36 protein-coding genes and 1 tRNA gene are annotated in these 47,729 nt (G+C 43.4%); 30 read left to right on the top strand and 7 right to left on the bottom strand.

Going from position 1 to position 47,729, the window contains the following annotated elements:
* The first annotated feature begins 383 nt into the window (after positions 1-383).
* The 12 genes from FDF36_RS21385 to FDF36_RS20385 all read left to right on the top strand — a co-directional run bounded on the left by FDF36_RS21385 (position 384) and on the right by FDF36_RS20385 (position 11,379).
* Positions 384-830 (top strand): hypothetical protein, encoded by a 447-nt coding sequence (locus tag FDF36_RS21385; protein ID WP_259281488.1) that lies wholly within the window; start codon positions 384-386, stop codon positions 828-830.
* A gap of 139 nt (positions 831-969) precedes the next feature.
* Positions 970-1,782, top strand: coding sequence for a MotA/TolQ/ExbB proton channel family protein (locus FDF36_RS20335; RefSeq protein WP_220392595.1), 813 nt, complete (start codon positions 970-972; stop codon positions 1,780-1,782).
* A gap of 27 nt (positions 1,783-1,809) precedes the next feature.
* The gene (locus FDF36_RS20340; RefSeq protein WP_101603946.1) at positions 1,810-2,415 is read left to right on the top strand and encodes an ExbD/TolR family protein; all 606 of its coding nucleotides are present in this window, start codon (positions 1,810-1,812) and stop codon (positions 2,413-2,415) included.
* A gap of 12 nt (positions 2,416-2,427) precedes the next feature.
* Positions 2,428-3,078, top strand: coding sequence for an ExbD/TolR family protein (locus FDF36_RS20345; RefSeq protein ID WP_005783009.1), 651 nt, complete (start codon positions 2,428-2,430; stop codon positions 3,076-3,078).
* Between the two features lie 29 nt (positions 3,079-3,107).
* Positions 3,108-3,923, top strand: coding sequence for an energy transducer TonB (locus FDF36_RS20350; RefSeq protein ID WP_220392596.1), 816 nt, complete (start codon positions 3,108-3,110; stop codon positions 3,921-3,923).
* A gap of 2 nt (positions 3,924-3,925) precedes the next feature.
* Positions 3,926-4,873 (top strand): PstS family phosphate ABC transporter substrate-binding protein, encoded by a 948-nt coding sequence (locus tag FDF36_RS20355; RefSeq protein ID WP_220392597.1) that lies wholly within the window; start codon positions 3,926-3,928, stop codon positions 4,871-4,873.
* Between the two features lie 19 nt (positions 4,874-4,892).
* A complete protein-coding gene (locus tag FDF36_RS20360) occupies positions 4,893-6,326 on the top strand; it encodes a tetratricopeptide repeat protein (protein ID WP_220392598.1) in 1,434 nt (477 codons plus the stop codon).
* 328 nt (positions 6,327-6,654) lie between these two features.
* Positions 6,655-7,509: an ABC transporter ATP-binding protein gene (locus tag FDF36_RS20365; RefSeq protein WP_220392619.1), complete on the top strand. Its 855-nt coding sequence runs from the start codon at positions 6,655-6,657 to the stop codon at positions 7,507-7,509.
* Positions 7,506-8,318, top strand: a complete 813-nt coding sequence (locus FDF36_RS20370) for a hypothetical protein (RefSeq protein WP_220392599.1) — start codon at positions 7,506-7,508, stop codon at positions 8,316-8,318. The genes FDF36_RS20365 and FDF36_RS20370 overlap by 4 nt, the downstream gene beginning before the upstream one ends.
* 15 nt (positions 8,319-8,333) lie before the next feature.
* On the top strand, positions 8,334-8,702 hold the full coding sequence (locus tag FDF36_RS20375; RefSeq protein ID WP_005811098.1) for a GntR family transcriptional regulator: 369 nt from the start codon (positions 8,334-8,336) through the stop codon (positions 8,700-8,702).
* A 14-nt stretch (positions 8,703-8,716) separates the two neighbouring features.
* Positions 8,717-9,517, top strand: coding sequence for a hypothetical protein (locus tag FDF36_RS20380; protein ID WP_220392600.1), 801 nt, complete (start codon positions 8,717-8,719; stop codon positions 9,515-9,517).
* A 338-nt stretch (positions 9,518-9,855) separates the two neighbouring features.
* Positions 9,856-11,379 carry a hypothetical protein gene (locus FDF36_RS20385; RefSeq protein WP_220392601.1) on the top strand — a complete coding sequence of 508 codons (1,524 nt, stop codon included), beginning with the start codon at positions 9,856-9,858 and terminating at the stop codon, positions 11,377-11,379.
* Positions 11,380-11,536: 157 nt separating this feature from the next.
* Here FDF36_RS20385 and FDF36_RS20390 read toward each other — a convergent pair.
* Positions 11,537-11,609: transfer RNA gene (locus FDF36_RS20390), tRNA-Met, on the bottom strand.
* Positions 11,610-11,848: 239 nt separating this feature from the next.
* Between FDF36_RS20390 and FDF36_RS20395 the strand changes: the two genes are divergently transcribed.
* The 3 genes from FDF36_RS20395 to FDF36_RS20405 are packed head-to-tail and all read left to right on the top strand — an operon-like array spanning position 11,849 to position 13,878.
* On the top strand, positions 11,849-12,445 hold the full coding sequence (locus FDF36_RS20395; protein ID WP_005783024.1) for a TetR/AcrR family transcriptional regulator: 597 nt from the start codon (positions 11,849-11,851) through the stop codon (positions 12,443-12,445).
* 12 nt (positions 12,446-12,457) lie between these two features.
* On the top strand, positions 12,458-13,204 hold the full coding sequence (gene fabG, locus FDF36_RS20400; RefSeq protein ID WP_005783025.1) for a 3-oxoacyl-[acyl-carrier-protein] reductase: 747 nt from the start codon (positions 12,458-12,460) through the stop codon (positions 13,202-13,204).
* Positions 13,205-13,212: 8 nt separating this feature from the next.
* Positions 13,213-13,878: an RluA family pseudouridine synthase gene (locus FDF36_RS20405; RefSeq protein WP_220392602.1), complete on the top strand. Its 666-nt coding sequence runs from the start codon at positions 13,213-13,215 to the stop codon at positions 13,876-13,878.
* Between the two features lie 131 nt (positions 13,879-14,009).
* Here FDF36_RS20405 and FDF36_RS20410 read toward each other — a convergent pair whose 3' ends face one another.
* Together FDF36_RS20410 and FDF36_RS20415 are read right to left on the bottom strand one after the other, a co-directional pair.
* Complete coding sequence (locus FDF36_RS20410) at positions 14,010-14,252, bottom strand: hypothetical protein (protein ID WP_220392603.1); 243 nt, start codon at positions 14,250-14,252, stop codon at positions 14,010-14,012.
* 255 nt (positions 14,253-14,507) lie between these two features.
* A complete protein-coding gene (locus FDF36_RS20415) occupies positions 14,508-15,851 on the bottom strand; it encodes a sigma-54-dependent transcriptional regulator (protein WP_220392604.1) in 1,344 nt (447 codons plus the stop codon).
* Between the two features lie 93 nt (positions 15,852-15,944).
* Between FDF36_RS20415 and FDF36_RS20420 the strand changes: the two genes are divergently transcribed.
* The 15 genes from FDF36_RS20420 to rodA all read left to right on the top strand — a co-directional run bounded on the left by FDF36_RS20420 (position 15,945) and on the right by rodA (position 42,153).
* Complete coding sequence (locus FDF36_RS20420) at positions 15,945-16,784, top strand: peptidylprolyl isomerase (protein WP_220392605.1); 840 nt, start codon at positions 15,945-15,947, stop codon at positions 16,782-16,784.
* Between the two features lie 2 nt (positions 16,785-16,786).
* Positions 16,787-18,049 (top strand): M16 family metallopeptidase, encoded by a 1,263-nt coding sequence (locus FDF36_RS20425; RefSeq protein ID WP_220392606.1) that lies wholly within the window; start codon positions 16,787-16,789, stop codon positions 18,047-18,049.
* Positions 18,033-19,358: an MATE family efflux transporter gene (locus FDF36_RS20430; RefSeq protein WP_220392607.1), complete on the top strand. Its 1,326-nt coding sequence runs from the start codon at positions 18,033-18,035 to the stop codon at positions 19,356-19,358. Before FDF36_RS20425 ends, FDF36_RS20430 begins: the two co-directional genes overlap by 17 nt.
* A gap of 3 nt (positions 19,359-19,361) precedes the next feature.
* Positions 19,362-21,662: an ATP-binding protein gene (locus tag FDF36_RS20435; RefSeq protein ID WP_220392608.1), complete on the top strand. Its 2,301-nt coding sequence runs from the start codon at positions 19,362-19,364 to the stop codon at positions 21,660-21,662.
* 111 nt (positions 21,663-21,773) lie between these two features.
* Positions 21,774-26,318 (top strand): translocation/assembly module TamB domain-containing protein, encoded by a 4,545-nt coding sequence (locus FDF36_RS20440; RefSeq protein ID WP_220392609.1) that lies wholly within the window; start codon positions 21,774-21,776, stop codon positions 26,316-26,318.
* A 27-nt stretch (positions 26,319-26,345) separates the two neighbouring features.
* Positions 26,346-28,697 carry a translocation and assembly module lipoprotein TamL gene (gene tamL, locus FDF36_RS20445; RefSeq protein ID WP_220392610.1) on the top strand — a complete coding sequence of 784 codons (2,352 nt, stop codon included), beginning with the start codon at positions 26,346-26,348 and terminating at the stop codon, positions 28,695-28,697.
* A gap of 126 nt (positions 28,698-28,823) precedes the next feature.
* Entirely contained in the window at positions 28,824-29,726 is a 903-nt protein-coding gene (locus FDF36_RS20450) for a glycosyltransferase family protein (protein WP_005792036.1), read from the top strand.
* A 912-nt stretch (positions 29,727-30,638) separates the two neighbouring features.
* On the top strand, positions 30,639-32,594 hold the full coding sequence (locus tag FDF36_RS20455) for an ABC-F family ATP-binding cassette domain-containing protein (protein ID WP_220392611.1): 1,956 nt from the start codon (positions 30,639-30,641) through the stop codon (positions 32,592-32,594).
* A 15-nt stretch (positions 32,595-32,609) separates the two neighbouring features.
* On the top strand, positions 32,610-34,643 hold the full coding sequence (locus tag FDF36_RS20460; RefSeq protein ID WP_220392612.1) for a M13 family metallopeptidase: 2,034 nt from the start codon (positions 32,610-32,612) through the stop codon (positions 34,641-34,643).
* A gap of 151 nt (positions 34,644-34,794) precedes the next feature.
* Complete coding sequence (gene purH / locus FDF36_RS20465; protein WP_005792044.1) at positions 34,795-36,318, top strand: bifunctional phosphoribosylaminoimidazolecarboxamide formyltransferase/IMP cyclohydrolase; 1,524 nt, start codon at positions 34,795-34,797, stop codon at positions 36,316-36,318.
* A 74-nt stretch (positions 36,319-36,392) separates the two neighbouring features.
* A complete protein-coding gene (locus FDF36_RS20470) occupies positions 36,393-37,415 on the top strand; it encodes a rod shape-determining protein (protein WP_005792050.1) in 1,023 nt (340 codons plus the stop codon).
* Between the two features lie 101 nt (positions 37,416-37,516).
* Positions 37,517-38,362, top strand: coding sequence for a rod shape-determining protein MreC (gene mreC, locus FDF36_RS20475; protein WP_220392613.1), 846 nt, complete (start codon positions 37,517-37,519; stop codon positions 38,360-38,362).
* Positions 38,359-38,856 carry a rod shape-determining protein MreD gene (gene mreD, locus FDF36_RS20480; RefSeq protein WP_005804255.1) on the top strand — a complete coding sequence of 166 codons (498 nt, stop codon included), beginning with the start codon at positions 38,359-38,361 and terminating at the stop codon, positions 38,854-38,856. The genes mreC and mreD overlap by 4 nt, the downstream gene beginning before the upstream one ends.
* A 2-nt stretch (positions 38,857-38,858) precedes the next feature.
* A complete protein-coding gene (mrdA, locus tag FDF36_RS20485) occupies positions 38,859-40,715 on the top strand; it encodes a penicillin-binding protein 2 (protein WP_005792058.1) in 1,857 nt (618 codons plus the stop codon).
* Entirely contained in the window at positions 40,696-42,153 is a 1,458-nt protein-coding gene (gene rodA, locus FDF36_RS20490) for a rod shape-determining protein RodA (RefSeq protein WP_220392614.1), read from the top strand. The genes mrdA and rodA overlap by 20 nt, the downstream gene beginning before the upstream one ends.
* Here rodA and FDF36_RS20495 read toward each other — a convergent pair.
* From FDF36_RS20495 to metF, 4 genes are read right to left on the bottom strand one after another with little or no spacing between them, the layout of a single operon-like run.
* On the bottom strand, positions 42,148-42,618 hold the full coding sequence (locus FDF36_RS20495; RefSeq protein ID WP_220392615.1) for a gliding motility lipoprotein GldH: 471 nt from the start codon (positions 42,616-42,618) through the stop codon (positions 42,148-42,150). The two genes, rodA and FDF36_RS20495, sit on opposite strands and share 6 nt — an antisense overlap.
* Complete coding sequence (locus tag FDF36_RS20500; RefSeq protein ID WP_220392616.1) at positions 42,596-44,050, bottom strand: PSP1 domain-containing protein; 1,455 nt, start codon at positions 44,048-44,050, stop codon at positions 42,596-42,598. Before FDF36_RS20500 ends, FDF36_RS20495 begins: the two co-directional genes overlap by 23 nt.
* 16 nt (positions 44,051-44,066) lie before the next feature.
* On the bottom strand, positions 44,067-45,176 hold the full coding sequence (locus tag FDF36_RS20505; protein ID WP_220392617.1) for a DNA polymerase III subunit: 1,110 nt from the start codon (positions 45,174-45,176) through the stop codon (positions 44,067-44,069).
* A gap of 3 nt (positions 45,177-45,179) precedes the next feature.
* Complete coding sequence (gene metF, locus FDF36_RS20510; protein WP_220392618.1) at positions 45,180-46,133, bottom strand: methylenetetrahydrofolate reductase [NAD(P)H]; 954 nt, start codon at positions 46,131-46,133, stop codon at positions 45,180-45,182.
* Between the last annotated feature and the right edge of the window lie 1,596 nt (positions 46,134-47,729).

The raw sequence follows: 47,729 nt of genomic DNA on the forward strand, positions 1-47,729 counted from the left end.
TTCCGAACAGAGAAGTTAAGCCTGATCACGCCGATGGTACTGCGTAACAGTGGGAGAGTAGGTAGTCGCCGTTTTTTTCAGAGAGTTCATCCCCTTGGGTCAGAAGACACGAGGGGATGACTTGTTTTTGGGTATAAGCTAAGAGGGACATGCGCTTGGAGAAGCGGGGATCACTTATTTGCATTATACCTTTTTTACTTTGATTAATCTTTTATATAAAAGAAAGAATCTTTTAGTTAAAACAAAAATCGGTCGTGAGTGTTTTAATTATAGAGTTCGATTTTTTGCAATTAAAAGATGTGAAATATGGTAACACTATATAATAAGTTACTATTTTTGCCACGAAAATCGAAAAGAGAGTTTATATCCATAAAAGTACAGCGATGAAAACTTCTGTAAAGTTCATATTAATGTTTGCTCTGCTGATGCTATCTTTTAGCATAAGTGGAAATGCATTGAATATTATGGAATGCTCACATAACCCGGTTACTTCTTGCCAGGTTTCATCCTCTTCTTTGGATGCTAACTATTCTTATCGATGTAGTAGCGATTTTGCCGGTTTTGATAAATCGCAATCTCTGTCTGTCTCCGATGTTGAATTAGGTTTCAAACCTGTTTCTGAAACATATTCTTATACTAATAATCTCCGTCTTCGTCGAATTCTTGAAGATTCCAACCTATTTAATGATACGATGCGTAAATTGTGTCTGTTGAGAGAGAATTTGTTGGTATTAGACCAAAGTAAATCTTATTATTCGGATAAGGATCCACATTATGTGTCCATAAGCTGTCAATACTACATCTTTGCTTTAAGACGTATCCTTATTTAATTCCCAATCTTATATACTCGCTGTGTTTGACAATGCAGCCTCATTTTTAGCATGAGGCTGTAGGGGGCGGACTGCGGTGTGTCTAATCGTATTTACTTTAATTCTTAATAACAAATTCTTTAACAAAAAAAACTTTATTATGGAAACTACTCAAAAAAAGTCGACTAAGATTGTAGGTATCAAGAATGCCGGATTGGTTATTATCTGCTGTTTCATTATAGCAGTGTGTATCTATCATTTCATTTTGGGAAATCCCACGAACTTTATGAACAACGATCCTAACAATCACCCACTTCCGGGAAACTTTATGGGGACTATTTACAAAGGTGGAGTGATTGTGCCTGTTATTCAAACTTTATTGCTGACTGTATTGGCATTGAGCATTGAACGTTATTTTGCTCTTCGCTCTGCTTTCGGTAGAGGTTCTTTGGTTAAATTCGTTTCTAACATCAAGGATGCCCTATCGGCAGGAGATCTTCGTAAGGCGCAGGCAGTTTGTGATAAACAGCGTGGTTCCGTAGCAAACGTTGTTACTTCTACATTGCGGAAGTACGAAGAAATGGAAAATGATTCTTCTCTTTCGAAAGATCAGAAACTGCTTGCTATCCAAAAAGAACTGGAGGAAGCTACTGCGCTTGAACTTCCGATGATGGAACAGAATCTTCCGATTATCGGTACGATCACCACATTGGGTACTTTGATGGGATTGCTTGGTACGGTTATTGGTATGATCCGTTCGTTTGCCGCTCTGGCTGCCGGTGGTTCTGCCGACTCAATGGCTCTTTCACAAGGTATCTCTGAAGCTTTGATTAATACAGCTTTCGGTATCCTTACCGGTGCGTTGGCAGTTATCTCTTATAACTACTATACAAACAAAATTGATAAGTTGACTTACAGCCTTGACGAGGTAGGCTTCTCTATTGTGCAGACTTTTGCAACTACTCATAAATAATCTGGAATCCACTAAATTCTGACAATAATGGGCAGAGCGAAAATTAAAAAGAAAAGTACGTTCATCGACATGACGGCGATGAGTGACGTTACGGTACTGTTGCTTACCTTCTTTATGTTAACTTCTACATTTGTGAAGAAAGAGCCGGTACAAGTGACTACACCCGCCTCAGTTTCGGAAATTAAGATTCCGGAAAAGAATATCCTCCAGATATTGGTCGATCCGAACGGAAAGATATTTATGAGTATGGACAAGCAGTCCGACTTGAAAGCGGTATTGGAGAGCATGGGACAGGAATATGGCGTCACATTCACTCCGGAACAGGAAAAGAAATTCATGTTGGCCTCTACTTTCGGAGTGCCGATGAAAAACATGAAAACCTATCTCGACCTGCCGACCGACAAACAGGACGCAGTACTGAAGAACGAAGGTATTCCTTGTGATAGTCTTGATAACCAATTCAAATCATGGGTGCGTAATGCACGCGCTGCGAATTCTGATTTGCGTATTGCAATCAAGGCTGATGCGGATACTCCTTATTCTGTGATTAAAAATGTTATGAATTCACTTCAGGACCTCAGGGAGAATCGGTATAACCTGATTACTTCTCTGAAAACGACTTCTGAAAACTAAAAACGAACAACTATGAGTGCTGAAGTACAAGAAAGCGGTAAAAAGAAGGGGAATAGCAAACAGAAGAAGATGACGGTTCGCGTAGATTTTACGCCTATGGTGGACATGAATATGTTGTTGATCACTTTCTTTATGCTTTGTACCTCGTTGAGCAAACCTCAGACGATGGAGATAAGCATGCCGAGCAATGATAAAAACATCACCGAAGAACAGCAAAGCAAGGTGAAAGCTTCACAGGCAATCACGCTCTTGTTGGGACCCGATGACAAACTATATTATTATGAAGGAGAACCTAACTACAAGGATTATACTTCTTTGAAAGAGACGTCGTATAAACCGGATGGATTACGGGCAATACTTCTGAAGAAGAATGCTGCTGCTGTCAGACAGGTAAATGATCTGAAACAGAAGAAGCTGGAACTTAAGATATCAGACGATGAATTTACGAAGCAACTTTCCGAAATAAAGAGTGGAAAGGATACGCCTACAGTCATCATCAAGGCGATGGATAATGCATCGTATGCAAATCTGATTGACGCTCTCGATGAAATGCAGATATGTAATATTGGTAAGTATGTGATAACGGACATTGCCGAGGCTGACGAATTTCTGGTGAAGAATTTTGAAAGCAAGGGTGAGCTTTCACAGAATATTGCCGAATAAAATGTAACACCAAAAAATAGAAAATTAAAATGGCAAAAATAGATTTAACTTCTTTTGAATGGTGTGAGCTGATTTTTAAAGGCAAAAATAAAGCTTATGGTGCGTATAAAATGCGTGCTGATTCACCCAAACGTCACAATGTGGCAATGGTTATTGTGTTGATAATCGCCTTAGTGGGCTTTAGTCTTCCGACCTTAATCAAGATGGCTACTCCGAAGCAAAAAGAGGTAATGACGGAAGTTACCACCTTGTCGCAATTGGAGGAGCCTGAAATAAAGCAGGAAGAGATGAAAAGAGTGGAGCCGGTGGCACCACCACCGCCTGCTTTGAAAAGCTCTATCAAGTTTACCGCTCCGGTTATCAAAAAAGACGAAGAGGTGCATGAGGATGACGAGATCAAAAGTCAGGAAGAACTCACACAAACCAAAGTCGCTATATCCATTGCCGACGTGAAGGGTAATGATGAAGCAAACGGTAAGGATATTGCCGATTTGAAACAAGTGGTTACTCAGGCAGAGCCGGCCGAAGAAAAAGTTTTCGATATGGTAGAACAGATGCCTACATTCCCCGGTGGGACTACAGAATTGATGAAGTACATCGGAGAGCATCTGAAATACCCTCCCATTGCGGCTGAAAACGGTACACAAGGAAAGGTGATCTGCCGTTTTGTGGTTGGCAAGGATGGACAAGTGCGGGATGTAACAATCGCGCGTTCACTGGACCCATATTGTGACAAGGAAGCCATCCGTGTTATCAAATCAATGCCTAAATGGATTCCGGGAAAACAGAACGGTAAGGCCGTGGCAGTAAATTTCACAGTTCCTATTGTCTTTAAACTACAGTAATTATGACTAAGAAACAATTCTGGCTAATCAGTGCCTGGTCTTTGATTGTATTATCTGCTTGTAATTCAAAACCCAAGGACGGACTGACGGATACTTATACGTCGGGAGTAATAGCTATTACCGCTGACGAAAGTTTTCAACCCATTGTTCAAGAGGAAATCGACGTATTCGAGGGATTGTTTCCTTTGGCTGGAATTGTTCCCCGTTATACTACTGAGGTAGACGCTATCAATCAGCTTCTGAAGGACAGTGTACGTTTGGCTATCACCACGCGTACACTGACTTTGGAGGAGATGAACTCTTTTCATAGCCGGAAATTCTTCCCTCGGGAAATAAAGCTGGCTACTGACGGATTAGCCCTGATTGTCAACAGGCAAAATACAGATACCCTGATTTCAGTGCGTGATATCCGGCGTATTCTGACAGGAAGGGTACATGCATGGAAAGAGCTTTATCCTACCTCAAAGCTGGGTGATATCCAACTCGTATTTGATAATAAGAACTCAAGCACGGTACGTTTTGCAGTTGACTCCATCTGCAAAGGAGCTCCTTTATCCGATAAAGATGTAAAGGCTCTGAGGACAAATCAGCAAGTGATTGATTACGTAGCACGTACACCCGATGCTATTGGAGTGATTGGCGTCAATTGGCTTGGAAACCGGAGTGATACCACAAACTTGTCTTTCCGTGATGAGATTAGAGTGATGTCAGTAAGTGCAGACGATATAGCTACTCCGCAGAACAGTTACAAGCCCTATCAAGCTTATCTGTATTACGGAAACTATCCGTTAGCACGCCCTATTTATGTATTACTGAACGATCCCCGTAATGCACTGCCCTGGGGATTCGCTTCTTTTCTCACTTCTGATAGAGGGCAGCGGATTATATTAAAGTCCGGACTCGTTCCGGCTACCCAGCCGGTTCGTATTGTGGACGTGAAAGACGAATAATAACTAAAATTGAATTACAATGAAACGATTTCAACTGTTTTTAGTAGGAGCATTTGTAGCAGCCGGTCCGCTTTTTGCGCAATCGGCGGATGCTGATTGGCACAGCGAGGTTGCCAAAGTAAAAGAATTGATTCAGACCAACCCGGCGCAGGCTTCCGAAGAAGCCACGCAGTTGCTGAAAGGGAAAAATAAAAAAAATACCGATCTCCTGACTGCTATTGGCCAGGCATATCTGGAAGCTGGTAAAATTAGTGAAGCGGAAACTTATGCCGCTCTTGGACAAAAGGCTGACAGCAAATCGGCTGCGGTATCGGTGCTGCAAGGCGATATAGCCGTAGCTAAGAAAGATGCCGGAAAAGCTTGTCAGCTTTACGAACAGGCTATCTATTTCGATCCTAATTATAAAGAGGCCTATTTGAAATTCGCTGATGTGTATAAGGCTGCCAGTCCACAACTTGCCATAGAGAAACTGGAACAGCTGAAGGGCATTGATCCTTCGAGTGTTGCTGCCGACAAGAAACTGGCTGAAATTTATTATTTGAATAATAAGTTTGATAAAGCGGCTGAAGCTTATGCCCGATTCATTAATACTCCGGAAGCAACGGAAGATGATTTGACGAAGTACTCTTTTGCACTCTTTTTGAACCATGATTTTGAGAAGTCGCTACAGATAGCTCTGATGGGATTGCAGAAGAATCCGCGTGATGCCGCGTTCAACCGTTTGGCTATGTATAACTATACCGACTTGAAACGCTATGATGAAGCTATGAAAGCAGCAGATGCTTTCTTTAAAGAGTCTGATAAGGCCGATTTTTCTTATCTTGACTATATGTATTTCGGTCATTTGCTTAATGCTGTGAAAAAGTATGATCAAGCGGTGGATGCTTATATGCAGGCAATCACACTCGATCCGAGTAAAACAGATTTGTGGCGTGAAGTCTCTTCTTCTTATGAATTGAACAATGAATTTACAAAGGCGATAGAAGCCTATAAAAAATATAGCGAATCGTTGAGTGCCAATAAACGTACCCCTGACGTACAGTTCCAGATTGGAAAGCTTTATTACGAAAAGGGTACGCAATCGGATACATTGACGGTTCCTTTAGATGAGCGGAGGGCTGCTCTTCTCTCTGCCGATTCTATTTTTACTGAAATTGCTACAGTGGCTCCGGATAGTTATTTGGGTAACTTCTGGAGGGCACGCACCAATTCTGCGTTAGACCCGGAAACCACTCAGGGATTGGCTAAACCTTATTATGAAGAGGTAGCCACATTCCTGGTTGACAAAAACGATCCGAGATATAACTCTGCACTGATTGAGTGTTACAGTTATCTGGGATATTATTATCTGGTGGCTAACAAACTTCCTGAATCTAAGGAGTATTGGAATAAAATTCTGGCTATAGACCCCGCTAATGCTACTGCTAAACGTGCATTGGATGGCATCAAATAGTAATAATTTTAGTTGTTTGTCGTGTGGGAGGAGTGGAGAGTGATTCTTAGCTCCTCCTTTTTTATAGTGCTTTCCGCTACCTTTGCTTAATTATAAGTCTGCTTGTTTTTCACCTTATTATATTTAGTGAGACATATGCTTCTCAGTTTTTGCGTTGATCTTATTCTCTTCTTTGTATATATAAAATGTGTTTCTTTATAGTGTTGATTATAAGAATTGTATAAGAAAGTTTGAAAAATATTGCTGAATTTGTTGTAGTATCCATATATTTGTCTACTTTTGCAGTGTACTATTATACTAATACACATAAACTCATAAATAAATGAAGATGATTACAGCAGAAAATCTTTCTTTTTTCTATCGTAAATCGAAGCGTGCCGTATTGCATGACTTCTCTCTATCACTTGAGAAGGGTAGAGTTTACGGATTGCTCGGCAAAAATGGTGCAGGTAAATCTACACTACTCTATCTCATGAGTGGCCTACTCACACCCAAAAGTGGCCGTGTGCTTTATCACGGTACTGATGTGCGCCGTCGCCTGCCGGTTACATTGCAGGATATGTTCCTGGTTCCTGAAGAGTTTGACCTTCCCCCTGTTTCGCTAATTAGCTATGTAGAGTTAAACAGTCCGTTTTACCCTCGTTTCAGTAAAGAGGATATGGTGAAATATCTACACTATTTTGAGATGGATATCAATATTGATCTGGGGGCGCTTTCTATGGGGCAGAAGAAGAAAGTGTTCATGAGCTTTGCGCTTGCTACAAATACGTCTTTACTATTGATGGATGAGCCGACCAATGGACTGGACATTCCGGGTAAGAGCCAGTTCCGGAAGTTTATAGCTTCGGGTATGACAGATGATAAAACGATCTTGATTTCTACACATCAGGTGCGTGACATTGATAAGGTGTTGGACCATGTGCTGATTATGGACAATAGCCGGGTGCTATTGAACGAATCTGTAATGGGCATTTGTGATAAACTGCTTTTTACTGAGAGTGACGACCGGACATTGCTTCAATCTTCTTTATATTCCGCTCCGTCTATTCAAGGTAATTTCTTGCTTCTGCCTAATGAATCGGGCGAGGATTCGGAGATCAATCTTGAATTACTTTTTAACGCTACCTTGGCAGTTCCCGAAAGGATATCTGCATTGTTTCACACTAAACAACCAGAATTATGATAAGAGATACTTTTTTCAGTCAAACACGTTTTATGAATCTCTGCCGTAAAGAGATGATCGAGAACTGGAAGTCAAACCTGCTCCGTGTCGCGTTGATGTATGGTGCCATGGCGGTGATAATGATATGGAATGGATATTTGAGTTATCGGGCCAGTCAGGATAGCGATATAACCTGGAGTTTTAATCTGATGATTTTTATATGGGGGCTTTGGGTGTTTGGTTGCCTGAGTGCTTCGTTCACGATGGAAAGGATGAAATCGAAAACAGGGCGGCTCTCTGTACTTATGACTCCTGCCACTTCGTTTGAAAAATTCTTTTCCCGCTGGCTGGTATTTACGGTTGTTTTCTTAATCGTTTTTCTGATTACCTATAAACTGGCGGATTATACAAAGGTGTTGGTGTATTTGTTAGCTTATCCGGAGAATGATGCGATTGCGGTTACTCCGCTGTCTCATTTGTTTGGTGATAATACAGGTTATTATACGGTGTTCAGGCATACCTATACGTTTGTATTGATGATAGCAGGCTATTTTTTCTTTCAGTCTTGTTTTGTATTAGGAAGTACTGTCTGGCCTAAGAATTCTTTTGTTAAAACATTTTCTGCAGGAATGATTATTTTTATTGCCTATGTGTTAATTGTTGGCGGATTTGCTAAATTGATATGGTCGGATCACATAAACTTCAATCCGGACATTAGTGAGGAAGCAGCTTTTGGTTGTCTTTCAGCAATAGCAACACTCTTTACACTGGTCAATTGGACACTTTCGTATTTCCGTTTCAAGGAATCTGAGATTATTAATCGAATGTAACAAACTCTTACGTTTATGAATTTTAAAGAGAGTAAAGCCATTTATCTGCAAATAGCAGATCGAATCTGTGATGAGATACTTCTCGGGCAGTATCAGGAGGAGGAACGTATTCCTTCCGTAAGGGAGTATGCAGCTATAGTAGAGGTAAATGCCAATACGGCCATGCGCTCGTTCGACTATCTTCAGTCGCAGAATATCATTTACAATAAACGAGGTATCGGTTATTTTGTTTCTGCCGGTGCCAAAGATCTGATTCTTTCACTTCGCCGGGAGACCTTCTTGAAGGATGAACTTGAGCACGTATTTCGCCAACTCTACACACTGGGAGTTTCGGATGAAGAGCTGCTGGTTATGTATCGTAACTTTATGATGAAACAAAAATAAAAAAATAGAATCTTATGAAACGTACTACATATATATTTATTGGCATACTTGCTTCGGTACTCGTGATACTAATGGCAGGTGTCGTTTATATTTCTTTCCAAAAGTCTGATAGAGACTCATACATACTTACTTTTTCGGATAAGTTGCTTCAAACAGAGTTTTCCGGTGTTCGTGCCGTAAAAGTTTATGCAAGTGATACACGTCATGCGTGGCTGGAACAGGCTTGCGTGAATGTAGTGCCATCTACTGATGGGAAAACAAGATTATTTAGTCCGGAATCTGAATATCTGAAAATCAGTCAGGATGCGGATACTTTGGTGATTTGCCTGGATTTGACTAATTATGATCTTCCTGAACAGAAAAAGAAATATCTTATTCCGGGGTTACAGGCTAAAGGATTACAGCTTACTATAGAAGCGGATGCTAATCTGGCTTTTCTGACCAATACCATTCGTGGCTTGCGTACGAATATGAACGGGATAAAAACAGACTCTTTGGCTACGTATATCCAAAGTGGGGAAGTACGTTTAGATTCTTGTGAGATTCGCGCTCTCTATGTTGATGGTGATGGCGTGACATTTAATGCTCATCAATCGATAATTCCCTATCTTTATTTGGATCTGGATGGCGTCAGAAACTGGGGTGTCCATGAATGTACAATTGGTACTGAACACTTGACAGGTAGTGAGACTTATCATCGTAATGAGCTCCAGAAAGGGGAATGCAAGAAGATGATTTGGACTCCTAAGAAGGAGGATGCCGTGCTGCATGTGACGATGAAGGAAAAAGGGTGTTTAGTACTTCAAGACGAATAAAAAAGGCATTGCTTCTCGGGCTTTGAGCGGTTTGAGTGGATAGATTGTATATCAGGAAGAAAAGGATGTAGCAAAAGAACTGTTTAGTTTATTGTTGCATCTTTTCTTGTTATCAGAAGTGGAAAGCTATACTTTCTGTTACATACTTACCATTTATGCAGTAAACTATTATGGGGCTAAGTGCGATAGTAATGGCGTGTTTTTGGGGTGGTAAGGCATTGGAGTATTTTGTAGTTTTGGAGAGATTTAATGAAACGAATGAAATGATCTTGTCCGATAGATAGGAAGAATGCTTATATTTGCAATATTTGTTTTTGTTAATCTAAAAAAGATCCTATATGACACGATATAGAAACTTATTGTCATTATTCTTTTGTAGTATGTGTGTTTCTGTCGCAGGTCAGCCATGTGCAGTAAAAAGCCTTGTGCCCGATACTCCATCTAAAGCCCCGGATTACTTTTGTACGTGGAATTTGCAAGGCTATGTGGTCAGCTATAAAAGTACTGAACTAACCAGAGTCGCCATGACTGAAGACTATTTATTTGGAGATGGACCCTATCAGAATTGGGTAGATTGTTATCCTGTTATCCGGAAAGATCTTTATTTTGTAATGGACGATTCATGGGATATACCGAAAGGCGTTAATGATTCACCAAATCCTTATTTAGGAACTGTAGAACTTAGTCCGGATCGCTTCCCGTCTTTTTGTGGGGATGACGTGGAACGTTTAAGGCAGCTATCCTTGAAAATCAAAGGCAAAGGCTGGAAAGGTGTTGGTGGATGGATTTGTGCCCAGAAGGCAGAAAAGTCTGCCGATATTCCTGAGGAAGAATATTGGAAACGGCGGATAAAGGTAGCTAATGAAGCAGGTTTTGATTATTGGAAAGTGGATTGGGGGAAAGAGGATAGGAATGGAGAATGGAGAAAAAGATTAACTTCTATGGGCAAACGGTATGCTCCTCGTTTATATATAGAACATGCTTTGCGAAATGAGTTTATTGAATTCAGTGATGTCTTTCGGACGTATGATGTAGAAAACATTACGGCGCAGCCGATTACTATTCAGCGTATTTGTGATCTATTACCTTATAAGACCGTTAATGGGGCAAAAGGAATTATCAACTGTGAAGATGAACCTTATATTGCAGTGGGGCTGGGTTGTGCTATTGGTGTGATGCGTCATTCGTTTGCAGGAACTTTGCCGGATGGGACACAGGATTTTGTATTTCCACCGACCGGGCGTGATATAAAGCGACGTTTGGATGAAGTAGTACGTGGAGTCAGATGGCATCGGATAGCAGTACCTTTCTCAGTAGGAAATACAGCTTATGCTATTGATAGCGTCAAGCTTACTGATCATTGGACGCTATGGGAGAACGAAACCTGGAATAAAGGACGTAAGGTTGGTACGGACGTGATAGCTGAAGCACCGGCACGGGTCGCCCGGGGAATGGGGTTGCCGGAAGTTTCCGGGGCTCCTCTGGAAGTTCGTCCATTTGTGCTGGTGTCCCGTTATCCCAATGGTGCTGTAGCTGTTGTTACAATAGGGCGTAATTTGGGGCATGAATATGTAACAGAAGAAGTTGCAGTGACCGTATCTGTTGATCGTTGGGATGTGCCTGTCGGTTTACTGGGGTATTTCAAAGAGGTGACGATGGTATTTCCTTCCTCAATAGAAAAGGAGAATCGTACGGTATATGCACAGGATTTGGCAGGAGAAACTCCGGTGGATATTACTTCCAAAATTGTAATTAAGGGGAATCGTTTGACAATACCGGGGGATGTAATCCGACAAATAGGACTCATGAATGCTTCTGAGGGAGATTGTTCTGATCCGGGGATGGTACTAAGAATAATGTAGCTATTGGTAACTGTCTTAAAGTTGGTACTTAATGATAAAACGGCAACCCCTAAAAATTTAGGTATGAATCCATGATCCTCCATGATCTCTTCGGTTCTGATATAAAATCAAGAAAGGCTGATAATTTATTAATTATCAGCCTTTCTCTTCTATTTAGTTGCGGAGGCCTGACTCGAACAGACGACCTTTGGGTTATGAGCCCAACGAGCTACCAACTGCTCCACTCCGCGATGTTTCTGTTTTGTGAGTGCAAAGGTACGGCTTTTATTTGAACTACCAAATATTTCGGCATTTATTTTTTTATAAAAGAGCTTCTTTTACACTATATGCTTGAGGATCAGTGCTGAGATATATTGATTTTTTTTCATCTGCTTTCAGGTACAATTGTTAATAATTTATTTATTTTCTTGTGTGGACGAAAGAAAAGAATTACTTTTGCACAAATAATTCAGCAATGTGCAATTAACCTATGACCGTATCAAAAACAAAAGCCAAGTTAGTAGACGTTGCCCGTCAGCTTTTCGCCAAGATGGGAGTGGAGAATACTACAATGAATGATATCGCTCTTGCTTCTAAAAAGGGTAGGCGTACGCTCTATACCTATTTTAAAAGTAAGGATGAAATTTATTTGGCTGTTGTAGAGTCTGAACTGGATATTCTGTCGGATATGATGAAGCGTGTGGCAGATAAAGATATCTCTCCTGATAAAAAAATTATAGAGATGATCTATACGCGACTGGATGCAGTGAAAGAGGTGGTTTATCGCAACGGAACACTCCGTGCCAATTTCTTCAGAGATATCTGGCGGGTAGAGAAGGTTCGCAAAAGGTTTGATGCAAAAGAAATGCAACTTTTCAAAAGTGTGCTGAAGGAAGGACAAGACAAAGGGGTGTTCCATATAGACGATGTGGAAATGACCGCTGCGTTGGTACATTACTGCGTAAAAGGCATCGAGGTGCCATATATTCGAGGACATATCGGGGCGAACCTGGATATGGAAACCCGAAAAAGATATGTTGCCAACATCGTGTTTGGTGCACTACATAGAACAAAAATTAATCAATAATTTAAATTTAGTATGGGATTATTAGATGGAAAAACAGCCATTGTGACCGGTGCGGCTCGTGGTATTGGTAAAGCTATTGCTTTGAAGTTCGCTTCTGAAGGAGCAAATATCGCATTTACAGATCTTGTTATCGACGAAAATGCACAGAACACAGCGAGAGAAATCGAAGCAATGGGTGTAAAAGCTAAAGGATATGCTTCGAATGCTGCCAATTTTGAAGATACTGCGAAGGTGGTAGAAGAGATTCATAAAGATTTTGGACGTATTGATATTCTGGTTAACAATGCAGGCATTACTCGTGACGGATTGATGATGCGTATGAGTGAACAGCAGTGGGATATGGTTATCAATGTAAATCTGAAATCCGCTTTCAACTTTGTTCATGCTTGTACACCGATTATGATGCGCCAGAAAGCAGGAAGTATTATTAATATGGCTTCGGTAGTAGGAGTTCATGGCAATGCGGGACAGTCTAACTATTCAGCTTCAAAAGCCGGTATGATTGGTTTGGCTAAATCTATCGCACAGGAGCTTGGCTCTCGTGGTATTCGTGCCAATGCCATTGCTCCCGGATTTATAATCACTGATATGACAGCCGGTCTTTCGGAAGAAGTGAAAACTGAATGGGCTAAAAAAATTCCATTGCGCCGTGGCGGTACTCCTGAAGATGTGGCCAATGTGGCTACTTTCCTTGCTTCTGATATGTCTTCTTATGTATCAGGACAGGTGATTCAGGTTGATGGTGGTATGAATATGTAATATTCGGTATGACCGTCATATACGAAGACAATCATATTATAGTAGTTAACAAGACCGCTTCCGAAATCGTTCAGGGAGACAAAACGGGTGATACTCCTCTTTCAGAAACAGTTAAGAAATATCTGAAAGATAAATATCAGAAGCCTGGAAATGTCTTTATCGGTGTAACCCATCGTCTGGACCGCCCCGTGAGCGGTCTTGTTATTTTTGCGAAAACCAGTAAGGCTCTTTCCCGCTTGAATGCGATGTTTAAGAACAGTGAAGTGAAAAAGACCTATTGGGCCATCGTAAAGAATTGTCCGAAGCAACCCGAAGGAGAATTGGTTCACTATCTGGTGCGTAACGAGAAGCAGAATAAAAGCTACGCTTATGATAAGGAGGTTCCCAACAGTAAAAAGGCGATCCTGAACTATAAACTTATCGGACATTCGGATCATTACTTTCTACTTGAAGTTGATCTGAAGACCGGACGTCATCATCAGATTCGTTGCCAGTTGGCAAAGATGGGATGTCCCATCAAAGGTGATTTGAAATATGGTTCTGCACGCTCCAATCCAGATGGAAGTATTTGTTTGCATGCCCGGCATGTGCGTTTTGTTCATCCGGTGTCTAAAGAATTGATTGAACTCGATGCGCCTGTACCGGATAGTAACTTGTGGCATGGATTTCAATAAAAAAGAGTGATAGTTTCACTTAAATGAATCGGGGTACGCCTTTAATTACTTGTTCTCCCGTATAAACGCAAAAAAGCCATTCCTTGAATAGACGAAGTAGGAATGGCTTTTTTGTTGTAGTGTGCTTACTATTATTCGGCAAACTGTGCAAATGCTTCTGGAACTGCGACCGTTGTAGTCGTTGTATCGGCTACTTCTTTCTTAGGCTCAGTTTTTGCAGTGTCTTTGACCTCCTTTTTAGGGTCTTTTTTCACCGGGTCCTGTGCCATTGTAAAGAACGATCCACAAGCAAACATAAACATAGCTACTACTAAAACTAACTTTTTCATAATTATTTTCTTATTAAAGTTCTGATTGTCTGTTTTTAATTTCATGTTAAGGTCTAGGTTAAAAACCATCACAAACAAACATAAACATTGCTACTACTATAAAACTAACTCTTTAGTTTTATCTTTCATTTGGTTAAACACTTGTATTAAGTATTTTCCAAATCTTGTGCCAGAAAGAATATTTGTGGGCTAATCTGTTGATTTGTAGGTGGCTAAAAAATGAATGGAAATGAAATATAGTGTGGAATGTTGTGGAAAGTGTGGAAAAGGGTGTGGAGATATTCCACACCTTGGTGTTCTTTAGAGGTCGATTCCGTATAGTTTCAGTTTATTGTATAATGTTTTGCGGTCAATATCGAGCAGTTGTGCAGCGCGGCTCTTGTTGTTCCCTGTTTGTCGGAGTGCTTCCAATATATGTTCCTTTTCAGCATCTTCATCCCGTAATGTCATTTTGGGAGTTGGTAGTTGCGCCTCCAGAATTTCACTACCCAGTTCTGCAAGACCTATGAAGCTGCCTTGAGCAAGCAATGTGGCGCGTTTGATAATGTTTTTCATCTGCCTTAGGTTACCGGGCCAGTGGTATTCGAGTAATGCTTTTGAAGCATTGGCATCGAAACCAATCAACTGTTTGTCGAGCTCTTTATTAGCTTGATCAAGAAAGAAGTTGGCAAAAAGAAGGATGTCTCCGCCACGTTCTTTCAGAGTAGGCATGCGCAAAGTAAACTCGTTGATCCGATGATACAAATCTTCGCGGAATGTACCTTTTTCAATGGCTTGTTCCAGGTTCTCGTTGGTCGCGGACACCAAACGGATATCGACCGTTATTTCTGAGTTTGAACCAACAGGGCGTATTTTACGTTCCTGTAGGGCACGAAGAAGTTGAATTTGTATTTCGTAACTTAGGTTACCGATTTCATCAAGAAAGATGGTACCTCCGTTCGCTGCTACAAAAGCACCGGTTTTATCAGAGAGAGCACCGGTGAACGAGCCTTTGATGTGACCAAAGAACTCAGAAGCGGCCAACTCTTTGGGGATGGAGCCGCAATCGATTGCAATAAATGGTTTGTCGCAACGTTTGCTTAATTGGTGAATGCGATGGGCTACATACTCTTTTCCGGTTCCACTGGCACCGTTGATAAGAACTGACATGTTGGTAGGAGCTACCAGGCTGACATAGTTATAGAGTTGTTTGGCGGCATCACTTTCTCCCTCTAGATAGGAATGAGATTCTTGTTTGGCTTTAGGGCTTTTCTCCGTGAGAGGGATTGGAGGAAGAGAAACTTCTTTCTTTTGAAGTGCTTCGTTTATCTTCTTAAGCAGTTCTTCAGGATTAACGGGTTTGGCAATATAGTCTTGCGCACCCAGTTTCATTGCTTGCACCGCTGATTGGATATCTGCATATCCCGTCATGATGATCAATGGGATATGGAGTCCTTTCCCACCCATCCATTTCAATAGGTGAATACCATCGTGGTCGGGAAGTCGCAAGTCGGAAAGAATCAGGTCTACCGGTTGTGCATCGATGTGTTTTTGCGCACGTGCAATGTTACTCACTGATGATACGTTAAACCCTTTTTTTCCTAACCAGGTTTTTAGCATCATTCCGAACGTTATATCATCTTCAACTATCAGTATGGATCTCATGATGTTAGCTTTTGCCTCTTTTTGTGAGCTACAAAGGTAAGAGGTTTTAAGGTAAAGTCGTATATTTGCAGACTTAAATTAAATAAAAGCGTTATGAAACAGAATTTTTGGATATTATTAATTATACTGGCTTGCAGCGCAGTAGCTTGTAAGTCGGGACAAAAGAAAGATGGAAACATGGAAAAAGAAACTGTATTGAAGATTGAGACCTCTATGGGAGATATCAAAGTAAAGTTGTATAATGAGACTCCGAAGCATAGAGATAATTTCATTAAACTGGCTAAAGACGGAACGTATAACGGAACGTTGTTTCATCGTGTCATAAAAGACTTTATGGTGCAAGCGGGTGATCCGGAATCGAAAAATGCTCCGAAAGGTAAGATGTTGGGTTCCGGTGATGTAGGTTATATAGTTCCGGCTGAGTTTGTATATCCGAAGTATTTTCATAAAAAAGGTGCTTTGTCTGCTGCCCGGCAGGGAGATGAAGTGAATCCGAAGAAAGAATCATCCGGTTGTCAATTCTATATTGTTACCGGAAAAGTGTTCAATGATTCGACACTTCTGAATATGGAGCAGCAGAAGAATCAGAATAAGGTGACTGAAGCTTTTAATGCTTTGGCGCAAAAACACATGAAAGAAATCTATAAAATGCGCAAGGCTAATGATCAGGACGGATTGTATGCTTTACAAGATACTCTGTTTATACAGGCTGAAGCAGAAGCTGCCAAACAACCCGATTTCCACTTTACTCCTGAGCAAATAAAAGCTTATACAACTGTCGGAGGTACTCCGCATCTGGATGGCGAATATACCGTTTTTGGCGAAGTTGTCGAGGGCATGGACATTGTTGACAAAATCCAGCAGGTAAAAACAGACCGCAGCGATCGCCCGGAAGAGGATGTGAAGATTATTAATGTTTCTGTTATTGAGTAAATATGCTGCAAATCAACAGGCATATTCTGGATAATGGTCTGAGATTGGTTCATGCGCAGGACACCAGTACGCAGATGGTTGCGCTCAATGTTCTCTATAATGTGGGAGCCAGAGATGAAAACCCGGAGCATACCGGGTTTGCTCATCTTTTTGAGCATCTGATGTTTGGCGGTTCTGTGAATATACCCGATTATGATGCTCCGCTACAATTGGCAGGAGGGGAAAACAATGCTTGGACCAATAATGACATTACCAACTATTATCTCACTGTACCCAGACAGAATGTGGAAACCGGATTTTGGCTTGAATCTGATAGAATGTTGAGCCTCGATTTCAGTGAACGCAGTCTGGAGGTTCAGCGGGGAGTGGTAATGGAAGAGTTTAAGCAGCGTTGCCTTAATCAGCCCTATGGTGATGTTGGGCATTTGTTGCGTCCGCTGGCTTATCGGGTTCATCCTTATCAATGGCCTACCATCGGTAAGGAGCTGTCTCACATAGCCAATGCTACATTGGAAGAGGTCAAAGATTTCTTTTTTCGTTTTTATGCACCTAATAATGCTGTTCTGGCTGTTACCGGCAATATTTCGTTTGAAGAGGCTTTACATCTCACGGAAAAGTGGTTTGCTTCCATCCCCCGCCGGGAAGTTCCTTTGAGGCAATTGCCTCCGGAGCCGGTACAAACGGAAGAACGCCGTTTGGTAGTGGAGAGGAATGTACCGCTTGATTCGCTTTTTATGGCATACCATATGTGTGACCGTGCAGATAGCGATTATTATGCTTTTGATATCTTGTCGGATATCTTAAGTAACGGGCGTTCCAGCCGTTTGAATCAGCATCTTGTGCAAGAAAAGCAATTGTTTTCGAGTATCGATGCTTATATATCGGGAACACTTGATGCTGGCTTGTTCCATATCAGTGGGAAACCGGCAGCCGGTGTGTCATTGGAAGAGGCCGAGGCTGCGGTGCGCGAAGAGTTGAATGAACTGCAATCTGCTTTAATCCAAGAACAAGAACTTGAGAAAGTAAAGAATAAGTTTGAATCTACCCAGATATTCGGAAATATCAATTATCTGAATGTTGCCACCAATCTTGCCTGGTTCGAATTGAACGGGCGGGCTGAAGATATGGAAAACGAGGTTGAACGCTATCGCACTGTGACTGCCGACCGTTTGAATGCGGTGGCACAAACTGCATTCCGAAAAGAAAATGGAGTAGTACTTTATTATAAGAGTAGTAGAGGAGAGAAGAATGAGACTTATATATAAGAATCATTATAAAGCATTATTTCTTCTCGGCCTTCCTATTGTCATCGGGCAAGTAGGGGTTATTGTGCTTGGCTTTGCCGATACCTTAATGATTGGTCATCACAGCACCAACGAACTGGGAGCAGCCTCCTTTGTCAATAACATGTTTACGCTTGCTATTATTTTCAGTACCGGATTTTCATATGGATTAACTCCTGTTGTAGGGGGCTTTTATGGGACTCGCAGATTTGCGTCTGCCGGGCAGGCATTACGTTGCAGCTTGCTTGCCAATCTTTTGGTCGGTATTTTATTAACCGTAATTATGGGCATTCTCTATCTGAATGTTGAAAGATTGGGGCAACCGGAAGAGTTATTACCTTTGATCAAGCCCTATTATCTGATATTGCTTGCCTCGCTGATCTTTGTGTTGCTATTTAACGGATTCAAACAGTTTACTGATGGAATAACCGATACTAAGACAGCTATGTGGATACTTTTGGGTGGAAATGTGCTGAATATCGTGGGGAACTATATCTTGATTAACGGTAAACTTGGATTTCCCGAACTTGGATTATTGGGTGCCGGAATCAGCACGTTGTTCTCACGTATTGTCATGGTGCTTGTGTTTGCATTCGTGTTTTTTAGTAGTCGCCGTTTCTTACGTTATAAACTGGGATTCATCCGTTTGGGATGGTCGCGTACATTGTTCCGTCAACTAAATGCCTTAGGATGGCCTGTGGCTTTTCAAATGGGGATGGAAACCGCTTCATTTAGCTTGAGCACAGTGATGGTAGGATGGTTGGGGACTATCGCCCTTGCCTCACATCAGGTAATGCTTACTATCTCACAATTCACATTTATGATGTTTTATGGGATGGGGGCGGCAGTAGCTGTGCGTGTCAGCAATTTCAAGGGCCAAAACGATATTGTTAATGTACGCCGTACTGCGTATGCCGGAGCACATATCATATCGGCTATGGGAGTTGTTCTGCTGTCTATTGTTTTCTTGTTCCGCTATCAGGTAGGAGGATGGTTTACCGACAATACCGAAGTCTCTGCGATGGTAGTTGTCCTGATGGTGCCTTTTCTGGCTTATCAGTTTGGCGATGGGATGCAAATCAATTTCGCTAATGCCCTGCGTGGCATTTCGGATGTAAAGCCTATGATGCTGATTGCTTTTATCGCCTATTTTATCATTTCTCTCCCAGCCGGATATTTCTTTGGGTTTGTTATGGGCTGGGGATTACTCGGGGTCTGGATGGCTTTTCCTTTCGGACTGAGTAGTGCGGCCATTATGTTATGGTTACGTTTCAGATATAAAACAAGATAAGTTATGGCTATTCCTTCTCGTTTCACAAAAGTAAAGATCGCGGCGGGGTATACTTTGTTGCTGGTTGTGCTCTTGCTCTCTCTGTTGTTTGTGCACAGGGAGATGGAGAAATTGTCTGATACGGACGATGTACAGAGTTTGCAGACGGATAGTTTGCTGCTTTTACTGAAAGAAAAAGATGAAAATACCATCCGGATGCTTCAGATCATTAATGAAGCGAACGAGAGTATGATTACTCCGGTTGAATTGGATTCTATCATTGCCGAACAGGATACAGTAATCACTCAACAGCGTGTGCAACATCGTATCATCACCAAGCGTGACTCTGTGATTACGAAACGAAAGAAAAAAGGCTTTTTCAGAAGGTTGGGCGAGGTGTTCGCTCCTTCGAAAGAAGATACGGCTGTGCTGGTAAATACAGCCGTCGAATTTGCGACCGACACCATTCTTGAACCTTACAATCCGATTGATTCACTACATCAGCGCATACGAACGGTGACCCAACGGAAGTCTAAACCTGTGGTACGGCCCAACTACAATGCCCGTCTTCGCCGGATGAATAAGGAATTAACCACTCGTATTGACAGCATGATTACGACCTATGAGCAAGTAGTCACCCAACGTGCTATGGACAACGCATCCGAACAGCAAGAACTTCGGAACCGTTCGACTCGTACGATTGGCGGGATTGCCATTGCTGCCGTGTTGTTGTCCGCCTGTTTTCTGATTATGATTTGGCGGGATATCACCCGGAGTAATCGTTACCGGAAAGAACTGGAGGAGGCCAATAAGCGCGCGGAAGCACTGTTGGAGGCTCGTGAAAAGTTAATGCTTGCCATTACTCATGATTTTAAGGCTCCTTTGGGGTCTATCATCGGATATACGGATTTATTGACCGGGTTGACTACGGATGAAAGACAGCGCTTCTATCTGGACAATATGAAAAGTTCCTCGCAACATCTGCTTAAACTGGTAAGTGATCTGCTCGACTTCCACCGGTTGGATCTGAATAAAGCAGAAGTCAACCGGGTTACTTTTAATCCGGCACAACTGTTTGAAGAGATACGTATTAGCTTCAAACCACTGACCGATGCCAAACATCTGACTTTAAGTTGCAGTATAGACGCTGAACTGGACGGACGTTTCATTAGTGATCCGCTCCGTATCCGGCAAATTGTAAATAATCTGCTTTCCAATGCCGTGAAGTTCACAGCTAAGGGTAGCATTGCGTTGAATATTACCTATCATTCGTCCAGTGTCCGCATTGAGGTAGTAGACACCGGTAAAGGTATGGCACCCGGTGATCGCGAAAAGATATTTCAGGAATTTACCCGGTTGCCGGGAGCACAAGGGGAGGAAGGCTTTGGACTGGGGCTTTCCATTGTACACAAACTTGTGACCTTGCTCGAAGGATCGATTAGCGTTCAAAGTACATTGGGTGAAGGGAGTCGTTTTATTGTCATTCTGCCACTCTATCCTGTGGGGCCTGTGACAGGAGAGAAGCGGGAAGGAAATGTGTCTTTGGTTTCAACGACAGATCAAGCCGGTGAGGACGGGACAATGGCATCTCCAAAATTAAACCGTGTTTTATTGATTGATGACGACCGGATTCAATTGGCTCTGACTGCCGCTATGCTTGAACAACAAGGCATTCAGGCTGTTTGCTGCCAACAGCCGGATGAGTTGATTGAGCAACTTCGTACGGCTACATTCGATGTGTTGCTGACTGACGTTCAAATGCCTGCCATCAACGGTTTCGATTTACTGAAACTATTGCGTGCATCCAATATACCTCAGGCGCGTACTATTCCGGTAATTGCTGTTACCGCCCGGAGTGAGATGAATGAACAAGACTTTCAGGAACACGGCTTTGCAGGATGTTTGCATAAGCCTTTTACGGTAAAGGAACTCTTGACGATTATCAGTGGTGAAGAAATGACCGGTTCGTCAGCTGAATTGACACCGGACTCCCTTAACTTTCGGGCGCTGACTGCTTTTTCCGAAGATGATCCGGAAGCTGCCTCTACCATTATTCAAACCTTTATTGAAGAAACGGAGAAGAACCGAAACCGGATGGAAAGCGCTATCCGAGCCACTGATGTGGATGGGATAGCCGGCATGGCTCACAAATTATTGCCTCTGTTTACGTTGCTTGGGGCTTCCGAGGCACTTCCTCTGCTATTATGGCTGGAGCAGCGTCGTGGCGAAGCCGTATCGGACGAAATGATACAAAAGGCGAATGAAGCTCTTCGACAGGTAGATATCGTGATGGCTGAGGCGCGACGATATGCGGCGGGAGATTAACAATTGATGATTGCTGTAACTCTATTCGTATACAAAATCGTCGTCACTTTAATCTTTTTCCGGAAAATTTTGTTTCCTTTGTATCACTTTTTACATTGAGAGACAAGCTTCATGAAACGAAAATGGATCAAATGGGTAAGCTGGATTTTGCTTACCCCCCTCATACTCTTTGTGATACTGATGGTATTACTCTATATCCCTCCCGTACAGAATTTTCTGAGAAAGGAGGCTGCTGCTTATGCTTCCGAAGCAACCGGCATGCAGATCAATGTACGTCGCATCGATTTACGGTTTCCTTTAAATCTGTTGGTACGGGGAGTTGAAGTCATCCAGGCTCCCGATACATTGCTTTCACTTGAAAGCCTCAATGTACATGTGCAGGCACTTCCGCTTTTCCGTGGTAAGGTTGAGGTAGATGACATCAGCCTTCAACAGGTAGCTGTTAATTCTGCTAACCTGATAGACGGTATGCGGCTGAAAGGTGTTCTGGGTAGTTTTAGGTTGGAAAGTCATGGAGTGGATTTACCCAATGAAATAGCTATTATAAACCGGGCCGAACTATCTGATACTCATGTACAGTTACTTTTGAATGATACCACTGCTACGCCTAAAGATACCACTCAAAGTGAGGTCCGCTGGAAAGTAGACCTGCGTCATTTGAAATTGAAGAATGTCTCTTTCAGCATGCAGTTACCGACAGATAGTATGCGTTTGGCGGCCCACGTGGGAGAAGCACAAGTAAATGATGCGGAAGCCGATTTGAAGAATTTGCATTATGGGCTTCGTAGTTTTCTGTTATCGGGCACTTCGGTCAATTATGATGTGGGTACCACGGAGCCGGCGGAAGGTTTTGATCCTTCACACATCGCTTTGCGCGATATTCGTATCGGACTCGATTCGATGTATTATCGTGGACGCAATATGAATGCTGTTATCCGTGAATTTTCGATGAACGATCGATCCGGATTAAGTGTCACTTCGCTTACCGGACGTGTGTTTGCTAATGATACCATTATCCAAGTGCCGAGTTTGAAACTGCTGACTCCCCATTCCGAAATGGATCTTACTGCACAGACCTATTGGGAGTTGGTGAATATTCCTACTACCGGACGCCTGACTGCCCGTTTTAATGCGATGATCGGGAAACAAGACGTGTTGTTGCTGGCCGGTGGATTGCCGGACAGCTTCAAAGAGGCCTATCCCTTCCGTCCGTTGGTGATACGTGCCGGTACGGAAGGAAACCTGAAAGAGATGCAGATAACCCGATTCAGTGCCGAGTTGCCCGGAGCTTTTTCGCTTTCGGGTGGTGGAGAATTATTGAATCTGACCGATAGCTTGGAGAGGTCTGCCATTATTGACCTGAGGATGCAGACACAGAACCTTAACTTCCTTACCGCTTTGGGCGGAACGAGGCCGGATAGCTTACTTGTTATTCCCAACCAGATGTCGTTGGTTGCGAAAGCCCGGATGAAAGGGCCTCAATATATGGCACAACTCCTGTTGAAAGAAGGAGAGGGAATGCTGAATTTAGATGCTGCCTATAATGGGAGCACTGAGGCTTATCGGGCTGACCTGAAGGTGGACGCTTTGCAACTTCATCATTTCTTGCCCAAAGATTCGATCTACGAACTGACTACATCGGTTGCTGCTGTGGGAAGAGGAATCGATTTCACTTCTTATCGTACGACTGCCTCTTTGAAGGCCTCACTGCAATCGTTGCATTATGGGCGTTATCAGATTTCGGGAATTGAGGTGACCGGCGATGTAAAGAACGCACTTGCCACAGCCCATTTAGTGAGTGACAACCGCTTGTTAAAGATGAACGCCAATGCCGAATATCACCTTGCCAAACCTTATATGGATGGAAAGCTTGATATGGATGTTACGCAACTTGATTTGTATGAACTGGGGATTGCCCCTAAACCCCTGAAATATCCTTTAGCTTTTAATTTTACGGCAGAAGCCCGGCGCGACCGTATTTTCACCCATCTTACAGCCGGTGATATGAAGCTTAACCTTTCGGCACGTTCCAGCTTGGACGAGCTGATTAAACAGTCTGTACATTTTGCTGATGTGCTGGTTAAGCAAATAGATAAGAAAGAACTTGATCACGGGGAATTGCGAGAGGCGTTGCCGACCGCTATTTTTTCGATGTCGGCCGGTAAAGAAAATCCGTTGGCCTATTATCTGGCAACGAAAGATATCGCTTTTCACGATGTGGGTGTGAAGTTTGGCACTGCTCCCGACTGGGGGATCAATGGAAAAGCCTCCATTCATGCATTGAAGATGGATACCCTGCAACTGGATACGATCTATTTTACTGTCAAGCAAGACACGGCTCGCATGAGTTTGCACGGGGGAGTCATCAACGGTCCTAAGAATCCGCAGATTGTTTTTAAATCAAGCATTGCCGGAGAAATACGCAATGATGATGCCGAACTCACGCTACGCTATGAAAATGATAAAGGAGAAACCGGTGTACTTTTTGGTGTGAATGTCCGTCCATTGGTCGAGGGAAACGGTAAAGGCGACGGGCTTGCCTTTACACTGATACCGGAAAATCCCATTATTGCTTTCCGAAAGTTCCACTTCATCGATCGTCACAATTGGGTATATCTCCATAAGAACATGCGTTTGTATGCTAATGTCGATATGGTAGATGATGAAGATATGGGATTCCGGATAAAATCAAACCAGAGCGATACTGTATCGTTGCAGAATATTGATGTGGAGTTACAACGTATACGTCTGGCTGAAATCAGTAAGGTACTCCCTTACCTGCCCGACTTGTCGGGGCTCTTCTCGGCTGAAGCTAATTACGTGCAGACAGCTACTTCTTTGCAGGTATCGGCTGAGGCTAATATTGATGAACTGACTTATGAACATCAACGTATCGGAGACGTTGCGCTTGGTGTGACATGGCTTCCAGGTGAAAGGGGAAAACATTATATCAGTACTTATTTGACTCACGAGGGTGAGGAAATTCTGATGGCCGACGGTTCGCTTCATCCCTCGGTGACCGGTAAAGATAGTATTGAGGTGAATGCCATTATGGAGCATTTCCCATTAAAGATAGCTAATGCCTTTGTGCCGGATCAGGTTGTTAGCCTTTCGGGTGATATGGATGGTGGATTGCACATAACCGGAGATACGGATCAGCCATTGGTCAATGGCGATCTGATTCTGGACAGCGTATCGATCTTCGCCCGTCAGGCGGGAGCGAGGTTTACGTTCGATAACCGTCCCGTACAGATTAAGAACAGTCGTTTGATGTTCAACAAATTTGCTATTTTTACCACCAGCAAAAATCCTTTCACGATTGATGGTACAGTCGATTTTCGTGATTTGGGCAGCCCTAAAGTGAATCTGTCGATGTTGGCGGAAAACTACATGCTGCTCAACGCTCCCCGTACTAAAGAGAGCCTGGTATATGGGAAGGTGTTTGTAGACTTTAACGCAACTTTGCGTGGTCCAGTGGATGCGTTGGTGATGCGCGGCAATATGAATTTGCTGGGCAATACGGATGTCACTTATGTATTGATGGACTCGCCGCTTACCGTGCAGGACCGGTTGGGAGACTTGGTTACTTTTACTTCTTTCAGTGATACGACGACCGTACAGAAAGAAGAAGCCCCTGTTGTGTCACTTGGCGGACTCGACATGATTATGACTGTACAAATCGATCCCGGAGTCCGGTTGAAGGCCGATCTGAGTGCTGACCGTAGCAGCCGGGTAGAGTTGCAGGGAGGAGGCAATCTGAGTATGCAATATACACCGCAAGGTGATTTGTCCTTATCAGGCCGGTATACCCTTACGGGTGGTATGATGAAGTATGCACTTCCCGTGATACCCCTGAAAGAATTCAATATAAACAATGGCAGTTACGTGGAATGGACCGGTAATCCGATGGACCCGATGCTCAATCTCAAAGCTACCGAGCGTCTTCGTGCTTCCGTAGGCAGTGAGAACGGGCAATCGCGTATGGTCAACTTTGATGTGTCGATTGTAGTTAAGAACCGTTTGGATAACCTTTCACTGGCCTTTGAGATCGATGCTCCCGATGATGCGGAAGTGCAGAATCAGCTGGCTTCTATGAGTGCTGATGAACGGGGTAAACAGGCTATTGCAATGTTGGCTACCGGCCTCTATCTGGCTAATTCGGGAAGTTCCGGAGGTGGGGGGCTGAACATGGGATCGGCATTGAACAGTATACTTTCCAGCCAGATCAATGCATTGGCCGGAAACCTGAAGAATGCCAGCTTCTCGATGGGAGTAGAAGACCACGATGCGGCTGATGCGGGAGGAAAACGTACCGATTACAGTTTCCGTTATTCGCAGCGTTTCTTCAATGACCGTTTCCAGATCGTACTGGGTGGTAAGGTGTCTACCGGAGCGCAGGCTACGAATGATGTCGAGTCGTTTATTGACAATATCTCTCTCGAATATCGTCTCGACACATCCGGTACCCGTTACATTCGCCTTTTCCACAATAAGAATTATGAAAGTGTGCTTGAAGGGGAGATAACGGAAACTGGTATCGGTCTGGTACTGCGTAAACGTATCGACAGATTGGGTGAGTTATTTATTTTCCGTAAAAAGAAGAAGACGCTTCCTGATACGCAAAAAGCTCCGTCTGACGGCGAAGCACATCAGTAATTGATTAACAACAGAGATTTAAACAGGATGATACGTAAAGAAACAGTTCATATAGTATGGGGTACCATACAAGCCGGTTTTGTAATGTTGCTGTTGGGAGCATGTTCCACAACCAAGCACCTGCCCGAAGGGGAAATACTCTACACCGGATCGAAGACTATTGTTGAAAACGAGCCACAAGCGCCTTTGACAGAGGATGCTTTGACCGAACTTGATGCCGCACTCGATAAAGCTCCGAGTACAAAGATTTTAGGCTTTGTCCCCATCCCTTTCAAGATGTGGGCTTATAACAGTCTGGTTCGGTATAAGAAAGGTTTCGGACACTGGCTCTTCAATCGGTTTGCTGCCAATCCTCCCGTGTTCATTTCTACGGTCAATCCGGAAATACGTGCCAAAGTAGGCACCAACCTGTTGCACGACTATGGCTACTTTAATGGGACGGTTCGATTCCAGACCGTGCCCGACAAGAAAGACAGCCTGAAGGCAAGCATACGCTATACGGTTGATATGAAAGATCCTTATTACATCGATACGGTTTACTACACTCGTTTCAATCCGCGTACGTTGAGAATCATGGAGAGAGGACGCAGAGGATCGTTGTTGACCTCCGGTGAACAGTTCAACGTGAGTGATCTGGATGAAGAACGCAGTCGTATCAGTACTTTATTGCGTAATCGCGGGTATTTTTACTTTCGTCCGGATTATATGAAGTATCAGGCGGATACACTGTTGAATCCCGGGCATGTCAGTCTCCGGTTGATACCTGTACCGGGACTTCCGGATGCAGCCCAGCGCCCGTATTATGTCGGCAAGACATCGGTCTTTTTGTATGGAAAGGGTGGAGAAGCGCCGAACAGTACACTCGAATACCGGGGACTCGATATTCATTATTATAAGAAGATGCAGGTGCGTCCGAATATGCTTTACCGTTGGTTGAATTATCAGGCTTATGTCCGCAATGATTCTTTGCGCAACTCTGCCCATAGTCGTTTATACAGCCAGTATAGACAAATGCGTATCCAGGAACGTCTTTCGCAACTGAGTATTTTCCGCTATCTCGATCTGCAATATATCCCTCAGGACTCTACGGCAACTTGCGACACGCTGAACGTACGCTTGCAGGCTACGTTCGATAAACCGTATGACGCGGAACTGGAATTCAACCTGACCACCAAGAGCAATAACCAGACCGGTCCCGGTGCATCTTTCGGCCTGACCCGTTACAATGTATTTGGGGGAGGAGAGACGTGGAATGTCAAGTTAAAGGGCTCTTACGAATGGCAGACCGGACAGAATAAAGGAAGCTCATTGATGAATAGTTGGGAGATGGGAGTATCTACTGCCTTGACTTTCCCCCGGGTCGTGTTCCCTTCTTTCGGAGGACGTGAGTATGACTTCCCGGCAACCACTACTTTCCGTTTGTATATTGATCAGCTTAACCGTGCCAAATACTATAAACTATTGGCGTTCGGGGGAAATGCCACTTATGATTTTCAGCCGACCCGTATCAGTCGTCACAGCCTGACACCTCTCCGGGTGACTTTCAATGTATTGCAGCACACAACGAAGGCTTTTGATGAAATTGCTGATCAGAATAAAGCCCTGTACCGTAGTCTGCAGAATCAGTTTATTCCGGCAATGGAATATACTTATACTTTTGATAACGCGGCTTTGCGTGGAGTGCGTAATCCTATCTGGTGGCAGACTACGTTTACTTCCGTCGGTAACATAACCTCCGGTATTTATCGTATTTTCGGAAAAAAGTTCAGCCAAAGAGATAAGAAGCTGTTCGGTGTTCCTTTCGCGCAGTTTCTGAAGGTGAACAGTGACTTCCGTTATACCTGGAAGATCGATAAGAACCAGTCGATAGCCAGCCGTGTGGCAGGAGGGATTATCTGGGCGTATGGCAATACGAATACGGCACCTTACAGCGAGCAGTTCTATATCGGAGGTGCCAATAGTGTGCGTGCGTTCACTGCGCGCAGTATCGGACCGGGTGGATTCCGGCCGACCAAGACTTCGAAAGGGCTCTATCTGGACCAGACGGGGGATATCCGGATGGAAGCCAACGTGGAATATCGTTTCCGCATTTACGGTGACCTGCACGGAGCTGTCTTTCTGGATGCCGGTAACGTCTGGATGTTGCGTAAAGATGAAGAGGCACCGGAAAAGCAACTGCGTTGGAAGACTTTCGGCAAACAGATTGCGTTGGGAACAGGTGCCGGTATACGTTACGACCTCGACTTCCTGATTCTGCGTCTGGATTGTGGAGTGCCTTTGCATGATCCGTACGATACCGGCAAGAAGGGATATTACAATGTGACCGGTTCTTTCTGGAAGGGGCTGGGACTACACTTTGCCGTAGGCTATCCGTTCTAAAATAGTCGATGACGATGGGCGGCGTAAGAAAATTCTTCATACTTCGTTCTTCATTCTTCATTCTATTTTGTACTTTTGCAACGATATCTGATGAGACACATCACTAACCTTTTAATATTCACAGTTATGAAACCAACATTATTTGTGCTTGCTGCCGGCATGGGCAGTCGTTACGGAGGCTTGAAACAATTGGACGGACTGGGTCCCAACGGCGAAACTATCATGGACTATTCTATTTACGACGCCATTCGTGGTGGATTTGGTAAAGTAGTATTCGTTATCCGTAAAGATTTTGAGCAGGATTTCCGTGAAAAGATTCTGAGTAAATACGAAAATCATATTCCGGTGGAACTCGTATTCCAGGCATTGGACAACCTGCCCGAAGGCTTCACTTGCCCTGCCGACCGTGTGAAACCCTGGGGAACCAACCATGCTGTCCTGATGGGTAAAGACGTTATCAAAGAACCGTTTGCCGTTATCAATGCTGACGACTTCTACGGACGTGACAGCTTTGCTGTATTGGGTGCCGAACTGTCTCAGATGGACGGTAAAAAGAACGACTATTGTATGGTAGGTTACCGTGTAGGCAATACGCTTTCAGAAAGCGGATCTGTGGCTCGTGGCGTTTGTGAGACAAATGCGGAAGGCTATCTGACTACAGTGGTAGAACGCACTGCAATCGAGCGTATCGATGGTAAAGTGTCGTTCAAGGATGAGAACGGCGAAATGCAGACAATCGGCGATAACACTCCCGTTTCAATGAATATGTGGGGATTCACTCCCGACTATTTCGCTTATTCGGAAGAGTATTTCAAAGAGTTCCTGAAAGAAAACGAAGGAAACCTGAAATCAGAATACTTCATTCCGCTGATGGTAAACAAACTGGTGAACGAAGGCACTGCCCGCGTAAAGGTTCTGGATACTACAAGCAAATGGTTCGGCGTGACTTATGCTGCCGACCGTCAGGGTGTAGTAGATAAGATTCAGGCATTGGTAGATGCAGGCGAATATCCTGATAAACTGTTCTAAAGCTAATTTGCTTATTTCTATAATGTAGATTTTGAAAGGGATGTCTTTGCGAAGATGTCCCTTTTTTAATATCAGGCCGGATCACACCTCTTTGGTACACTCCTTGCCGGTGAACTTTAAATCACCCTCCGGGAGTCGCGAGGGAGGAGATGGTCGGTTTGTCAATGTGTCAAATTGATAATCGTAACCCTCTGTTTCTCGTTTTTTCGGACCACAATCCGGTAAGGTCTATAAAAACGGCCTACAGGCAAATATCCATTCACGGTTTTGATCTTGTTTCATCCCTAATGGAAATAAAAGGAAAGGAAGTATGATGTTTTTGTTTCCTAATCTTTTCTTTGAGGAGCTTTTCCTGCTTTTCTGATATTTTGTAGCGGTCGGGCGGGGGGAGGCAACCAGGAGAAAATCAGTCACTCTTGTCGCCCGATTTGCATTACAATAGATGTAATCTGCCAAAACATATAGAGATATTCAGAAAAGAAGTAAGCATTTCCCGAAAATGCTTACTTCTTTTCACCCGAATACTTACTTCTTTTGGGGCAAATGCTTCCTTCTTTCCGAAAAAACAAAGGTGCAACCGGTTCAAAAGTCCGGATTTCCTGTAGAAAAAGCTTTTGACTGTGCTCTGTTTCTTCTGCTTTCACCCGAATATGAAAAGGGCTTGTAAGCGAATTCTGCGATTCAGTGTCTTTTTGATGTCTATGTCTGCAAATGACTGTCAATTCTTTATGAGGAAATAAAGTGTGCAGGGCTTCGGGGCAGATGAGAAAAGGACGAATGTCCGGTATGTGTCGGATATTTATATTCTTTTCGTTGCTTATTTCAGAATATGTATATTTATTCCGTTTCTTTTTTCGCAGTCTGTATAAATGAGTATCTTTGCTGCCTCAATTCCCTTATTTATAGAAAGAAGTGATTTCAGTAGAAGGATTAACAGTAGAATTTAACGCCACACCATTGTTTGAGGACGTTAGTTATGTCATTAATAAAAAAGATCGAATAGCCCTGGTGGGTAAAAACGGTGCCGGGAAATCAACTATGTTGAAGATCTTGGCCGGATTGCAAAGTCCTACACGAGGTGTTATAGCTATTCCGCGTGATGTAACGATCGGCTATTTGCCACAGGTGATGATTCTTGCCGATAACCATACCGTGATGGAAGAGGCGGAATTGGCATTTGAACATATTTTTGAATTACAGGCCGACCTGGAACGCATGAATCAGGAATTGGCTGACCGAACCGATTATGATTCGGAAGAGTATCATAAACTAATAGACCGTTTTACGCATGAGAATGACCGCTTCCTGATGATGGGAGGCACTAACTTTCATGCGGAGATAGAGCGTACGCTGATAGGATTGGGATTCAGCCGGGAAGATTTTAATCGTCCGACCAGTGAGTTTTCCGGAGGATGGCGTATGAGAATCGAACTGGCCAAACTTCTGCTCAGGAAACCGGATGTGCTGCTTCTTGACGAGCCGACCAACCATTTGGACATCGAGAGTATCCAATGGCTGGAGACTTTCCTCTCTACCCGTGCCAATGCAGTGGTGCTGGTCAGCCATGACCGGGCCTTTTTAAACAATGTAACCACTCGTACCATCGAAATTACTTGTGGGCAGATATACGATTATAAAGTGAAATATGATGAGTATATCGTTTTGCGTCAGGAGCGTCGTGAGCAGCAGTTGCGTGCTTATGAGAATCAGCAGAAACAGATTGAGGATACAGAGGCGTTTATCGAGCGCTTCCGTTACAAAGCAACGAAGGCCGTGCAGGTGCAGAGCCGCATGAAGCAACTGGAAAAGATAGAACGGATTGAGGTTGACGAAGTAGATAACTCCGCATTGAGATTAAAGTTTGTCTGTTCCAGCCGTAGCGGAAACTACCCGGTGATCTGTGAAGACGTGAAAAAGGCCTATGGGGCACACGTTGTCTTCCATGATGTCAACCTGACCATTAATCGTGGTGAAAAAGTGGCCTTTGTAGGAAAGAACGGTGAAGGTAAGTCTACCCTTGTGAAGTGTATCATGAGTGAGATTGATTATGAGGGTAAACTTACACTGGGGCATAATGTGCAGATTGGATATTTTGCCCAGAATCAGGCACAGATGTTGGATGAGAATCTAACGGTTTTCGATACTATCGACCGGGTGGCAGTGGGAGATATCCGTCTGAAAATACGTGATATTCTGGGAGCCTTTATGTTTGGTGGAGAGGCATCGGATAAGAAGGTGAAAGTGCTTTCGGGAGGTGAGCGTACACGTCTGGCAATGATAAAGTTGCTTTTGGAACCTGTCAACTTCCTGATTCTCGACGAGCCTACCAATCATTTGGATATGCGTTCGAAGGATGTGCTGAAAGAGGCTATCCGAGAGTTTGACGGAACGGTGATTATAGTTAGTCATGACCGTGATTTTTTGGATGGACTTGCGACTAAAGTATATGAGTTTGGTGGTGGCATGGTGAAAGAGCATTTGGGAGGTATCTATGATTTTCTTCAAAAGAAGAAAATAGAGAACCTGAATGAACTTCAGAAGGCGAATCCGTCATCCGCCTCGCCCGCAAACGGTAAGAAAGAGGAAGGAGCCGAAGAAGGAATATCCGAGAATAAGTTATCATACGAGGCTCAAAAAGAACTCAATAAAAAAATAAAGAAACTGGAGCGCCTGGTAGCAGACTGTGAAGCTGCTATCGAACAGACAGAGTCGGCTATTGCTATTCTTGAAGAAAAGATGGCTACACCCGATGGTGCTTCGGACATGTCGCTATATGAACAACACCAAAAACTGAAACAGCAACTTGACCATACGGTGGAAGAGTGGGAGCGCGTTTCGATGGAGTTGGAAGAGATGAATGAAAAATAATAGTTTATTAAGTGTATGAAAGTAATTAAGTATTTACCAATTCTTGCAATCTGTTGTATGGCAACAGGATGCAACAGTAAGAAAGAGGCCGTACTTACGTCCGGCATTGACCTTGCCAACCTTGACACAACTGCCCTGCCGGGCACCAGTTTTTATCAGTATGCTTGTGGCGGATGGATGAAAAACCATCCTCTGACAGATGAGTATTCACGTTTCGGTTCATTCGATATGCTCGCCGAAAACAACCGTCAGCAGTTGCGTGGACTGATTGAAGGGCTGGCTGCCGAAAAACATGAAGCCGGCAGCATTGCACAGAAAGTCGGTGAACTTTATAATATAGCTATGGACAGCGTAAAACTGAATAAGGAAGGCGCTGCTCCCATTAAACCCGAACTGGAGAAAATAGGTGCCATCAAAGATAAAGCTGAAATCTATCCGTTGATTGTAGAAATGCAGAAGAGAGGGATGTATCCGTACTTCATTCTGTATGTCAGTGCTGATGACATGAATAGCAATGAAAATATGGTGCATACCATGCAAGGTGGCCTGGGCATGGGCGAACGGGATTATTATTTGGAGGATGATGCGCAGACGAAAGAAATTCGTGATAAATACCAGCAGCATGTAAGTAAGATGTTCCAACTGGCCGGATATGATGAAGCTACTGCCCGGAAAGCTGTGAAAGCAGTGATGAATATCGAGACTCGCCTGGCCCGGTCGGCACGTTCGCAAGTAGAATTGCGTGATCCGCATGCCAACTATAATAAGAAGACTTTGGAAGAATTGCAAAAAGAGTATCCTTCTTTTGCATGGGATGTATTTTTCTCAACTGCCGGACTGAATAATCTGAAAGAGGTTAATATTGGTCAGCCTGATGCATTGAAGGAGGTGAATGCCATCATCGATACAGTATCACTCGAGGACCAGATTTTGTACTTGCAGTGGAATCTGATCAATTCGGCTGCCAACTATCTGAGTGACGACTTTATAGCCCAGGATTTTGATTTCTATGGCCGTACCATGTCGGGTAAGAAAGAGATGCAACCTCGTTGGAAGCGTGCTGTCAGCACTGTTGATGGTTCATTGGGCGAGGCTGTCGGACAGATGTATGTAGAGAAGTATTTCCCTGCTGCGGCTAAGGAGCGTATGGTAGCGCTGGTCAAGAATTTGCAGGAATCTTTGGGAGAGCGCATCAAGGGGCTGAGCTGGATGGGTGAAGAGACCAAAGAAAAAGCACTTGAAAAACTGGCGACTTTCCATGTCAAGATCGGGTATCCGGATAAGTGGAAAGACTACTCTTCTCTGGAAATAAAGGATGATTCATATTGGGCCAATATTGAGCGTGCCAACCACTGGAGTTACAACGAGATGATCGGCAAATATGGTAAACCGGTCGATAAGGACGAGTGGTATATGACTCCGCAGACAGTAAATGCATATTACAATCCAACGACGAATGAGATCTGTTTCCCGGCCGGTATACTTCAATATCCTTTCTTTGATATGAATGCGGATGATGCCTTCAATTATGGAGCGATTGGTGTAGTTATCGGACATGAAATGACCCATGGATTTGATGATCAGGGTCGTCAGTATGATAAGGATGGTAACTTGAAAGATTGGTGGACGGCAGAAGATGCCAAGAACTTTGAGGCTCGTGCGGCGGTGATGGCTAACTTCTTCGACAGTATTGAAGTAGCTCCCGGTGTTCATGCCAATGGAGAGTTTACTTTAGGCGAAAATATAGCCGATCACGGTGGACTTCAGGTATCATATCAGGCATTCAAAAAAGCGACGGCTGCGGCTCCGCTGAAAATTGAAAACGGATTTACACCCGAACAGCGCTTCTTCTTGTCTTATGCCAATGTGTGGGCCGGAAACATCCGTCCTGAAGAAATCCTGAAGCGTACGAAGACCGATCCGCATTCGTTGGGCAAATGGCGTGTAGATGGAGCACTGCCTCAAATCGGTGCATGGTATGAAGCTTTCAATATTACTGAAAAAGATCCGATGTACTTGCCGGTAGATAAGCGGGTGTCAATTTGGTAATAGATTGTTGCAAATAAAATAAAAGTAAAAATGGCGCTGACTCATTCAATTGTGAGTCAGCGCTTTTTTATTAATAATTCACACCTTATTTATTACGTACGATAAACAATATTTCGTAACTTTGCGCACCAAATACTTAATAAGCAAATCAATGTCTGAGTCTAAAAGAATAAAAACCGCTTTGGTATCGGTTTATCACAAAGAAGGTTTGGATGAAATCATTACCAAACTGCACGAAGAAGGAGTGGAGTTCCTGTCAACAGGCGGAACTCGTCAGTTTATTGAATCGCTGGGCTATCCCTGTAAGGCTGTCGAAGATTTGACTTCGTATCCTTCTATTTTGGGTGGTAGAGTGAAGACGTTGCATCCGAAAATATTCGGAGGAATTCTTTGCCGCCGTGGACTGGAACAAGACATCCAGCAGATTGAGAAATATGAAATCCCTGAAATCGACCTGGTTATTGTAGATCTCTATCCGTTTGAAGCGACTGTTGCTTCGGGTGCTGATGAGGCTGCTATTATCGAAAAAATTGATATAGGCGGAATCTCTTTGATTCGTGCCGCTGCCAAAAACTTCAATGACGTAATTATTGTTGCTTCACAAGCTCAATATAAACCTTTGCTCGATATGTTGATGGAGCACGGGGCCACTTCTTCTCTTGAAGAACGTCGTTGGATGGCTAAAGAGGCATTTGCCGTATCTTCACACTATGATTCGGCTATCTTCAACTATTTTGATGCTGAAGAGGGTTCTGCTTTCCGTTGCTCTGCCAATAGCCAGAAGACGTTGCGTTATGGCGAAAATCCACATCAGAAGGGATATTTCTATGGAAATCTGGATGAGATGTTCGATCAGATTCATGGAAAAGAAATCTCTTATAACAACCTGCTTGACATCAATGCCGCTGTCGATTTGATCGATGAGTTTGACGATGTCACATTTGCTATTCTGAAGCATAATAATGCTTGCGGGCTGGCTTCTCGTCCTACTGTGCTCGAAGCATGGAAAGATGCGTTGGCCGGTGATCCGGTATCTGCCTTTGGGGGGGTGCTGATCACGAATGCGGTTATTGATAAAGAGACAGCGGAAGAGATCAATAAAATCTTCTTTGAAGTTGTGATTGCTCCTGATTACGATGTAGATGCACTCGAAATTCTGGGACAGAAAAAGAATCGTATCATTTTGGTTCGTAAAGAGGCTAAATTGCCGAGAAAGCAATTCCGTTCTTTATTGAATGGTGTATTGGTTCAGGACAGAGACTTGAATATTGAAACAACTGCAGACCTGAAAACGGTAACTGATAAAGCTCCGACACCGGAAGAGGTAGAAGATATGCTGTTTGCTAATAAGATAGTGAAAAACAGTAAGTCGAATGCCATTGTATTGGCCAAAGGAAAACAATTGCTGGCAAGCGGTGTGGGACAGACTTCACGAGTGGATGCACTGAAACAAGCTATCGAAAAAGCTAAGTCGTTTGGTTTCGATTTGCAGGGTGCGGTGATGGCATCGGATGCTTTCTTCCCTTTCCCCGATTGTGTGGAAATTGCGGATAAGGAAGGTGTGACAGCTGTGATCCAGCCGGGCGGTTCGGTGAAAGACCAGTTAACATTTGACTATTGCAACGAACATGGCATGGCAATGGTTACAACGGGTATCCGCCACTTTAAGCACTAATTAAAAACTTGTTGTATGCCGGACAACCCGTTATGGGCACACTGGCATATTGACGCATTAGAAATTTATTCATTATGGGATTATTCTCTTTTACACAAGAAATAGCAATGGACCTCGGTACGGCCAATACTATCATTATTACCGGTGGTAAGATTGTAGTAGATGAGCCTTCGGTGGTGGCCCTTGACCGTCGGACAGACAAGATGATTGCTGTAGGTGAAAAGGCCAAGCTGATGCACGAAAAGACGCACGAGAATATTCGTACCATCCGTCCGTTGCGCGACGGAGTGATTGCCGACTTCTATGCTTGCGAGCAGATGATGCGCGGACTGATCAAACAGGTAAATACTCGTAATCGCCTTTTCTCTCCATCGCTTCGTATGGTGATCGGAGTGCCTTCGGGTAGTACGGAAGTTGAACTTCGTGCTGTCCGTGACTCTGCCGAACATGCCGGCGGACGTGATGTCTATCTGGTATTCGAACCTATGGCTGCGGCTATCGGTATCGGTATCGATGTAGAAGCACCGGAAGGAAACATGATTGTTGATATAGGTGGTGGTTCTACCGAGATTGCTGTAATTTCATTGGGAGGTATTGTTTCGAACAACTCTATTCGTATAGCGGGAGATGATCTGACTGCCGATATTCAGGAATACATGAGCCGTCAGCATAACGTGAAAGTCAGTGAGCGTATGGCCGAACGTATTAAGATTAATGTGGGTGCTGCTTTGACCGAACTGGGTGAGGATGCTCCTGAAGATTATATCGTTCACGGGCCGAATCGTATCACTGCACTTCCGATGGAAGTTCCGGTATGCTACCAGGAAGTGGCGCACTGTCTTGAGAAATCAATCTCGAAGATAGAAACAGCTATTCTGAGTGCGTTAGAGAATACACCTCCTGAACTGTATGCGGATATTGTGCATAATGGAATTTATTTGGCCGGTGGTGGAGCGCTGCTTCGTGGCTTGGACAAACGTCTGACTGATAAGATAAACATTCCTTTTCACATTGCAGAAGACCCGTTGCATGCAGTAGCTAAAGGTACAGGGGTTGCATTGAAGAATGTAGACCGTTTCTCATTCTTGATGAGATAAATAATTGACTACGGTTTACGAGCTATAAGTGAGAGGCAGTTGCGTAAGTTGCTGCACGAACTTGTGGCTCGTAGATCGTAGTTTGTAACTTATATGTCTTTATGCGGAATTTACTGAACTTTCTTTTGAAATATAATCACTGGTTCCTCTTCATTCTGTTGGAGGTGATCAGTTTTGTTTTGTTATTTCGCTTTAACCACTACCAACACAGTGTTTATTTCAGTTCGGCCAATGTAGTTGCCGGCAAAGTATACGAAGTATCCGGTGGAATAACTTCTTATTTCCATCTGAAATCGGTCAATGAGGATTTACTGGATCGCATCATGGAGTTGGAGCAGCAGAACAGCAATCTGGAGAATGCATTAGTAAAACATCTCTCAGACTCAACCGAGCTGAATAGTATCCGAAACTTGTCGAATACAGACTATGAAATCTTCAAAGCCCGGGTTATCAATAACAGTCTCAATCTGGTAGATAACTATATCACTCTTAATCGGGGATCTAAGGATGGCATCCGTCCTGAAATGGGCGTGGTCGACGGTAATGGGGTGGTCGGCATCGTATATGAAACTTCTTCTCACTATTCCCGGGTGATTTCGGTGTTGAACAGCAAATCCAGCATTAGTTGTAAAATTGTGGGTAGTGAGTATTTCGGTTACCTGAAGTGGGAATATGGAGATTCCCGATATGCTTATTTGAAAGATTTGCCCCGTCATGCCGAATTCAATCTGGGAGATACAGTTGTGACCAGTGGTTATTCCACGGTTTTTCCTGAAGGTATTATGATTGGTACGGTAGACGATATGGCCGATTCGAATGATGGCCTTTCTTATCTGTTGAAGGTGAAACTGGCAACGGATTTTGGTAAGGTGAGTGAGGTGCGTGTGATTGCAAGAACTGGTCAGAGAGAGCAAAAAGAGTTGGAACAAAAGAGTTTGGCGCAATGATTATCAACTATATACATAGAGTAGGATGGTTTGTCGGTCTGATATTGCTTCAGGTGCTGATCTTGAATAATGTGCACATAGCCGGTGTGGCTACTCCTTTTCTATACGTTTACTTTATATTAAAATTTAACTCCGGTACTTCCCGCAACGAATTGATGGTATGGGGTTTCTGTATGGGGCTTGCCATCGATATCTTTTCTAATACCCCGGGTATGAATGCGGCGGCGACAGTACTGCTGGCTTTTCTACGTCCGTTGTTTCTTCGTCTGTTTACGCCTCGAGATACTTTGGATAGTATCGTACCTTCGCTGAAAAGTATGGGAATTGCTTCTTTCCTTAAATATTTGGTGGTAAGTGTCTTTGTTCACCATTTTATGTTACTGACTCTTGAGTTCTTCTCATTTACCAGCATACCGTTATTGCTGTTAAGGGTGGTGTCGAGCACCATTTTGACTATAACCTGTATAATGGCTGTTGAAGGAGTGAGGAGATAGGTATGGCAAAAGATTATGTTTTAGAGAAACGGAAATATGTGATCGGTGGAGTAGCATTGGCTATTGTCCTGATTTACTTGCTGCGTCTGTTTTCTCTCCAGATAGCTACTGATGACTATAAAAAAAATGCCGACAGTAATGCTTTCCTGAATAAGATTCAGTACCCGTCACGTGGGGCAATGTACGACCGGAATGATAAACTGTTAGTGTTTAATCAGCCGGCGTATGATATAACAATGGTGCCGAAGGAAGTTGAGAACCTCGATACACTCGACTTGTGCCAGACGCTGAATATCACTCGTGCACAGTTTCTGAAAATAATGAGCGATATGAAAGATCGTCGCAGGAATCCCGGTTATTCACGTTACACCAATCAGGTATTCATGTCTCAACTTTCGGCAGAAGAATGTGGCGTATTTCAGGAGAAGCTATTTAAGTTTCACGGATTCTATATCCAGCGACGCACCATTCGTCAATATAGCTATAACTCCGCTGCCCATGTGCTGGGTGATATTGGTGAAGTATCAATGAAAGACATCGAAAATGATGATTACTACATCCGGGGAGACTATATCGGGAAACAGGGTATTGAAAAATCATATGAATCTTATTTACGGGGCGAAAAGGGCGTTGAAGTATTGTTGAGGGATGCGCACGGACGTATACAGGGACATTATATGGATGGAAAGTATGATAAGCGTCCGATACCCGGAAAAAACCTGAAGCTCGGAATCGATATCGATCTCCAGATGTTGGGAGAACGCTTGTTGAAAAATAAAATCGGGAGTATTGTTGCTATCGAACCGGAGACGGGAGAAATACTTTGCATGGTTTCTTCACCCGATTTTGATCCGAGACTGATGATTGGCCGTCAGCGCGGAAAGAACCACTTGATGCTCCAGAGAGATCCGATGAAACCTTTGTTAAACCGTTCGATTATGGGAGTATATCCTCCGGGATCGACGTTTAAAACGGCACAAGCGCTGACTTTCTTACAAGAAGGGATTATTCAGACCAATACGCCGGCTTTCCCCTGTGCTCATGGGTTCAATTACGGGAGTTTGCATGTGGGATGTCATGCCCATGGTTCGCCGTTGCCGTTAATACCGGCCATTGCGACTTCGTGTAACTCTTATTTTTGTTGGGGCTTGTTCCGGATGTTTGGCGACCGCAAGTATGGTTCCTCACAAAATGCCATTACTGTATGGAAAGACCACATGGTGTCACAGGGTTTTGGCTATAAACTCGGGGTGGATTTACCGGGTGAAAAGCGGGGATTGATTCCTAATGCCCAGTTTTATGACAAGGCCTATCGTGGACGTTGGAATGGGTTGACAGTGATCAGTATCGCAATTGGTCAGGGAGAGATTCTGGCAACTCCTTTGCAGATAGCCAATTTGGGCGCAACAATAGCCAATCGGGGACATTTTATTACTCCACATATTGTGAAGGAAATTCAAGATGAACAGCTCGACAGCCTCTATCGGGTTCCCAGAAAAACCTCTATCGACCGGAAACACTATGAAGATGTGGTTACAGGCATGCGTGCTGCGGTCACCGGAGGTACTTGCCGGGTAGCAGGAGCCATTTTGCCGGACGTTGAAGTATGTGGCAAAACCGGTACGGCGCAGAACCGAGGACACGACCACTCCGTTTTTATGGGATTTGCTCCCATGAATAACCCAAAGATAGCCATCGCCGTATATGTTGAGAATGGTGGTTTTGGCGCAGTCTACGGAGTACCGATCGGAGCATTGATGATGGAACAATATTTAAAAGGGAAACTCTCTCCGGAGAATGAGATACGTGCAGAAGAATATAGTAATAGAGTGATTATGTATGGAAACGAGGAGCGTTAGTTTATGGAAAACATTGGATTGGGTAACGATCGTCATTTACCTGCTCCTTATAATCGGTGGATGGTTTAGTGTGTGCGGTGCCAGTTATGATTATGGTGATCGTGACTTTCTGGACTTTTCAACACGTGCCGGTAGGCAGTTTGTGTGGATTATCTGTTCTTTCGGGCTTGGTTTTATACTCCTGATGCTTGAAGAGCGAATGTACGATATGTTTGCATACCTGATATATATAGGTATGATTCTTCTGTTGATCGTAACCATTTTTATTGCGCCCGATACGAAAGGTTCCCGTTCGTGGTTAATATTAGGTCCGGTCAGTCTGCAGCCGGCGGAGTTTGCAAAATTTGCCACAGCTTTGGCTCTGGCGAAGTTTATGAATACCTATTCATTTAATATCAAGAAGTGGAAGTGCTTTTTACCCCTGGTCGCTTTTATCTTACTTCCGATGTTACTGATTATTTTGCAGAAAGAAACCGGTTCGGCATTGGTCTATCTTGCTTTCTTTTTGGTACTATATCGCGAGGGTATGCCCGGAGTCGTTTTATTTTCGGGAGTGTGTGCCGTAGTCTATTTTGTGGTGGGTATTCGTTTCGATCAGGTATTTATAGCCGATACGCCTACGCCTATCGGGGAGTTTGCCGTGCTGTTGATGATACTTTTATTCGCTGGTTCCATGGTTTGGGTGTATAGGAAAAAGTGGGGGCCTGTACGGAATATTATAGGCGGTAGTTTGCTTGTGTTGCTGATCGCTTATCTTGTTTCTGAGTATCTTTCTCCATTCAATCTGGTTTGGGTAGAATGGGGGCTTTGTGTGTTGACCATAGGTTATCTACTTTACTTATCGTTGAGCGAACGGCAACGTGCCTATCTTTTAATCGGATTGTTTGCTTTGGGTTCTATCGGTTTTCTTTATTCAAGTGATTATGTGTTCGACAACATTCTTGAACCTCATCAGCAGATTCGTATAAAAGTGGTGCTGGGGATGGAAGAGGACTTGGCCGGAGCCGGTTACAACGTTAACCAGTCGAAAATTGCGATTGGTTCCGGAGGGTTGACGGGTAAAGGTTTTCTGAATGGTACACAAACCAAGTTGAAATATGTGCCCGAACAAGATACCGACTTCATTTTCTGTACTGTGGGTGAAGAGCAGGGGTTTGTTGGTTCGGCAGCCGTTCTTTTGCTTTTCTTGGCATTGATACTTCGTCTTATAGCAACGTCAGAGCGGCAGACTTCTACTTTCGGACGGGTTTATGGCTATTCGGTTGTGAGCATTTTCCTGTTCCATTTGTTTATTAACATCGGAATGGTACTTGGTCTGACTCCTGTAATCGGTATTCCATTGCCTTTCTTTAGTTATGGCGGGTCATCTTTATGGGGATTTACGATTCTGCTTTTTATTTTTCTGCGTATCGATGCGGGACGTAGCAGACGACTATAAATGTTCTATTTTCAATCCCACATCGCTGATCCCGCTTAGTTGTTCATTCTTCATTTCGTGTACTATCTTGAAAGTGTAGTTGCCCGGATGTTTGACAAAGCAGTCCTTCAAAGGGAGTGCCGATTGGTAGAGACTTCCCCAGCCGGTTCCTGTCCATTTGCCTTCCCGGTCAGTCAGTATGAACTTCAGGGTATCTGTCTTCCATACAGTTGAATCTTCCAGATTATAATGGATGAGGATATTCAGATTCTGATAAGGGTAGTTGCTGCTGTTGCGTACACCAACGGACAGTCGCAGGTTGATTAGGGAATCTTTTAGAGGCACGTTGAAAAAGAGTGTATCACTCTTCTTCCATCCATCCGGGGGAGTGGATTGGTAAGAGTGATACACAGTATTTTCGTCACATGCAGTCAGAGCCCATGTGGTAAGGAGCATGCAAATGCTATTCTTGAGCAGGCTTTTCATTTTCCTGAGCTTTCTCGATACGTTTAGGTTGTTCATTGTTGCGCGGTCCGCGTGGTTCGCGAGGAGGGCGCTGTTCACGGGGGTCGTTTTTACGCGTTTCCCGGTTCTCGTTGTTACGCGTTTCACGAGACTCATTATTTTTACGTGGTTGGTTGTTGTTTCGATTATTGTTTTTCGGACGTTCACCACGTGTACGCTGTTGGTTTTGTACAGGCTGAGAACCGTTGTTCTCCTGTGCATTTACCGGAGTAGGTTGTGAACCCTGTGTTTCGCTATTGGCAGCTTGTTGCGGGCGGTTATTATTCTTCTTTTTCTTTTTCCGGTTTCCGTTTCCGCCTTCGTCCTTTCCATTTCCGTCTTTGGCGTTGCGGCGGCGGTCACGGTCGAAACGCGTCAAGCTTTCCTGCTCCAGCAAGTCAACAGGCTTTTTAGGTTCCGGCTTGCGTTCGGCTTCCAGCAGACTGTCTGGTTTAATTCCTCTTTTGTTCAGCCCTATCACTTCGAATGCACGTTTTCCGCTAATGGTCACTAAGTTTGCTGCAAAGTTTTTGTCGGTTGAATACGAAATCTGATTACTGAGGATATCTGCTTTGAAGAAGTAATAGGTTCCGTCTTTGGTTTCCAGTTCGATTTCTCTTGAGGGCAGACGTTTTTGTGCTTCTACATAGCAGTCCACTTCATAGTTCAGGCAACATTTTAACTTGGCACACTGTCCGGCCAACTTTTGAGGATTCAGTGAAATGTCCTGATACCTTGCTGCACTGGTTGATACGGATACAAAACTGGTCATCCAGGTGGCACAACATAACTCACGTCCGCAAGGGCCGATACCTCCGATGCGTCCGGCTTCCTGTCGTGCACCGATTTGTTTCATTTCGATGCGTACTCTGAAAGCTTCGGCCAGTACTTTAATCAATTGGCGGAAGTCTACGCGTTCGTCGGCGATATAATAAAAGATAGCTTTATTGCCGTCTCCTTGATATTCTACATCACCAATTTTCATATCCAGATTCAGACTGGCTGCTATCTGCCGTGCACGAATCATTGTGGTATGTTCTTTGGCTTTTGCTTCTTCATATTTCTCCATATCCACAGCTTTTGCTTTGCGGTAGATACGCTTGATTTCGGCATCCTGTTTAAAGTTTGCCTTTTTCATCTGGAGGGGGACTAATCGTCCTGTCAGGGTGACAGTACCAATATCGTGTCCCGGAGTAGCTTCTACAGCTACGATATCGCCTTTCTCCAATTTGATTTTGTTACTGTTACGGTAGTAGCCTTTGCGGGTGTTCTTAAATTGAACTTCTACCATATCACTCTCCTCTGCATTGCCTGGTATGTCGGCCAGCCAATCATAGGTATTTAGTTTTTTATCTTGTCGGGAACAGCTTTTACAACAAAGACCTCCGCTCCCATTATGCAGTTTAAATTCCATATACTTTATTTTAAAGTTATTGCTTTAACAGTACGATCATCTTCAGCGAGAAGTCGAAAAATACCATTTTAGCATTTACGTTCTGTTCAATATGTTTTTGAGCTTCACTCAGTTCATCCATGATGCCCATTACATTTCGTTCGTTGACAAAAGGGGCAAACCGTGTAGCGAAGTTCTGTTCTTCTAATGTCATATAAGTCAACTCTTTCCGGTGTAGGTTGTAGATAAAATTCTCCCGGATCATTCGTTGGCAGTATTCCAGAAAGTTTTTCTGGCGTTCGCGTCCCATGCCTGCCACTTGTTCACTCCATAATTTCATTTCCCGGATTTTCCGTTGGTAAGAGAGACGCATCAGACTGACAAACAGTTCGAAAAACAACTGATTCTCTTCATTCAGGTGAATCGTCTCGAGGGCTTTGATAAAGTTTCCGTTGGCCAGGTGGGCGATCGAAATACTTGTTACCTGCTGGACTCCGTATTTGCTTTGTAAAGCCTCGGCAATACATTCTTCCTCAATTTTACGTAGATTGAAGCGTTGCGTGCGGCTCAGTATCGTTTGGAGAATTAAATCGGGAGTCTCCGAAACCAAAAGGAAGATTGTCTTTTCGGGTGGTTCTTCCAGTAGTTTCAATAACTTGTTGGCACAAGCCTGTTGCATCTTTTCCGGTAGCCAGAGGAGTGTAATCTTAAATCCGCCCTCGCTGGATTTAAGGCTGAGCTTTTTCATGATCTCATCACTCTCTTTGGTATAGATTACGGCCTGTGCATTTTCTGCATTTATTTCGTTCAGCCAATGATTGATGGTAAAATAGGGATTGTTTAACACCAATTTTCTCCATTCTACAATGTAGTCATCACTTCTCCCGTTTTTTACTACCGGAAAAACGAAATGAACATCCGGGTGAACCAGCTTATTGAATTTCACACATGACGGACAGATTCCGCAAGCATCAGAGTCACTACGATTGGTGCAACTCAGATAGCGTGCATAGGCCAGTGCCAGCGGAAACTTGCCTACCCCTTCAGGCCCACAAAAAAGCTGGGCATGAGGGATGCGTCCTTCGCTGACTTCTTGTATCAGTCGATGCTTGGCCGCTTCTTGTCCGATGACGTCTCTGAAAAACATGGCTTAATAGATTGCTTTGGCTACTTCTTTAATACTGTCCACTGCTCCGATGGAGTAGAAATGGATACTGGGCACACCGGCTGCCATCAGCTCTTTGCATTGGCTGATGCACCACTTGATGCCTACCTGACGGGCTTCCTCATCGGTTTGGCACTTCAGTGCTTCCTTGGTCAACTCTTCCGGAAGGTCTACCTTGAAGGTTTTAGGCACCATGTTCAGTTGTGATATCTTTTTAAAGGGCTTAATACCCGGGATGATAGGGATGTCGATGCCTGCCTGATGTACCTTTTCTACGAATTCAAAGTACTTTTTGTTATCATAGAACAGTTGGGTAACGGCATATTCTGCGCCGGCTTCCACTTTCTTCTTCAACCAATAGATATCCATATCGATATTAGGAGCTTCTTCATGCTTTTCCGGATAGCAAGCCACACCGTATGAGAAAGGAGTATTAGTCACTTTCATCTCCGATCCGTCTACAAAAATACCTTTGTTGAAGTTATTGATTTGTTGCTGCAGATCCAAAGCATGATGGTGTCCGTCTCCCTCAGGAGTAAATACTGTTTCATGTTTGGCTTTATCGCCACGAAGCACTAATAGATCTGTAATACCCAGGAACTGAAGGTCGAGCAGTACATATTCTGTCTCTTCCTGTGTAAACCCGCTGCACAAAATGTGTGGTACTACTGTGATGTTGTATTTATTCTGGATGGCAGCAGCTACAGCTACGGTTCCCGGACGTCTTCTCAGGCGGTTGCGCTGAAAAAGTCCGTTGCCTAAATCCTGATATACATACTCACTGCGATGAGTGGTGATGTTGATATACTTTGGGTCGAACTCACGTAAGGTATCTATGGTTTGGTACAACTTCTCGATACCCGTACCCTTTAAAGGAGGAAGTATTTCGAAAGAGAAAGCTGTTTTTTCGTTGCTATGTATTAAATCAATTACTCTCATTATTTTTTTATTCGTCTTTGCTATCCTTGCAAAAGCATGCATATTGGGACAAAAATACGAAAAAAAGATGAAACGAAATCGTTGTAGAACCTGAAAAGATTGTCTTTGTTCCCAGTTATGATTCTTTTTTTGTTGTTAACCTGAACTTTTAATGAATAGAAGGCACAACTTTTATAAAAAGATATTTATTGTAACTTGTTTGGAGATATTTATCTGATTTGTATTATGCTCACATACAAGCGATAGTTATTTCTGCTTGAGTTGTAATGGAAGGAATGGAGAAATAAGTTTCGACTTCAAGATGATTCAAACATCATTGTCCGTATGAAGCTATACATTATTGGGGTGGAAAGAACTTTCTGTATGTTATTAATGCTATGATGGGAGATGATTGATGCAAAGCGGTTAGGCATAGGGATAAGGAGTGGGGGTGGTTTATAAAGGCAGGCTAAGGTTAATGCATGTCTTCGGTAAATTCTATGTGGATAACTGGTTGAGAGTCTGAAATTGAATTTGAAAACAGGATTCAAGTATAAAACCTGAATCACGTAATTTTCTATTAACACAAAATTATGGAAAGTACCTTTTAATAGTGCTGGTATAGAATAAGAGGAGATGGCGTAATTGACTTTGTTTGTATTATCCGGACATTATTGTTTTATGTTTTTGATTTCTTCTTTCATACCTACGGAGGGATAAAGAATGGGGATAAAGGTGGAGTTGACTTTCTCTTTCCTAATTTTTGGGAGGCACTATCCACAATTTTGTGTAAATAGAAAACTTCAGGATTCAGGCATTATACTTGAATCCTGTTTTCAAATATAGGGGACTTGTTTTGTGCCATTTCTCTTTTCTTGTTTTCTCTAATCAATACCTTTTAAACCAACATTCCTTTGGTTTAAAAGGTAGCCTTCTCCCGTTTCCGCCCCGAACTTTGCTTTTGAAAATCTTGCGCAACAGAGCTTCTCGGATCACAAACACACTCTCTCGGATTACCTCCATACTTGTCCTAATCGCAACTATCCCTTTCCGTCCACCCCTTATTCCTTTTTCCAGGAAACCCCCTCTTATCTCTTTATTTCCTTCATTCTCAATTTTTTTCCCCCTTTTGTTTTTCCTCTTCCTATTACTTGATTTAACACAGAGTTAAATCAAGCCTTTTGTTTTCAAATAACAAGCCTTTTCGAAGTAAAAGCTTTGTTCTTTCCGCCCCTGAAATAAACCTCTCCCCAACCGCATTAACAATGTTAACGCGTGCTTCCGTTCAATTTTTGTTTGATTCCTGTTTGATTTCCGTTCAACTCCCGCCAAAGTTCCCACCAGGTTTTTTGTTTAACCCCCGTCGTATTTTCTGTTTAACTCCCGTCAAGCTCCCGTTAACCCCCTATTTTCTCCTCAATTTCCTCCCCGAAACGTCCCTTTCCCTCCCTTTCGCAGCACATATCCTTTCCTTCCTCCCCTGCAAACTCCCCCTTATATAATATAATAATGTGTCCCTTTCCCTCTTTTCCTTCGCGTCCCCCATAATCCTTTTTTACAATCCTCCTCTCCCTCAGCCCTTTACGTTCCGAATCAAAATTTCTTCAAAAAAATACC

It is taken from the genome of Bacteroides fragilis, assembly GCF_019583405.1.
GTDB classification, from domain to species: Bacteria; Bacteroidota; Bacteroidia; order Bacteroidales; family Bacteroidaceae; genus Bacteroides; species Bacteroides fragilis_B.

Bases quoted from the DNA above. Each gene is read 5' to 3' on its own strand.
- FDF36_RS20380 (WP_220392600.1), top strand. From the start codon at position 8,717: ATGAAACGTACTACATATATATTTATTGGCATACTTGCTTCGGTACTC.
- FDF36_RS20435 (WP_220392608.1), top strand. From the start codon at position 19,362: ATGGCTATTCCTTCTCGTTTCACAAAAGTAAAGATCGCGGCGGGGTAT.
- FDF36_RS20405 (WP_220392602.1), top strand. From the start codon at position 13,213: ATGACCGTCATATACGAAGACAATCATATTATAGTAGTTAACAAGACC.
- FDF36_RS20420 (WP_220392605.1), top strand. From the start codon at position 15,945: ATGAAACAGAATTTTTGGATATTATTAATTATACTGGCTTGCAGCGCA.
- FDF36_RS20385 (WP_220392601.1), top strand. From the start codon at position 9,856: ATGACACGATATAGAAACTTATTGTCATTATTCTTTTGTAGTATGTGT.
- FDF36_RS20370 (WP_220392599.1), top strand. From the start codon at position 7,506: ATGATAAGAGATACTTTTTTCAGTCAAACACGTTTTATGAATCTCTGC.
- FDF36_RS20395 (WP_005783024.1), top strand. From the start codon at position 11,849: ATGACCGTATCAAAAACAAAAGCCAAGTTAGTAGACGTTGCCCGTCAG.
- FDF36_RS20375 (WP_005811098.1), top strand. From the start codon at position 8,334: ATGAATTTTAAAGAGAGTAAAGCCATTTATCTGCAAATAGCAGATCGA.
- FDF36_RS20460 (WP_220392612.1), top strand. From the start codon at position 32,610: ATGAAAGTAATTAAGTATTTACCAATTCTTGCAATCTGTTGTATGGCA.
- FDF36_RS20500 (WP_220392616.1), bottom strand. From the start codon at position 44,050: ATGGAATTTAAACTGCATAATGGGAGCGGAGGTCTTTGTTGTAAAAGC.
- FDF36_RS20495 (WP_220392615.1), bottom strand. From the start codon at position 42,618: ATGAAAAGCCTGCTCAAGAATAGCATTTGCATGCTCCTTACCACATGG.
- fabG (WP_005783025.1), top strand. From the start codon at position 12,458: ATGGGATTATTAGATGGAAAAACAGCCATTGTGACCGGTGCGGCTCGT.
- mreC (WP_220392613.1), top strand. From the start codon at position 37,517: ATGCGGAATTTACTGAACTTTCTTTTGAAATATAATCACTGGTTCCTC.
- tamL (WP_220392610.1), top strand. From the start codon at position 26,346: ATGATACGTAAAGAAACAGTTCATATAGTATGGGGTACCATACAAGCC.
- metF (WP_220392618.1), bottom strand. From the start codon at position 46,133: ATGAGAGTAATTGATTTAATACATAGCAACGAAAAAACAGCTTTCTCT.
- FDF36_RS21385 (WP_259281488.1), top strand. From the start codon at position 384: ATGAAAACTTCTGTAAAGTTCATATTAATGTTTGCTCTGCTGATGCTA.
- FDF36_RS20340 (WP_101603946.1), top strand. From the start codon at position 1,810: ATGGGCAGAGCGAAAATTAAAAAGAAAAGTACGTTCATCGACATGACG.
- FDF36_RS20430 (WP_220392607.1), top strand. From the start codon at position 18,033: ATGAGACTTATATATAAGAATCATTATAAAGCATTATTTCTTCTCGGC.
- FDF36_RS20345 (WP_005783009.1), top strand. From the start codon at position 2,428: ATGAGTGCTGAAGTACAAGAAAGCGGTAAAAAGAAGGGGAATAGCAAA.
- FDF36_RS20410 (WP_220392603.1), bottom strand. From the start codon at position 14,252: ATGAAATTAAAAACAGACAATCAGAACTTTAATAAGAAAATAATTATG.
- mreD (WP_005804255.1), top strand. From the start codon at position 38,359: ATGATTATCAACTATATACATAGAGTAGGATGGTTTGTCGGTCTGATA.
- FDF36_RS20365 (WP_220392619.1), top strand. From the start codon at position 6,655: ATGATTACAGCAGAAAATCTTTCTTTTTTCTATCGTAAATCGAAGCGT.
- FDF36_RS20350 (WP_220392596.1), top strand. From the start codon at position 3,108: ATGGCAAAAATAGATTTAACTTCTTTTGAATGGTGTGAGCTGATTTTT.
- FDF36_RS20415 (WP_220392604.1), bottom strand. From the start codon at position 15,851: ATGAGATCCATACTGATAGTTGAAGATGATATAACGTTCGGAATGATG.
- FDF36_RS20450 (WP_005792036.1), top strand. From the start codon at position 28,824: ATGAAACCAACATTATTTGTGCTTGCTGCCGGCATGGGCAGTCGTTAC.
- FDF36_RS20355 (WP_220392597.1), top strand. From the start codon at position 3,926: ATGACTAAGAAACAATTCTGGCTAATCAGTGCCTGGTCTTTGATTGTA.
- rodA (WP_220392614.1), top strand. From the start codon at position 40,696: ATGGAAACGAGGAGCGTTAGTTTATGGAAAACATTGGATTGGGTAACG.
- mrdA (WP_005792058.1), top strand. From the start codon at position 38,859: ATGGCAAAAGATTATGTTTTAGAGAAACGGAAATATGTGATCGGTGGA.
- FDF36_RS20425 (WP_220392606.1), top strand. From the start codon at position 16,787: ATGCTGCAAATCAACAGGCATATTCTGGATAATGGTCTGAGATTGGTT.
- FDF36_RS20360 (WP_220392598.1), top strand. From the start codon at position 4,893: ATGAAACGATTTCAACTGTTTTTAGTAGGAGCATTTGTAGCAGCCGGT.
- FDF36_RS20335 (WP_220392595.1), top strand. From the start codon at position 970: ATGGAAACTACTCAAAAAAAGTCGACTAAGATTGTAGGTATCAAGAAT.
- FDF36_RS20440 (WP_220392609.1), top strand. From the start codon at position 21,774: ATGAAACGAAAATGGATCAAATGGGTAAGCTGGATTTTGCTTACCCCC.
- FDF36_RS20505 (WP_220392617.1), bottom strand. From the start codon at position 45,176: ATGTTTTTCAGAGACGTCATCGGACAAGAAGCGGCCAAGCATCGACTG.
- purH (WP_005792044.1), top strand. From the start codon at position 34,795: ATGTCTGAGTCTAAAAGAATAAAAACCGCTTTGGTATCGGTTTATCAC.
- FDF36_RS20470 (WP_005792050.1), top strand. From the start codon at position 36,393: ATGGGATTATTCTCTTTTACACAAGAAATAGCAATGGACCTCGGTACG.